Source organism: Marivivens marinus (genome assembly GCF_035969385.1).
Taxonomy (GTDB): Bacteria; Pseudomonadota; Alphaproteobacteria; order Rhodobacterales; family Rhodobacteraceae; genus SELP01.
In genome coordinates, this window is record NZ_JAYKKJ010000002.1 from 1 (window position 1) to 57,671 (window position 57,671).

The 57,671-nt window shown below is 60.7% G+C and carries 46 protein-coding genes and 1 pseudogene (1 of these 47 running past the window's edge); 14 read left to right on the forward strand and 33 right to left on the reverse strand.

Annotated elements, in window-relative coordinates:
* Positions 1–67 precede the first annotated feature (67 nt).
* The 16 genes and pseudogenes from U3648_RS02685 to U3648_RS02760 form a co-directional block, all read right to left on the reverse strand.
* Positions 68–781 (reverse strand): annotated as a pseudogene (locus U3648_RS02685) (flagellar hook-basal body complex protein); the annotation flags it as partial.
* A gap of 101 nt (positions 782–882) precedes the next feature.
* Positions 883–1,728, reverse strand: coding sequence for an OmpA/MotB family protein (locus tag U3648_RS02690; protein WP_420857705.1), 846 nt, complete (start codon positions 1,726–1,728; stop codon positions 883–885).
* 94 nt (positions 1,729–1,822) lie between these two features.
* The gene (locus tag U3648_RS02695; RefSeq protein ID WP_420857706.1) at positions 1,823–2,587 is read right to left on the reverse strand and encodes an FkbM family methyltransferase; all 765 of its coding nucleotides are present in this window, start codon (positions 2,585–2,587) and stop codon (positions 1,823–1,825) included.
* The gene (locus tag U3648_RS02700; protein WP_420857707.1) at positions 2,587–2,985 is read right to left on the reverse strand and encodes a DUF6165 family protein; all 399 of its coding nucleotides are present in this window, start codon (positions 2,983–2,985) and stop codon (positions 2,587–2,589) included. Before U3648_RS02700 ends, U3648_RS02695 begins: the two co-directional genes overlap by 1 nt.
* 4 nt (positions 2,986–2,989) lie before the next feature.
* A complete protein-coding gene (locus tag U3648_RS02705; protein WP_420857708.1) occupies positions 2,990–4,363 on the reverse strand; it encodes a tetratricopeptide repeat protein in 1,374 nt (457 codons plus the stop codon).
* Positions 4,364–4,366: 3 nt separating this feature from the next.
* Positions 4,367–5,155 (reverse strand): hypothetical protein, encoded by a 789-nt coding sequence (locus U3648_RS02710; RefSeq protein ID WP_420857709.1) that lies wholly within the window; start codon positions 5,153–5,155, stop codon positions 4,367–4,369.
* 81 nt (positions 5,156–5,236) lie between these two features.
* Entirely contained in the window at positions 5,237–6,907 is a 1,671-nt protein-coding gene (locus tag U3648_RS02715; protein WP_420857710.1) for a glycosyltransferase family 4 protein, read from the reverse strand.
* A gap of 56 nt (positions 6,908–6,963) precedes the next feature.
* Positions 6,964–8,019, reverse strand: coding sequence for a Gfo/Idh/MocA family protein (locus U3648_RS02720; RefSeq protein ID WP_420857711.1), 1,056 nt, complete (start codon positions 8,017–8,019; stop codon positions 6,964–6,966).
* On the reverse strand, positions 8,016–8,801 hold the full coding sequence (locus U3648_RS02725; protein ID WP_420857712.1) for a ThuA domain-containing protein: 786 nt from the start codon (positions 8,799–8,801) through the stop codon (positions 8,016–8,018). Before U3648_RS02725 ends, U3648_RS02720 begins: the two co-directional genes overlap by 4 nt.
* 86 nt (positions 8,802–8,887) lie before the next feature.
* Positions 8,888–10,891: a hydantoinase/oxoprolinase N-terminal domain-containing protein gene (locus U3648_RS02730; protein ID WP_420857713.1), complete on the reverse strand. Its 2,004-nt coding sequence runs from the start codon at positions 10,889–10,891 to the stop codon at positions 8,888–8,890.
* Between the two features lie 159 nt (positions 10,892–11,050).
* Positions 11,051–12,037: an ABC transporter substrate-binding protein gene (locus U3648_RS02735; protein WP_129682395.1), complete on the reverse strand. Its 987-nt coding sequence runs from the start codon at positions 12,035–12,037 to the stop codon at positions 11,051–11,053.
* A gap of 56 nt (positions 12,038–12,093) precedes the next feature.
* The gene (locus U3648_RS02740; RefSeq protein WP_420857714.1) at positions 12,094–12,939 is read right to left on the reverse strand and encodes an ABC transporter permease; all 846 of its coding nucleotides are present in this window, start codon (positions 12,937–12,939) and stop codon (positions 12,094–12,096) included.
* Complete coding sequence (locus U3648_RS02745; RefSeq protein WP_420857715.1) at positions 12,936–13,883, reverse strand: ABC transporter permease; 948 nt, start codon at positions 13,881–13,883, stop codon at positions 12,936–12,938. The genes U3648_RS02740 and U3648_RS02745 overlap by 4 nt, the downstream gene beginning before the upstream one ends.
* 36 nt (positions 13,884–13,919) lie before the next feature.
* Complete coding sequence (locus U3648_RS02750; protein ID WP_420857716.1) at positions 13,920–14,693, reverse strand: ABC transporter ATP-binding protein; 774 nt, start codon at positions 14,691–14,693, stop codon at positions 13,920–13,922.
* 1 nt (position 14,694) lies between these two features.
* Positions 14,695–16,149: a dihydropyrimidinase gene (hydA, locus tag U3648_RS02755; protein WP_420857717.1), complete on the reverse strand. Its 1,455-nt coding sequence runs from the start codon at positions 16,147–16,149 to the stop codon at positions 14,695–14,697.
* A 46-nt stretch (positions 16,150–16,195) separates the two neighbouring features.
* Positions 16,196–17,446 (reverse strand): Zn-dependent hydrolase, encoded by a 1,251-nt coding sequence (locus tag U3648_RS02760; RefSeq protein WP_420857718.1) that lies wholly within the window; start codon positions 17,444–17,446, stop codon positions 16,196–16,198.
* Positions 17,447–17,578: 132 nt separating this feature from the next.
* Between U3648_RS02760 and U3648_RS02765 the strand changes: the two genes are divergently transcribed.
* Both U3648_RS02765 and U3648_RS02770 read left to right on the forward strand, forming a co-directional pair.
* Positions 17,579–18,220, forward strand: coding sequence for a TetR/AcrR family transcriptional regulator (locus tag U3648_RS02765; protein WP_420857719.1), 642 nt, complete (start codon positions 17,579–17,581; stop codon positions 18,218–18,220).
* Positions 18,221–18,289: 69 nt separating this feature from the next.
* A complete protein-coding gene (locus tag U3648_RS02770) occupies positions 18,290–18,910 on the forward strand; it encodes a TetR family transcriptional regulator C-terminal domain-containing protein (RefSeq protein ID WP_420857720.1) in 621 nt (206 codons plus the stop codon).
* A 61-nt stretch (positions 18,911–18,971) separates the two neighbouring features.
* Here the strand turns inward: U3648_RS02770 and preA are convergent, their stop codons facing one another.
* The 7 genes from preA to U3648_RS02805 all read right to left on the reverse strand — a co-directional run bounded on the left by preA (position 18,972) and on the right by U3648_RS02805 (position 27,652).
* A complete protein-coding gene (gene preA / locus U3648_RS02775; RefSeq protein ID WP_420857721.1) occupies positions 18,972–20,276 on the reverse strand; it encodes an NAD-dependent dihydropyrimidine dehydrogenase subunit PreA in 1,305 nt (434 codons plus the stop codon).
* A 3-nt stretch (positions 20,277–20,279) separates the two neighbouring features.
* Positions 20,280–21,614, reverse strand: a complete 1,335-nt coding sequence (locus U3648_RS02780; protein WP_420857722.1) for an NAD(P)-dependent oxidoreductase — start codon at positions 21,612–21,614, stop codon at positions 20,280–20,282.
* 175 nt (positions 21,615–21,789) lie between these two features.
* Entirely contained in the window at positions 21,790–22,770 is a 981-nt protein-coding gene (locus U3648_RS02785) for an Ldh family oxidoreductase (protein WP_420857723.1), read from the reverse strand.
* Between the two features lie 35 nt (positions 22,771–22,805).
* Positions 22,806–23,519 (reverse strand): DUF3726 domain-containing protein, encoded by a 714-nt coding sequence (locus tag U3648_RS02790; protein WP_420857724.1) that lies wholly within the window; start codon positions 23,517–23,519, stop codon positions 22,806–22,808.
* Positions 23,516–25,186: a hypothetical protein gene (locus U3648_RS02795; protein WP_420857725.1), complete on the reverse strand. Its 1,671-nt coding sequence runs from the start codon at positions 25,184–25,186 to the stop codon at positions 23,516–23,518. Before U3648_RS02795 ends, U3648_RS02790 begins: the two co-directional genes overlap by 4 nt.
* A gap of 40 nt (positions 25,187–25,226) precedes the next feature.
* Positions 25,227–26,204: a membrane dipeptidase gene (locus tag U3648_RS02800; RefSeq protein WP_420857726.1), complete on the reverse strand. Its 978-nt coding sequence runs from the start codon at positions 26,202–26,204 to the stop codon at positions 25,227–25,229.
* Positions 26,201–27,652 carry an aldehyde dehydrogenase family protein gene (locus U3648_RS02805; protein WP_420857727.1) on the reverse strand — a complete coding sequence of 484 codons (1,452 nt, stop codon included), beginning with the start codon at positions 27,650–27,652 and terminating at the stop codon, positions 26,201–26,203. Before U3648_RS02805 ends, U3648_RS02800 begins: the two co-directional genes overlap by 4 nt.
* Positions 27,653–27,741: 89 nt before the next feature.
* Between U3648_RS02805 and U3648_RS02810 the strand changes: the two genes are divergently transcribed.
* Positions 27,742–28,638 carry a LysR family transcriptional regulator gene (locus U3648_RS02810; protein ID WP_420857728.1) on the forward strand — a complete coding sequence of 299 codons (897 nt, stop codon included), beginning with the start codon at positions 27,742–27,744 and terminating at the stop codon, positions 28,636–28,638.
* Here the strand turns inward: U3648_RS02810 and U3648_RS02815 are convergent.
* From U3648_RS02815 to U3648_RS02830, 4 genes are read right to left on the reverse strand one after another with little or no spacing between them, the layout of a single operon-like run.
* Positions 28,578–29,249 (reverse strand): ATP-binding cassette domain-containing protein, encoded by a 672-nt coding sequence (locus U3648_RS02815; protein ID WP_420857729.1) that lies wholly within the window; start codon positions 29,247–29,249, stop codon positions 28,578–28,580. The genes U3648_RS02810 and U3648_RS02815 overlap by 61 nt on opposite strands.
* Positions 29,242–30,936, reverse strand: a complete 1,695-nt coding sequence (locus U3648_RS02820) for an ABC transporter permease (RefSeq protein WP_420857730.1) — start codon at positions 30,934–30,936, stop codon at positions 29,242–29,244. Before U3648_RS02820 ends, U3648_RS02815 begins: the two co-directional genes overlap by 8 nt.
* A gap of 28 nt (positions 30,937–30,964) precedes the next feature.
* Entirely contained in the window at positions 30,965–32,164 is a 1,200-nt protein-coding gene (locus U3648_RS02825) for an ABC transporter substrate-binding protein (RefSeq protein WP_420857731.1), read from the reverse strand.
* 11 nt (positions 32,165–32,175) lie between these two features.
* Positions 32,176–32,787 (reverse strand): CDP-alcohol phosphatidyltransferase family protein, encoded by a 612-nt coding sequence (locus U3648_RS02830; RefSeq protein ID WP_420857732.1) that lies wholly within the window; start codon positions 32,785–32,787, stop codon positions 32,176–32,178.
* 211 nt (positions 32,788–32,998) lie between these two features.
* Here U3648_RS02830 and U3648_RS02835 point away from each other — a divergent pair, with 211 nt between their 5' ends.
* The 8 genes from U3648_RS02835 (at position 32,999) to U3648_RS02870 (ending at position 50,582) form a co-directional block, all read left to right on the forward strand.
* Positions 32,999–35,218, forward strand: a complete 2,220-nt coding sequence (locus U3648_RS02835) for a type VI secretion system Vgr family protein (RefSeq protein ID WP_420857733.1) — start codon at positions 32,999–33,001, stop codon at positions 35,216–35,218.
* Positions 35,219–35,425: 207 nt separating this feature from the next.
* Positions 35,426–39,949 carry a beta strand repeat-containing protein gene (locus U3648_RS02840; RefSeq protein ID WP_420857734.1) on the forward strand — a complete coding sequence of 1,508 codons (4,524 nt, stop codon included), beginning with the start codon at positions 35,426–35,428 and terminating at the stop codon, positions 39,947–39,949.
* A 120-nt stretch (positions 39,950–40,069) separates the two neighbouring features.
* Entirely contained in the window at positions 40,070–41,401 is a 1,332-nt protein-coding gene (tssK, locus tag U3648_RS02845) for a type VI secretion system baseplate subunit TssK (RefSeq protein ID WP_420857735.1), read from the forward strand.
* 495 nt (positions 41,402–41,896) lie between these two features.
* Positions 41,897–43,189: a type IVB secretion system protein IcmH/DotU gene (gene icmH / locus U3648_RS02850; RefSeq protein WP_420857736.1), complete on the forward strand. Its 1,293-nt coding sequence runs from the start codon at positions 41,897–41,899 to the stop codon at positions 43,187–43,189.
* Between the two features lie 38 nt (positions 43,190–43,227).
* Entirely contained in the window at positions 43,228–46,794 is a 3,567-nt protein-coding gene (tssM, locus tag U3648_RS02855) for a type VI secretion system membrane subunit TssM (RefSeq protein ID WP_420857737.1), read from the forward strand.
* Positions 46,795–46,802: 8 nt separating this feature from the next.
* Positions 46,803–47,507, forward strand: coding sequence for a type VI secretion system-associated protein TagF (gene tagF / locus U3648_RS02860; RefSeq protein WP_420857738.1), 705 nt, complete (start codon positions 46,803–46,805; stop codon positions 47,505–47,507).
* Positions 47,500–48,285 carry a PP2C family protein-serine/threonine phosphatase gene (locus U3648_RS02865; RefSeq protein WP_420857739.1) on the forward strand — a complete coding sequence of 262 codons (786 nt, stop codon included), beginning with the start codon at positions 47,500–47,502 and terminating at the stop codon, positions 48,283–48,285. Before tagF ends, U3648_RS02865 begins: the two co-directional genes overlap by 8 nt.
* Positions 48,282–50,582: a serine/threonine protein kinase gene (locus U3648_RS02870; protein ID WP_420857740.1), complete on the forward strand. Its 2,301-nt coding sequence runs from the start codon at positions 48,282–48,284 to the stop codon at positions 50,580–50,582. Before U3648_RS02865 ends, U3648_RS02870 begins: the two co-directional genes overlap by 4 nt.
* On the opposite strand, the gene U3648_RS02875 is transcribed toward U3648_RS02870, so the two are convergent.
* The 6 genes from U3648_RS02875 to U3648_RS02900 all read right to left on the reverse strand — a co-directional run bounded on the left by U3648_RS02875 (position 50,583) and on the right by U3648_RS02900 (position 54,493).
* Positions 50,583–51,974: a serine/threonine protein kinase gene (locus U3648_RS02875; protein ID WP_420857741.1), complete on the reverse strand. Its 1,392-nt coding sequence runs from the start codon at positions 51,972–51,974 to the stop codon at positions 50,583–50,585. It lies immediately after the preceding gene.
* Positions 51,971–52,375, reverse strand: a complete 405-nt coding sequence (locus U3648_RS02880) for a biopolymer transporter ExbD (protein ID WP_420857742.1) — start codon at positions 52,373–52,375, stop codon at positions 51,971–51,973. Before U3648_RS02880 ends, U3648_RS02875 begins: the two co-directional genes overlap by 4 nt.
* A 1-nt stretch (position 52,376) precedes the next feature.
* Positions 52,377–52,838, reverse strand: a complete 462-nt coding sequence (locus U3648_RS02885; RefSeq protein ID WP_420857743.1) for an ExbD/TolR family protein — start codon at positions 52,836–52,838, stop codon at positions 52,377–52,379.
* Between the two features lie 9 nt (positions 52,839–52,847).
* The gene (locus U3648_RS02890; protein ID WP_420857744.1) at positions 52,848–53,504 is read right to left on the reverse strand and encodes a MotA/TolQ/ExbB proton channel family protein; all 657 of its coding nucleotides are present in this window, start codon (positions 53,502–53,504) and stop codon (positions 52,848–52,850) included.
* 50 nt (positions 53,505–53,554) lie between these two features.
* Positions 53,555–53,998: a hypothetical protein gene (locus tag U3648_RS02895; protein WP_420857745.1), complete on the reverse strand. Its 444-nt coding sequence runs from the start codon at positions 53,996–53,998 to the stop codon at positions 53,555–53,557.
* A gap of 78 nt (positions 53,999–54,076) precedes the next feature.
* Positions 54,077–54,493 carry a hypothetical protein gene (locus U3648_RS02900; protein ID WP_420857746.1) on the reverse strand — a complete coding sequence of 139 codons (417 nt, stop codon included), beginning with the start codon at positions 54,491–54,493 and terminating at the stop codon, positions 54,077–54,079.
* A 145-nt stretch (positions 54,494–54,638) separates the two neighbouring features.
* On the opposite strand from U3648_RS02900, the gene U3648_RS02905 reads away from it, so the two are divergent.
* The 3 genes from U3648_RS02905 to U3648_RS02915 all read left to right on the forward strand — a co-directional run.
* Positions 54,639–55,055 (forward strand): DUF1036 domain-containing protein, encoded by a 417-nt coding sequence (locus U3648_RS02905; RefSeq protein ID WP_420857747.1) that lies wholly within the window; start codon positions 54,639–54,641, stop codon positions 55,053–55,055.
* 116 nt (positions 55,056–55,171) lie between these two features.
* Positions 55,172–56,374 carry a peptidoglycan-binding protein gene (locus U3648_RS02910; RefSeq protein WP_420857748.1) on the forward strand — a complete coding sequence of 401 codons (1,203 nt, stop codon included), beginning with the start codon at positions 55,172–55,174 and terminating at the stop codon, positions 56,372–56,374.
* A gap of 142 nt (positions 56,375–56,516) precedes the next feature.
* Positions 56,517–57,671: the 5' portion of a peptidoglycan-binding domain-containing protein gene (locus tag U3648_RS02915; protein WP_420857749.1), read on the forward strand. Its footprint extends 270 nt past the window's final position; only the first 1,155 of its 1,425 coding nucleotides appear in the window; the start codon lies at positions 56,517–56,519; the stop codon falls past the right edge of the window.

Consider the following 57,671-nt stretch of genomic DNA (forward strand, 5'->3'; position numbering starts at 1 on the left):
AAGCATCGTTCCGATGGACCAGAGGCCCACGATGCACTAACAATCAAACCGGACCACCCGATGGGGGCACGCCACCGCCAGAGGCACTGTCCCGCAGAACCATCGTCCATTCATTCGACGCCCCGCTTCCGGGAACGGTCGGGACGAATTCGACCGACAGGTTTTCGGATTTGCCGAGGTTGTCAAAATACTCGATCGAGAGTTCTTCGGTGTCGCCTGTGGCTGTTGCTTCGGTCGATGTCGCCGGCAGGTTGACCGACAGTTCCATGAAGGTCGTCGCTTCGCCCGCGAATTGGTTTGAGTTGATCCGGATCGGTTCAAGCCCATCTGCGGTGTCGCGCGGATAGGTCGGGATCGTTCCGTCCGCCATCGCGGGCCATCCCATGAGGATCAGACCGCTGGACGTGGTCAGGTAGCCGAGGTCATCCGTCCGGAAAGAGCCGGTCGTGGCAAGCAGCAACGGGTTTTCGCCATTGTCGACACTTACTGAAGCTTCCGACGTAACAGGCAACATCCCGCGCCCCCGAACGGCAAGGTCGGTCGCGTTGGAGGTCGACACAAGAGACCCCCGCTGATCGATCAGCCGCATGTTTGTCGTCCGGACCCCGCCAGCCGCATAGGTGCCGGCACCGTTCTCGATCACCATGGAATGGAAATCAGTGACCGCGCGCTTGTAACCAAAGGTCGAAGAATTCGCGATATTATCGGAGATCGCCGCAAGCCGCGTCGCATTCGCCGCAAGCCCGGCAACGCTGGCATTCAGGGAAGAGGAAATCGTCATGGCTGAGCCTTTCTGCGTCAAGGGACGATGATCAATCCTCTCATCCCTAGCGCGCAGGGGCTTAACAGCGGCCTAACCTGTAAAATTCTATCCAGTTGGTTCTATTGGTCCGACCGGAGCAAGGTCACCTCGATCCTGTTGTTGCGAATGGACATGGGATTGCTGCTGGCAAGATCGCGGTCGGCGTGGCCCGTAACCCGGGCGACGCGCGCTGGTGCGACACCAGCACCCTCAATCAGTTGACGGACAGTCATTGCGCGATCTGTCGACAGGTCCCAGACCGGGCTATTGGCCACGACGATCGGGCGGGCAGCCGTATGACCTTCAAAAGCGATCGGATTGTCGACCATCGCGAAGACACGACCAAGTACCTCGGCCACCTCGGTCATGACCTCGGTCGGTCGGGCGGTTTCATCTTCAAAAAGGCGCACACCCTCGACGTCAAACACCTCGATCACCAGGCCTTCGTCGGTCAGCCTGGTTATCACGTGGCGTAGGGCCTCTTCGGACAGGGCACTTTCACCACCCCGACCAAGCAGGACCATCTCGACCTCTTCCAGGACCGCAACCGCCGCCGCAGCAGCAGCAGCGGCGGCCTCTTCTTCTGCGGTTTGGTTGGTCACCGCCTGATCACCGGCGACAAGGTGACTTGCCCCAGTTCCATTCTGCGCAAGCGTCTGTTCGGAAAAGATATTGTCCCCGCCAAACATACCGTCGCCGCCACCGGATATCCGGTTGATGGGCAGCGTCGGTGAAAAATAATCTGCGATCCCCTTGCGCTGCTGTTCCGTTGTTGCGTTCAGAAGCCACATCAGCATGAAGAAGGCCATCATCGCGGTCACGAAGTCCGCATAGGCCACTTTCCAGGCGCCGCCGTGATGACCGCCGCCAGCGATCACCTTCTTGCGCTTGATAATTATCGGAGCATTTGCACCAGCCGTGCCCATGTCACCACCACCATTCATTTTCACCCAAGGACCACGATTAAGGATGATGCCTTAACCGCGGCCTAACAGGTCCAATTGTCTGGAAATGGTGGTTCTAGTTGCGACTCAGATAGATCTCATCCGGGCCACAAAATTCGACAAGCTCATAGCCGTTCGCCTTCATCAGGTTTGCGATTTCCGGCGTGCCGGTGTTGTTTTCAATCGCCCATACGCGAACCTTGTGGTCCTGGAACGGAAAGGCGCGCAGGGCCGCCAATTCTCCGCCTTCGATATCCAATGAAATCAAATCAGGATGCAGGATGTCCGCTTCTTCCAGGATCGCGGACAAGGTCCGGGTCTGGACGGTTATCGACGCCTCCGCATGGCGCGGATCGTTCCGGACCCTCTCTAGCATCGCGGGGTCATAGGTGGATTGAAGCCCGCTCATCTGGGTAAACCCTTCGGTCACTGCGATGAAGGTCGCCTCTCCGTCCGCATCGGCAACGGCAAAGCCAAGACAGGGGCATTTGCGGGCCGCGGCGGCCTTGGCCAGTTGGTCGGGCATCGGTTCCACGAGAACCCCGGTCCAGCCACGGCGCTGTTCAAAGAAGAGCGTGTTCGAACCGGTGACCCCGTCATAGCCACCGATGTCCACGAATGTCCCGCCCGCCATCTGGCGCAGGAGCCCGTCAATAACCATGTCCTGCCCGGCCTGCGACGCATAGGGAAGGGTCGGGTCCATCATCCGGCGAATATCATAAAGCTGTCGCACGATGGGCCCACGGCGGCGGGACTTGTCGGTTTTCAGGGCCTCGGAAAGCTGTGCCTGCGCGGCGCGAAGTTCGGATTGCGCGGCGCGGATGTGATCAGAAACAGACATTACCCGGCCCCGTGATCGACATAGGATTTCTCTTCCACAATGGCCGATCCCAACAGCAGGTTGATCCGCTTCTTCACGTCAGCACGGCGGTCGTTGGTGACATAGACCGCACGGGCAAGCCGGATGAATTCCGGGCCGAATTCCTTGGCTGCTTCGCAATGCCGGATATCATCCTCGATCACCCAAAGATCGGCATTGATCTGATAAAGCTCGTCCCAAAGCGCCAGTAGTTCTTGCCCCTTTTCCATCGCGTCGTCCGCGACGCGGGTAAGAACTTCCTGTTCGTGGCGGACGTTTTTCAGTTTGGCAGGATCGTCAATCCGTTCCGACTTGAGTCGCAAGATGGTCAGTTTGTCGATCAACTCGCCCGGGGCGATAGGCACAAGAATATCGTTCATCGGATCACTTCGCTTTCCGGGCCGCCACGAGGGCCCGCAGATCGGTTTCAACTTTGGACAGCGCACTGCCCCAATCCAGCGGCGCATCCTGGCGGTAAAGTCGCATGGAGGGATACCAAGGCGTGGTGTCGCCGGAGTGTCTGTAGACCCAGAAGGCATCCCAGTGAAGCACCACCCAAGTCGGCAGACCCAATGACCCGGCAATATGCGCCGTCGCCGTATCCGAGGTGATGATCAGGTCCATCTCCTGCATCGTGGCGGCACAATCGGCAAAGTCGCGGTCGGTGCTGGCCGTATCAACGATCAGGGCCGAGGTGCCATCGGCATGAAATGCATCCAGATACGGCCCCTTGTAGAGCGAGAATAGCTGCACACCGGGCACGTCGATGAGCGGATGGAAGTCCCGGTGGCCGAATGACCGAAAGGCATTGCCCTTGTAGGTCGCCGATCCGGTCCAGACCACGCCAACGCGAAACCGATCACGGTGCGGAGCCGTTATTGCCTTCGCCCGATCAACCGAATCCGCTGGAACGTTCAACCGGGTCGGGGCGGGGATATCGGCCTCTGTTTCCAGACCGATCAGCGGCAGATCCATCATATTGACCCAGAAATCGACCTGTTCGCCTTCCGGCATGGTCTTGCCGACCCAATCGGCGCCGTCCAACCTGTCGAACAGCCGAAGCATGGGGCGTTCGGAAAGGTACAGGACCCGCGCGCCGCGCGACTTGAGCCAAGGCAGGAAGCGCGTGAACAGGACCGCGTCACCAAACCCCTGTTCGGTCAGGACCAGCACGGTTTTGCCGTCCACATCCTCGCCCCGCCACTCGGGCCACGGTAGGTTGCGGGGGGTCAGTTCGTCCCCCTGCCAGCGGGCGCGGTAGGTTTCAAAGGCATTGGCGTAGTCGCCCGCGCCAAGCTGCGCAAAGGCAAGCTGGATGCGCAGTTCCGCGTGATTGGGGTGGTCCACAACCGCCATGGTCAGCCAGTCGATCGCGGCTTCATAGTCACCTTTGCCGCGGTAGCACCGGCCAATCATCGCCTTTTGATCGGCGTCATCCGGGAATTCGGCAAGAAGCGACCGCCGGATCGCAAGCGAGTCGTCATATCGACCAAGGTCGCTGAGAATATTGGCATAGTTGTTCCGAATGCCCTTATCAGTCACGCCCGAGGCATTGGCCCGCTCGTGCGCACGAAGCGACAGCTCATGCCGCCCGGCCCGGCGCAGAAGTGCACCAAGATTGGACCAGATACCGTGGTCATCCGGGTAACGGGACAGATAGGCCGCATAGTCGCGCTGCGCCTCTTCCGTCTTGCCCGATTGGTGAAGGCGAACGGCGCGCAGACGCCACTCCGCCTGCAAGATCGGATTGGACGGCATGGATCAGTCCTTGGTCGGCCGGCGCTTCACCGGGCGGATCAGGGTTTCCGGGCGGCGCTCCTCCGCGGCTTCGAACAGGCTGAAGGTCTGGTTGACATAGTTCACGGCCCCCGAAATCAATTCCATGTAGTCGGTCAGTTCCGGGGTCACCTCGGTCTCGACAACGACGACGGACCGATCCTGCGGAACCGTTTCGAACGTCAGATAGAACAGCGGATCGCCCCGGTTGATCTTCAGCGGCTTGTCAGTCTCATGCCATTCGAACGCCCACATAAGCGGGCGCGGCCAGACGTTGATCGGGAACCGCCCACCAAAGATCGTTCCCGGCATCGGGGTCTTTTGGTAGTGCATGAAGGGCGCGACCTGGCTGGCATAGACAGGTTCATCCGCGATGAAGACATAGGGCAGCACAAGCTGGATCGTCGGAATCCCGGCGTAGCGCCACTCTTTCTCGGGGGTCATGTGGATCTTTTCCGCCAGTTTGCTGGCGCGGATGCCCGACATGTCACCATTCAGGTTGCGGATATGCGGCTTGCCCTTGTCGTCACGGGTGAACCCAAGATGCAGATCAAAGGGACAGCGGATAACGAAGTACCGGCTTTCCAGGTTGATCACCGCCGGACAGCGCGACGCGCTTTTCGCATGTGTCTTGTTCTTCTCCGCCCCGCGAACGCGTTCGGGCGGGAAATAAACGATGCCGCCCTTTTGCTGGTTCAGGAACCAGCCAACGGTCACAGGGCCGGACCCCGTTTCGGTTCCTTGGGTGTTTTCGAAGTGAACGGATAACTGCATATGCTCTTACCTCAACCAAAGGGTCTTCCGCCCTTGTCGCGCGGAAAGGTTAACCGAAATTGTAGTCAAAAGCAGGCCCAATCAGGGCGAGGTTGAGGAAATGTTCACGAATCCGAACTTGGCGAGGAAGACAATCGCGCTTTCGGTCACCAACCCGTCGGCCTTCACCGCCCGCGCAAGGTCTGACACCATCATCGGTCCTCGGCCTTCCAGACAGGTGCAGAGCCTCTCCAAAAGGGATTCGGCAACGATCTTTCGGCTGTAGGCATTGCGCCCGTTGACCGTATCCAACGCGGCGAGGGTCTCTTTCGAATAGGGACGGGCCGGTGCGACAATATCCTGGGGTCCGATCATGACGGACGGGTAGTGCCGGTAAAGGTCGAAGGGGTCCACCTCGAGCGGATTCACAGGCCCTGACTGAAGCGGCGGCGTTGTGGCCACGGCATCGGCCCGCAGCTGTTCCAGTTCCACGGCGAGGTCGGTGTATTGCGGAACCACTGTCGCCAGATCGAACCGCGCCTTGGCATGGGTCACACCAGCAGCCCCCATCCGCGCCCGCAAGTCCGGGTCGCGGGCCAGCCGAAGCAGGGCCTCGGTATACGCAGGCAGGTCAATCTGGGTCTGCTGAGCGACCATCGACAGGTAGCGGACGTAGTCATCGGTCCCATCGGCAAAGCGCTCGGCGATCTTGCGGCCCAGACCGGGCCGCACCGTCCGCGTCGGGACAAGAAACCCGGTTTCGCCATCAATCACCGTATCCCGAAACCCGTTCCAGTCGGGCATCACGACCGGAAGGCTGGCCGCCATCGCCTCGACCGGGACAAGGCCAAAGGTTTCCTGAATATTGTCGACCGGCAGGGTAAAGACATCCGCGCCCGACCAGATCGCCCGCCGGACCCAAGGGTCGCGCCCGTCTATCATCCGCGTCGTGACAGACGGGGCGCAGAGTGCAGCCCCGTCGCGATGCATTTTCTCTTCCTCGCCCCGTGAACTCCAGCCCACCATCCAAAGATGCACCGGCTTGCCGATTGACTTGGCCACATCCTCCAATGCCAGAAACAGCGGCACAGGGTTCGCTTTCTCAATGACCGTCCAGCGCCCGACCGTCAGGAAGACCACAGCCTCCTCGGGCACATCGAACTTCGCCCGTGCCTCGGCCCGCAGATCGTCGGTTCGCAAGAAATCGGCGGTTTCGATCCCCAATGGGATGATCGGCAACCTAGGCTGCGGCACCCGCGTCGCGCCGTAGCGGCTGCGCATGTATTCCGCTTCCAGTTCCAATTGTCGGGTGACCACCGAATGCACCGCGCGCGAGGTGCAAATGATCGCGTCCCACGGCTCGACCGGTTCATTCAGGGTGGAATGGATGCCCTCGATCACGCGGCGGGTCGATACGGTGTGCGTGATCCCGACCAGCGAACATCTCTGCGGCCCGAACCGTTGCCGCCGCCAAGCCGCCGAAAGGTATCCCGGCCCGGGAAAAAAGATGCAGCCTGCGCGCGTGAAATCGGTTGGCCCGCGCAGGGTGTCGACCTTGATCGGTCGGGTTTCGCCAAGGTCCTGCGCCCGGTCTTCAAATGCTTTTGCAGCGGCAGGCGTCTCGGTCACGGCGTTGACGTGATCCCCCGGCGAATGACGCAGAAACCCTTTCAGGAAAGACTCACCGGCCGACCTGCGACCCACAAGATCCTTGCCCTTGGTCTCTACCGCATCGGGGTGAAAGAAGATCGCCGGTGGTTCCTTGATCGCCATACTTGCCTGCCTGAATGGTTGACCCGACCTTGGCCGGGTCAACGCAAAGGCGCAAGTCAGACCGTCAGATCGGCGCAACCCTTGCTGTCGGAATCGACGGCAAGGTCCAGAACCTTCTGCAGGGCAGCCCCACGGGCAAAATCGGGATCAACCTGCTTGCCCTCGCGGATGGCCGCGACAAAGCGGGCGTAGTTCAGATCCACCGGCGGGCAGTCCACATCGCGCCAGGTCGCGGTCAGCATGTCGTCGCCAACCGAGGCGCGCAGAAGGCTCACCTCTTTCTCGAACCGGACCTCAAGACCGCCCTTGGTGCCGAACAGGCGCAGGGTCAGGTCATTGAAATGACCACTTGCCATGCGGGTCGCATGGATCACCCCGACCGCGCCGTTTTCCAGCGACAGGTGCATGTTGAAGCTGTCGTTCGCATCAAGGACATAGTCCCCGATCCGCCCGCCTTCGGCCTTATCAAAGGTCGTCAAACGGCAAGAGACCGACTTGGGCGCGGCACCGGCCGCAAAACTCGCGTAGTCGATGATGTGGACGCCAACATCGCCCAGCACGCCCATGGATCCGTGCGCGGTGGAAAGGCGCCACAGCCACTGTTCTTCGGTCTTCCAGTCGCCCCATGCAGGCTGGGTCAGCCAGCTTTGCAGATAGGCGGCCTCGAAATGGCGCACCTCGCCAATTTCACCGGCCGCGACCATGCGCGCCGCTTCCATCAACGCCGGGACGTTGCGGTAGGACAGGTTGACCATGTTGACGACACCGGCCTTTGCTGCGGCCTCGGCCATTTCGACGGCATCGGCATAGTTCGCCGCCAGCGGTTTCTCGCAGAGGACGTGCTTGCCCGCCGCAAGGAACGGAAGTGTGGTGCGGTGGTGCACGGCATCCGGGGTGACGTTGGACACAGCATCGAACTCACCCCAGGCCAGCGCCTCGTCGATCGACGCGAACCCGTTCGGAATCCCGAACTTTTCGTTGAAGGCTGCAAGTCGATCAGCGTTGGTGTCGATCCCGGCAACGATCTCGACACCCTCGATCGCCTGATAGGCCTCGGCGTGGGCACGGGCCATGCCGCCCGTGCCAAGAATGATGACGCGAACCGGCCTCATTTGTAGCCTTCCTCGCCGTCCTGATGCAGACGGGGGCCGCGCTCTTCGATCTTTTCGGGGGCCACATCCACCGGAACGTTGGGGGCGTCGGTCGGATTCACGATTCGCGCGGCGGGGTTGTGGGCCCACTTCACCGCGTTGCGCAGCACCTGCTGCACGTTCGCATCGTGATAGGTCGGATAGGTTTCGTGGCCCGGCCGGAAGTAGAACACATTGCCCGCACCCCGCTTGTAGGTCACGCCGGAACGGAACACTTCACCGCCCTGGAACCAGCTGACAAACACGGTTTCCATCGGCTCGGGAATGCCGAAGGGCTCGCCGTACATCTCTTCGTTTTCCAACTCAAAATGGTCCGGCAGGCCCGCCGCGATGGGGTGATTGCGCGAGGTCAGCCAAAGCCGTTCCCGCTCGCCCGCTTCGCGCCAGGTCAGGTTGCAGGGCGTGCCCATCAACCGCTTGAAGATTTTCGCGAAATGGCCCGAGTGCAGAACGATCAGCCCCATCCCCGACCACACATGTTCGGCAACACGTTCAACAACCTCGTCCGAGACGTCGCCGTGGGCCGCATGGCCCCACCACAGCAGGACGTCGGTTTCGGCCAGGCGGGATTCGGGCAGGCCGTGTTCAACCTCCTGAAGGGTTGCGGTCGTGGCGTTGATTTGCGGGTCGCTGTTCAACGCGGCGGCAATGCACCCGTGCATTCCATCGGGATAGATATCAGCGACGATCTTGTTGGTCTGTTCGTGAACGTTTTCACCCCAGACGACGGCGCGAATGGTCATTTGAGTCTCCGTATAGGCTTGTCAAAGCGCTTTGGCTTGCCCCACCGTTAGCGGAAACAGCCAGACCGGTCCAGTGGCTTATTGGATCAGTCTGCGGCGATACGCGGGCGCCCTTGGGCAATCACCCGCAGGTGCGCCTCGATAAACATCAGTTGCCCTTCGATTTCGACTTCCTTGACGTCCTGTTCAACGGACAGACGCACCTCCTCGACACCAGAGGCCGTCGCACGCTGCCGAGCCTCATGACTCAGAGCCTCGCGCAGGGCGGCAATCGCGCTGGCCTGATCCGGGTATTGTTTGGGGCCATCGGCCAGATGCACCACGAACATGCCTGGCCCCGGAGAGGAAACCGACCCGCTCACCTGCATGGAGACCTGCCCGACGACCGCGCCGATCGCATTTGCCACATCCGCGTGGTCCGGCAACAGCATACGGGTGCCCAGCCTTTCACCGACGGGCCCATAGTAGGACCCGGCCGATGCCCCAAGCCCGATCACCGGAACACCCAACGACATGGACAGGTTCAGAACGCCCCGGTGGCCGTCCAACCCCGCGCGGGTCAGAGAATGCACGGCGAGGCGGGCGGGATCTTCCCACTCGCCTCCGTCTTCTGCAAATGCCGCCTCAAGAAGGCACTCGGCGGTCTGGGCGCGCAACTGCGCCACGATCCGTTTCGCGACGGTCTCGGCATCCGGGGCGATCCGGTCACCGTTGCCCATGCGTCGACGGGCGAATAGGGTCAGCGCCTTCTCGGCGGCGTCGCCGTCCCAGTCGCTAACCATGCCCAAGACATGGCTCGCATCCGACGGGGTGACACCGGCAACCATCACCTGCCCGCGCGACACCATGCGGCCCAGCGCCGGACCTTCCAGCCGGGATTGCACTGCCTCGCCCATCCGCAGGGGACCGTTCTGCAGCCGTTGGGCCACGGCAGTTTCGCGAGCGTCCAGCCCCTCGGGCATTTCCGCCCAGAGGGGCACAGCAAACCGCGCCCCGTCGTCGGCGGGCAGGTCGGTGGACAGGGCCCGGTCCAGCGCCTTGTGAACAAGGTCCGGATAATCCCGTGCCAAAAGCGACACAGGCATCAACCGGCGCGGACCCAGCCGCAGCCCCCCGGCAAGCCCTTCGTTCAGATGCACCTCGGAATCGCCGCCAAGGCCCCATGTGCGCATAGCGACAGCCTCGACCATGGTGCGGAACTGGCCAACGCGGGCACCCTGCGGGTCGATCTTGGGGCGACCATCGCGCAGCAGGCAAACATCGGTCGTGGTCCCGCCGATGTCGCTGACCAGCGCATCGGTTTCCCCGGTCAGCCAACTGGCGCCCGCTATACTGGCCGCCGGGCCCGAAAGGATCGTCTCGATGGGTTTTTCCCGCGCCAAATCGGCACTGACCAGGGCACCGTCACCGCGCACCACCATCAGACGGGCATCGACCCCGATCTTGGCCAGATGGGCCTCGCAGGCCGCGATAAGGCGAGCAATAAGGCCGATCAGGCGGGCATTCAGAACCGCCGTCAGCGCCCGCTTCGGCCCGCCAAGTGCCGAAGAAAGCTCGTGCGAACAGGTGACCGGTCGGCCGGTCATGTCCCGAATGATATCGCGTGCGGCAACCTCGTGGGCCGGGTTACGGGTGGCAAAGCTGGATGCGACCGCAAAGCCGGTGATCCCCGCCGGAAGATCGCTCAGGGCGCGGCGAAGCGCATCGGCATCGAACGCCTTTGCCTCAGCCCCGGAATGGGTGTGCCCGCCGGACACATAGACAACAGGGTCACCCGCCAGCGCATCGGAAAGGCCCGCCCGGCCAAGCTCTGCCTCGTCAAACCCGATAAAGATCAGGGCAACCCGACCGCCCTGCCCTTCGACCAGCGCGTTGGTGGCCAGCGTCGTCGACAGGGACACCATTGCGATATCATCGACAGACACACCGGATCTTTCGATCGCGGCATCAATCGCGCGGCCAACCCCCAACGACAGGTCCGGCCGGGTCGTCAGCGATTTGGCGCTAGCGACCACCCGATCGGTCTGGTCATCCAGAACGACCGCGTCCGTATAGGTTCCGCCCGTGTCGACACCCAGCAAATAGGCCATGTACCTGATCCAGTTCGTTGCAGCTTGCCTGACTTAGCGGATGAACGCCTTCCGGCAACGGCGAAAAGCGGCGAAGATCGGCGAATTTGGAATAATCCTACGAAAAAAGGGCGCCCCTGATCATATCGGGGCGCCCTTCCACTTCACTATGCGGTCGACCTATTGCAGCGCAGCGTCGCTGATGACGTGGGTCCACGCGCCTTCCGGCTCTGCGGTGATGACCGGGTCGGATCCCCCTGCGAGAAGGGTCGCAACCGTCCGCTCGTAATCGGCCGGATCAAGCGCCCCGTTCGAACCCGCGGTCAACTTGGCAACCTCGCCCATCATCCGAATCTGATGGCCCTCGGTCTGTGCGCCCGTCTCGTCATAGTCGAGAACGATCATCGCCGCCTCTTCGGGATTTTCCTCGGCCCACTTCCAGCCACGCATGGAGGCGCGGACAAAACGGGTCATCCGGTCGACAAAGGCCGGATCGTCAAGGTTCTCTTCCAAGACATACAGCCCGTCTTCCAGCGTCGCGACGCCCTGATCCTCATATTTGAAGGTGATCAGTTCCTCGGGTGCTACGCCCGCATCAATGACCTGCCAATATTCGTTGTAGGTCATGGTCGAGATGCAGTCGGCCTGCCGTTGAAGCAGCGGATCGACGTTGAAGCCCTGCTTGAGCACTTCAACGCCGTTCTCGTCCGCGCCATCGGTTTCGATACCCAATTGCGCCATCCAGCTCATGAAGGGGAATTCGTTGCCGAAGAACCAGACACCCAGCGTCCGGTTGACGAGGCTGTCCGGCCCGTCGATCCCCACGTCGCCCCAGCAGGTCAGCATCATGCCGGAGGACTTGAACGGCTGGGCGATATTGACCAGCGGCAGGCCCTTTTCGCGCGCGGCCAATGCGGCGGGCATCCATTCGACGGTCACATCCGCCCCGCCACCGGCGATCACCTGCGTCGGCGCAATGTCGGGCCCGCCGGGCAGGATCGTTACATTCAGGTCTTCCTCGTCGTAGAAGCCCTGATCAAGGGCAACGTAGTAGCCCGCGAACTGGGCCTGCGTGACCCATTTCAATTGCAGCGTCACGTCATCCGCCGCGAATGCGGGGGCGGCAAAGCCCATCGCTGCGGTTGCTGCGATCATCGTCTTCTTCATTGTCTGACCTCCTTGTCAGGTTGGTTTTGTTGCCCGGCCTCGAGGGTCGGTTGTTGTTATTTTCTTTGGCTGGGGTGCCAGAAAGTCACCCCCTTTTCGATCAGGGCCACGGTGCCATAGAACAGGCTTCCCGCCAGCGCCGCGACAACGATTTCCGCCCAGACCATATCAAGCGCAAGTTGGCCGACCGATGTCGAAATGCGAAAACCCATCCCTCGGGTCGGCGAGCCGAAGAATTCGGCGACGATTGCGCCGATCAGGGCCAAGGTTGTCGCAATTTTCAGCCCGTTGAAGATGAACGGCATCGCCGCGGGCAGCCGCAACTTGATCAGCGTTTGCAGATAGCTTGCCCCATAGGTCCGCATCAGATCTCGCTGCATGGTGGTTGTGTCGCGCAGTCCGGACACGGTGTTCACCAACATCGGGAAGAATACCATCACGACCACGACCGCCGCTTTCGACTGCCAGTCGAACCCGAACCACATCACGAGGATCGGGGCAGTCCCGACGATTGGCAATGCAGCCATGAAATTCCCGACGGGCAGCAGGCCCTGACGCAGAAAATCGTAACGATCGACAACGATTGCCGTCAGAAAGGCCGCCCCGCAGCCAATGACATATCCGGCCAACGCGCCCTTCAGGAATGTCTGCGCAAAATCCTCCCACAGGATCGGCAGGCTGGTTCCAAACGTCGCAAGGATGGCACTTGGCGGGGGCAGGATTACTGCCGGCACCGCAAGGCCGCGCACAACCAGTTCCCAGATCGCCAGAACCGTCAAGCCAAAGACAACCGGCACGACCAATCCGGTCCAGCGGGCATTTGCCAGCGGTCCGTTCGACAGCCAACTGTTGAAGGCCCAAGCGGCAATCCAGACGACCAGTGCAAGACCGACAAGCGTCATGGTTGCACCCCCATTCGGCGCAGAGTCCGGGCCTCGATCCAGCCAATCAGCCAGACCATCATCGCCGCCAGACCCGCCGCCACGAAGAGTGCCGCCCAGATTTGCTCGGTTTGGCCATAGTAGGACCCGCCCAGCATCCGCGCGCCCAGCCCGCCCCGCTGCACCGGCAATTCGCCCACGATGGCGCCGACCAGACTGGCCGCGATCCCGATCTTGAGGGACGTGAATAGATAGGGCACCGACGATGGGAGGCGCAGCTTCCAGAAGGTCTGGGACTTGCTGGCGTGATAGGTGTGCAGAAGGTCAAGCTGCATCGCGTCGGGACTGCGCAACCCTTTCACCATTCCCACAACGACGGGAAAGAAGCTGAGGTAGGCGCTGATGATCGCCTTGGGCAACAGCCCATTGATCCCGATGGAGTAGAGAACGACGATGATCATCGGTGCCAGCGCGACAATCGGAACCGTCTGACTGACGATCGCCCAAGGCATGACGCTGCGATCCATCGTGCGGCTGTGCACGATGCCCACCGCCAGCAAAACGCCCAACGCCGACCCGATCAGAAAGCCGACGAAGGTCGCGCCTAGGGTGACACCTCCGTGGTAGATCAGCGACCGGTTCGAAAAGCTGCCAGAGTTTACAATCCCGCGACGGCCGTAGACCTCTTCCTTCCATGTGCTGGCCCAAAGCTCTGCCGCGATCTGGTGTGGGGATGGAAGACGAGCCCGCTCGGTCGACCAACTTGCGCCCAGATGTTCGGTGTTCGAGAAAACCAGACCGATCCGGCTCAGATCGCGTCGGTTCGCGGCCCCCTCAGGTTCGACCACCGCGCCCGCGCGTTCCGCATTCGTCAGAACTTCCTGAACGTTCATGGGAATACAGGCGACATACCAGACCGCAATGATCGCCGCGACAACCGTCAGGACAGGCAGGAAACGGTTCATCGTTTCCACCCTTTTTGGCCTATATAGAGACTGTTTTCAGTCATCCACATGCCCCGCACGCAGCCCTTCCCGCACCCGGTGGGCGATGTCGATAAACTCCTTGCTGTCGCGGATATCCAGCGGTCGATCCTTTGGCAGGGTGCTTTCGATGACATCGGTGATCCGTCCCGGACGGGGCGACATGACGACGATCTTCGTCGACAGGTAAACCGCCTCGGGGATCGAATGGGTGACAAAGCCGATGGTCTTTTCGGTCCGCGCCCAAAGCTTCAGAAGTTCCTCGTTCAGCTTGTCGCGCACGATTTCATCCAATGCCCCAAAGGGTTCGTCCATCAGCAGGATATCGGCGTCAAAGGCCAGCGCCCGGGCGATGGACGCGCGCTGCTGCATCCCGCCGGACAGTTGCCAAGGAAATTTCTTCTCGAACCCGGCAAGATCAACAAGGTCCAGGGTCTTTCGAACCCGGTCTGCCTGATCCGCCTTGGAAAACCCCATGATCTCAAGCGGAAGGCGGATGTTGCCGCCAATGGTCCGCCATGGATAAAGGCCCGCCGCCTGAAAGACATAGCCGTAGGCGCGTGCCCGGCGCGCCTCGTCCGGGGTCATCCCGTTGACCGACAGCGACCCGCCGGTCGGCGTTTCCAGCCCGGCAATACACCGCAAGAACGTGGTCTTGCCGCATCCCGATGGCCCGATGAACGAGACGAAATCGCCTTTTTCGACACTAAGGTTCACATCCCGAAGGGCATGAACCGGGCCGTCGTTCGTCTGAAAGGTCAGATCCAGCCCAGAGGCTTCGATGACTGCCAAGTTACACCCCCGTCGCCGGAATGCCGGTCCGTTCGACCGGACGCGGGCTGGTCAGTTCTTTCCACTGGGACAGGGCCTTGTTCACCGCCGTGTTCGGTTCCCGCTTCACGAATTCGCCATGGCCTTCCTTGGTCCGGATCTCTCCGTCATGAACGGCGACATGGCCCCGCGTCAGGGTAAAGCGCGGCAGCCCTTTCACATGCTGACCTTCGAAGACGTTGTAGTCGATTGCCGACTGCTGGGTCTTGGCGGTGATGGTCTTTTCCTTCTCGGGATCCCAAACCACAAGGTCAGCATCCGCCCCGACCAGAACCGCCCCCTTGCGAGGATAGCAGTTCAGGATCTTGGCGATATTGGTGGATGTCACGGCAACGAATTCATTCGGCGTCAGACGGCCCGTGTTCACCCCGTGAGTCCACAGCATCGGCATCCGGTCTTCCAGCCCGCCGGTACCATTCGGGATCTTGGTGAAATCGCCGACGCCAAAGCGTTTCTGATCCGTGGTAAAGGCGCAGTGGTCCGTCGCGACGACCGAAAGGCTGCCCGATTGCAGGCCGGCCCATAGGCTGTCCTGATGCTTCTTGTTGCGGAACGGCGGCGACATGACCCGGCGCGCGGCATGGTCCCAATCGGGATTGAAGTACTCGCTTTCATCCAGCGTCAAATGCTGGATCAGCGGCTCGCCCCAAACCCGTTTGCCATTCTGCTTGGCCCTCCGGATGGCCTCATGCGCCTCTTCGCAGGAGGTGTGCACGACATAGAGAGGCACACCCGCCATATCGGCGATCATGATCGCACGGTTGGTGGCCTCGCCCTCGACCTGGCTGGGGCGGGAATAGGCGTGCGCCTCCGGCCCGGTATTGCCCTCGGCCAACAGCTTGGCGGACAGTTCCGCGACCACGTCGCCGTTTTCGGCATGGACCATGGCAATGGCCCCAAGTTCGGCCAGCCGTTTGAATGACGAATACATCTCGTCGTCATTCACCATCAGCGCGCCCTTGTAGGCCATGAAATGCTTGAAGGTGTTGATCCCCTTGTCGCGGACCACGGTTTCCATCTCGTTGAAAACCTGCTCGCCCCACCAGGTCACGGCCATGTGGAAAGAGTAGTCGCAATTGGCGCGGGTCGATTTGTTGTCCCACATCTGGATCGCATCCAGCAGCCCCTGACCGGGCGACGGTAACGCGAAATCGACGACCATCGTAGTGCCACCGGACAGCGCCGCGCGGGTGCCGCTTTCGAAATCGTCAGTGGAATAGGTGCCCATGAACGGCATTTCCAGATGGGTATGCGGGTCGATCCCGCCTGGCATGACATAGCAGCCGGTGGCGTCCAGAACCTCGTCCCCCTTCAGCCCCTGACCGATTTCGATGATCGTGTCACCGTCGATCAGCACATCCGCCTTGTAGGTCAGATCAGCGGTTACAACGGTTCCGTTCTTGATGACTGTGGTCATGTGACTCTCCCTGTCATGCGTCTCTAATAAGGCTGAATTGGTCCATTCAGCTTACAATTCCGGCGGTTTCCACAACTGCATGGAACAGCACATCCGCGCCGGCGGCGGCCCATTCCTTGGAAATCTCCTCGGCCTCGTTGTGCGACAACCCATCCACACAGGGGCACATCACCATTGCGGTCGGGGCGACGTCGTTGATCCAGCAGGCATCATGGCCCGCGCCCGATACGATATCCATGTGGGAATAACCCAGACGGTCCGCCGCATCGCGCACGGCCTTGACGCAGCCCTCGTCAAAGGCTGGCGGATCGAACTGGCCGACGATCTCGCAGGAAAACCCGACACCGATCTCCTCGCACAGCTTCGGCGCCCGCTCCATGAACTCCGCAACCATCGCGTTCAGCTTGTCCAGCAGATGGGTGCGCATATCGACGGTGAATACCACCTTGCCGGGGATAATGTTGCGACTGTTGGGGTAGACATCGATATGGCCAATCGCGCCCACGGCGTTCGGCTGGTTCTTCATGGCGATCTCGTGAACCAGTTCCGTGACCAAAGCCAAACCCCGGCCCGCGTTCTTGCGCATATGCATGGGGGTGGAACCGGTATGGCTTTCCTTGCCGGTCACCGTGCATTCGATCCAGCGGAGCCCCTGCCCGTGGGTCACAACGCCAATATCTTTGCCCTCTGCCTCGAGGATCGGGCCTTGTTCGATGTGCAATTCAAAGAAGGCGTGCATCTTGCGGGTGCCGACGGGTTCGTCGCCCTTCCAGCCGATCCGCTCCAGCTCGTCGCCGAATTTCTTGCCCTTGGCGTCGGTCCGGTCATAGGCCCAGTCCTGCGTGTGCTTTCCGGCGAAAACCCCACTGGCCAGCATCGCGGGGGCAAAGCGGGTGCCTTCCTCGTTCGTCCAGTTGGTAACAACGATCGGGTGTTTCGTCTTGATCCCAAGGTCGTTGAGGCTGCGGATAATTTCCAATCCGCCCAAAACCCCGAGGACGCCATCGTATTTCCCGCCCGTGGGCTGGGTATCCAGATGCGACCCGACATAGACCGGCAGGGCGTCCGGGTCCGTCCCTTCGCGCCGCGCAAACATGTTGCCCATCGTATCGACGCCCATGGTGCACCCCGCCTCGTCGCACCATTTCTTGAACAGATGGCGGCCTTCGCCGTCTTCATCGGTCAGGGTCTGGCGATTATTGCCGCCTGCGATTCCCGGCCCGATCTTGGCCATCTCCATAAGGCTGTCCCACAGCCGGTCGCCGTTGATCCTCAGGTTTTCACCCGGTGCAGCCATCCTTCTACTCCCTTGCCAGCTGGGCCACGCCGCTATCGGTCTCTTGATCGGCCCAGATCCTGACCATATGGTCGAGATCATGGCACCACAACCTGACCAACCGGTCAAGAAAATTGTCGAAAGGCGCTGCACATGGCATCCCAAGTCCGCCCGCTGACCAAAAAAGAAATCCGCGAAGAGAACGAGAAGCTCATTCTTGAGGCAGCGGAAAAAGTCTTTGCCGAGGCGGGGTTCGGTGGCGCCACCATGCAGCTGATCGCCGATATGGCAGGCCTGCCCAAGGCCAATTTGCACTACTACTTCCCGACGAAAGAGGCGCTTTATCGTCAGGTCGTTCAGAACATCTTTCACGACTGGCTGAAGGCTGCGGACATTTTCGACGAATCCCCCGGCCCGATTGAAGGGCTTGGCGCCTATATCGACGCCAAGCTGGAGATCAGCCGACGACATCCTGCGGGGTCCAAGGTCTGGGCGTCCGAGGTGATGCACCGCGCGCCCGTGATTCAGGACTACCTTGAAACCACGCTTGTGGAATGGACCGAGGGGCGCATGGCCGTCATTCAACGATGGATCGATGCCGGGCTGATGGACCCGATCGATCCCCGGCACCTGCTCTACATGCTTTGGGCCACGACCCAGCATTACGCGGACTTCGGCCACCAGATCGAAACCCTGAACAACGGACGACCGCTCAGCGACCGACAATGGCGGGACGTGAAAGAGTCGGTCAAGACGATTATCCTGAAGGGCATCGGCGCCCGGCCCGCACAATAGGTCAAGTTTGCTCGCACTGGGGGGAAACGGATGCTATGACGGTTTGCAAGAACCGCAAAGCAGGTGCCAATGGCGCAGAGTCAACCGAAACCAAAGTTTACCCGAATCCAGCAACGCAACAGGGGCCGGATCCTGGAAGCGGCGCTTCGGGTTTTTTCACAGTTCGGGTATCGCGGGTCTACGCTGGATCAAATCGCCACCGAAGCGGGCCTGTCCAAGCCGAATATCCTTTATTATTTCGATGGCAAGGAAGCGATCCACCGGACCTTGCTCGAAAATCTTCTAGACACGTGGCTTGCTCCGTTGCGGACGATGGATGCCGACGGCGATCCGATCCGGGAAATACTTGGCTATGTCCACCGCAAGCTGGACCTGAGCCGCGACTACCCGCACGAAAGCCGCCTTTTCGCGAACGAGGTATTGCAGGGCGCGCCGCGGATCATCGACGATCTTCGGGGGGACCTGAAACAGCTGGTCGATGAAAAGGCGGACGTTATCCGGGGCTGGAGCGCGGCAGGCAAGATCGCGGAGGTCGACCCCTACCACCTGATCTTTTCCATCTGGGCAATGACCCAACACTACGCCGATTTCGACGTTCAGGTGCATGCTGTCATCGGTGATACAGACCCATATGACGGCGCCACCGCCTATCTGGATCAGCTCTTTACGCGTTTGCTTTCGCCTGAATAGAGCCTGTTTCCTCAAAGATTGGCCGGACCCGAAGGCCCGGCCAGTCGGGGAGAAATCCTTTCTACTCTGCGGCTTTGGCCGAAGGGTTGTTGGGATGGGTGGTCCAATTGGCGTAATCCGGCTCGACCTTCTTGCCGGTGCGCGGGTCGATGGCGCCGGGCGCCATCTGTTCCATGGTGATGCATGCCTCGACCGGGCAGACATTGACGCACAGGTTGCAGGCGACGCATTCATCATCCATCACCTCGAAAACGCGATCATCCGACATGGAAATCGCCTGATGCGAGGTATCTTCGCAGGCGGCATAGCACCGACCGCACTTGATACAGGCATCCTGATCAATCTTGGCCTTGGTGACATAGTTCAGGTCCAGATACTGCCAGTCGGTGACATTCGGAACCGCGCTGCCGACGAACTGATCGATAGAGGTATAGCCCTTTTCGTCCATCCATTGGGACAGGCCGGAAATCATTTCCTGAACGATCTTGAAGCCATAAGTCATGGCCGCGGTGCAGACCTGCACGTTGCCCGCGCCCAGCGCCATGAACTCGGCGGCATCGCGCCACGTCGTGATCCCGCCGATACCGCTGATCGGCAGGCCACGGGTCTCCCCGTCGCGGGCGATCTCGGCCACCATATTCATCGCAATCGGTTTGACCGCCGGGCCGCAATATCCGCCGTGCGTTCCTTTGCCGCCGATGGTCGGTTCCGGCGCCATGTTGTCGAGATCGACCGAGGTGATCGAGTTGATCGTATTGATCAGGCTGACCGCGTCCGCACCCCCCACCTTGGCCGCGCGGGCGGGAAAGCGGATATCGGTGATGTTCGGCGTCAGCTTCACGATCACGGGCTTCGAATAGTACATCTTGCACCACTCGGTCACCATCTGGATGTATTCAGGCACCTGCCCGACGGCAGACCCCATCCCGCGTTCGGCCATCCCGTGCGGACAGCCAAAGTTCAATTCGATCCCGTCGGCACCGGTGTCCTCGACGCGCGGCAGGATGTCTTTCCAGGACTGTTCGTCACAAGGCACCATGATCGACGCGATCAGCGCCCTGTCCGGGTAGTCCTTCTTGACCCGGGTCATCTCGTCCAGATTCACCTGAAGCGGACGGTCGGTGATCAGTTCGATGTTGTTCAGACCCAGAAGGCGGCGGTCTGCGCCCCAGATCGCCCCGTAGCGCGGGCCATTCACGTTGACGACCGGCGGCCCTTCGGCGCCCAGCGTCTTCCAGACGACACCGCCCCAACCGGCATCGAACGCGCGGCGGACGTTGTATTCCTTGTCAGTCGGCGGGGCCGAGGCCAGCCAGAAAGGATTGGGCGAGGAAATCCCAAGGAAATTGCTTTTCAGGTCAGCCATGGGTCAGCCCTTTCCCATCAGAGTTGCATGAATGTCTTCTGCCGCATCCCGGCCTTCGGCCACGGCGGTCACCGTCAGATCGTCGCCACCACTGGCGCAGTCGCCGCCCGCCCAAACGCCAGCCTTGCTGGTGCGGCCCGCGCCGGTCACGGCGATCTTTCCGGCATCGATGGTTAGCCCCGCATCGGTGGTCAGGGTCTGACCGATCGCCTTGAACACCTGATCGGCCTTGAGCCGGAACGTCTCTCCGGTTCCTTTGAGGCCGGACCCCGTGTCCTCGGTGTATTCCAGCTCGATCTCGGTGGCGGCGCCGTTTCCATGGACGGCAACCGGCATGGCGTTGAACAGGATTTTCACGCCTTTGGAAGCCGCAAGATCCTGTTCGAACTTGCTCGCCCCCATGCGATCGGGTCCGCGGCGGTAGGCGATTGTCACGTTCTCCGCACCAAGCAGCTTGGACTGCACGGCAGCGTCGACGGCGGTCATCCCGCCGCCGATCACCACCACGTTGCGCCCGACGGGGAGGGTCGTCAGGTCGCTGGATTGGCGCAGGTCAGAAATGAAATCCACGGCATCGGTGACGCCGGCCTTGTCTTCACCGGCGGCCCGCAGCGCGTTCACGCCCCCGAGTCCAACCGCGAGGAACACCGCATCAAACTCCGCCTGAAGCGTCTCAAGGTCGAGCCCATTGCCAAGCGCCCTGCCCGTTTCAATGGTGATCCCCCCGATCTGAAGAAGCCAGCCAATCTCGCGCGCCGCGAAGTCATCCGTGGATTTGTAGGATGCGATCCCGAATTCGTTCAGCCCCCCGGCCTTGCCCCGTGCCTCGTAGATCGTCACTTCGTGCCCGTGCATCGCAAGGCGATGGGCGCAGGACAGGCCAGCAGGCCCGGCCCCAATGACCGCCACTTTCTTGCCCGTTGCCGCGGCGCGGACAAATGGGTGCACGCCACTGTTCATGAGCGTATCGGTCGCAAATCGCTGCAGTCGGCCGATTTCGACCGGCTTGCCTTCGGCAGTCTCCCGCACGCAGACCTCTTCACAAAGGGTCTCGGTCGGGCAGACACGGGCGCACATGCCGCCGAGGATGTTCTGATGCAGAATTGTCTTGGCGGCCGCCTCGGGCGTTCCAGTCATGATCTGACGAATGAACAGCGGGATGTCGATAGATGTTGGACAGGCCGTCATACAGGGCGCGTCATGGCAGAAATAGCAGCGATCCGCGGCAACGACGGCCTCGTGCCGATCCAATGGCGGGTGCAGATCATCAAAGTTGTTGGCAAGCTCCGCTGCGGACAAGCGTCCCGCGGCAATGCCCGGTGTTGTCGGACTGGTCATCGGGTTTCCCTGTTGGCTTCTTATTTCACCCCATGATGCCACAGTCCGAAATTTTATCAATTGGTAAATTTTGGCAATTCAAGATGCCCTGAATACAAACGGGCCGACCACCCCAAGGATGGTCGGCCCGAAAACGTGTTTGGCGAATTCCCTGCCTGACCAGAGCAATGGGCGGTCAGCCCCCGGCTGCGAGCACCTGAACCTTGGCCCAAAGTGCATCGGGGACGTCCACAGGGTCGAACGTCCTGCGGCTGCTACCGGGAAGCCGCACACCCGGATCATTCGCGATCTCGTCCGCGAGGCGCTGAACCCGATCTGCAAGGGTTGAGGCATGGGCGGACGAGTCAATCAGAATATAGAATTGCCCAAGATCATGCGGCGGCCCGTTTTCGGCCTTCAGCCCCTTCACGTCCAGCGAGTTGACAGACCCGGTCAGGCCCGCCGCCAGAAACTCGACCAAAAGGCCCAGCGCCCACCCCTTGTAGCTTGCCGAACTCACGAGCGACCCGCCAAGCGCCGTGGCGGGATCGGTTGTGGGGTTGCCATCTTTGTCAACGGCCCAGCCCAGCGGGATGTCCTCCCCTGCGGCCTGCGCCATGGTGATCTTGCCCAACGCCACAGCAGAGGTCGAAAAATCCGCGTGCATCGCCGGCCCGTCTGCGCCGGGGATCGTAAAGGCAATCGGGTTGGTCCCAATCAGGGGCTTTTTGCCGCCCGGCCCGGACACAATTGCCGAGGCATTGGTAAACCCGATACCGATCAACCCCGCCGCGGCGATCTGTTCGGTAAAGTACCCAAGCGACGTGCAGGTGTGCGAGTGGCAAACAGCCAAGCTGGCGATCCCGTTCTTGCGGGCAGCGTCAATCGCCAACGGCAGGGCCCGCGAAAAGGCAGGCTGCGCAAAGCCAAGCCGCGCGTCGGCGGTTATCGCCCCCGGGCGGGATTCCGTGATGATGGGATCGACCTTGCCGTCAACCCGGCCCGAAACCAGCTGCCGACAGTAGCTTTCCAGATAGTAGAGGCCGCAGATCACATTGCCGACCTCTTCGGCGCGGGCGACCGCACGCGCCACTTCGACGGCCTGCCAGTCAGCCGCACCGTGGGCGGTCAGGGCCTTGCGGCTGACCTCTTCAATCTCGGTTACGGCAATCTGCATGGCGGTTCCTTTCACAAATCTGGCTTTGTTAGAGCCTAATCGTTGTCACTCTCTCCGGCGCCTGCGTCTGCACGGGACTTCTCTGACGGCGGCACGGTCGTCTTCATGGCAAAGCTATTCAAGGCCTCGATTACTCTACGATCCAAGCGGCAAACCGTCTGCGATAAATGCGCAATATTCGTGTCTGACAAAGCCTGAATGCCAATTGCGGCGTTTTGCACCCCAAGCAGTTCCGACACGCCGTCCGGCGCGACCTCTCCGGATCCTACCTTTACCGCACCGCCAGCCCAATCCAGACAAACGGTCTGGCCAGTCCGACGCGCTGCTCCGGCCAGGAACGACATTAGCAGGATGGGCGCGGCAGTCGGCCCCAGCGAAACTCGCGACGGACCGATGGGTCCAAGATCGGTCCCAGCGAAGTCGGAAATGGTCGCGCCAAGGGCAATCGGGCAGAGCAATCCGGCATCCAAGCGCGACCAACCACCGGACGTGATGGCCAGACGATCACGGCAGTCCACGACCCCGGCTTGCAGGTAGGTCAAAAGCGCAGCGGGCCCGTCAATCCCACGAGCGGCCAACCACCCGGCGGCGACCCCGGCCTCCTCGGCAAGCCCCCATGACATTCCGGCACCGCGCGCAGCCTTGCTGCACAGTGTCTCCACTTCATTTTGCGACAGGGTCACCTTCCCCTCGCCCGAATCGGTCCAATCCGTTCCCGCGCGGGTTGGGTCGTTTGGTTCGGCTGTCATCGCACCACGCCTTCGTTGAGGTCCAGAGGATAAGGGGCACCCTGAAACAGGCTGATCCGAACCCATTTGTCAGATCGGGGATCGAAATGGGTCGCACCGAAGAACGCCAGTTTGCAGCGCATCAGGTCAATCGGCAGCATCCGATCGGAAATCAGGTTGTCCTGGACCTCTGCATAGGGATAGCGGGCCGCGATCTGTGCACGCCGGACCATGAAACGATGCTCGGGGTGACGTAAAAGAAACGCGGCAACCAGATCGTCGTCGGACCACTCGTTGAGCGACTGTTCAAGTTCCCAGGCCAAGCGACCAGTGCATAGCGGTTGCTCTAGCGATGCCCCGTCATCTGTTGCCCGATCCCCGAGCCGCGGCTCGAGTTTTTCTTCAGACACATACCAAAACCGCGCCTGCTCCTCGGGCGCTGAATAGTCGATGTTCAGCGCCCAGCCATACCGATCCTTCAGGACGGACCGAAGGCCGCCAATCGTCATGGACCCGTCGATGGTGAAACCTGCGCTTTCATCCGCGCTCATGCAGTCGGACAAGCCATCGACCAGATCGCCGTGCGGTTCCAGAAGAAGCGCCAGCAGGGCCTCTTGCCCTTCTTCTGACAGGGTTTCCTCACCCCATATCCAAAGCGCGTTCCAAGGGTATTTGCCCGAGCTAAGAAAATCGTCGAGTTTTGCGGCGATCTTTTCCAGATCACCGCGCAAATCGGCCAATTTAGACACTTGGATCAGGTGTTCGGACCGCCAGTCCGCCGCATTTGCGATTGCGGCTTGGGTCGCCTCCTTGAGGCCGGCAATTTGCGTGGCGGTCGCAGTAGTCAGGGACCGAACCCGCGCCAGCGCCTCTTCCCGCGCCATCATCCAGTTGTTGAGCAGGATCGGATGCCGCACAAGAAACGGCGCCATGCCAAGTCCGGTGGAATTTCCAACGCCGAGGCCACGCTTCAACCCGGCATCAAGGCGCACTGCCTCAGCCCCGCCTTTCGCAGCGGCAAGATGTTCGACGATATCGACCGTGAACTGACGAGTGAGCCAGACAGAGAGCATTTCCGCCTGAAACGGCGCCGCAAGCTCTTCGCGTTCTGCGATTTCCCGTCGGTCGGCTGCGCCGAACTTGCCAGACCCGTAGACGGCGGTGGTTCGCATCAGATAACCGACCCCGGCCATTTCTTCTGCATCTGGCTGTTGACCCTGCGCCAGCCGATCAACCACATGGGAAAACAGCCGGACAGACCGGTTGGCCCGGCTCAATGACAACTCGCGCCCGCTGATCCGACCGGCCTCTTGATAGGGGACGTTCTGTTCAAGCCGATCAAGGTCCTCGACCGTCGGATCGCCGTCAAACAGGGCAAAGGTCGCATCCCACGCGGTCGCAATCACACGGTCCGATCGCATGTCGTCCGGCAGATCATGGGAAAACGCCACGAGGCTGTAGGTGCGGTCGGGGCCAATCGCCCGGTAGACTGCGCGGCCGACGCCCTTGCTGTCCACATCCCACACCGGGCGGTCAAAGGTCCATGCCCCCGATTGCATCCGCCGCAAGAGAACGCGCAGGAAGGACAGGCGCATGGGATGAGCCGACCCCATCCGGGCCAGCCGCATAACCACCGAGGGCGGTCGACGAGGCACGACAGTGGCCTGCGCCAGATTCGGATTTCGCATCTTGTCCCTCCTCTTTTCTGTCAAACGCCCAAAACAGGGACTACTCAGGCCCAAAGTTGTCTTTGAAGAAGCGTAGCCAGTTGCCGCCCATCACAGCCGAAACGTCCTCCGCGGACAGGCCCGCGGCCCGCAGCCCATCGGCAATCTGGCCAAAGTCGCGATTGTCGCCAAACCAATCCGGCATCGGTGGGAACCCCGGCGCATCCGCGCTGCCTTCGCCATAGTCGATGGACTTGGTCCAGCGCCCAACGCGCATCCATTCCACGATGCTGTCCGGCTGATCCTGACACAGGTCTGTCCCGATCCCGATCCTGTCGATCCCCATCAGGTCCGCGGTTCGGGCAATCATGTCGCAAAAATCCTGAAGGGTGCATGCGCTGCCACCCTTCAGGTGATGAGGATAGACCGAAAATCCTAGCATTCCGCCCGCTTCCGAAAGCGCCCGCAGAACCGTGTCGGACTTGTTGCGCAAGGCCGGGTGCCAGCTGTGCGGATTCGCGTGGGTGATGGCAATGGGGCGACTGGAGTGTTCGATCGCCTCCAGCGTAGACCGTTCGCCGGAATGGCTCATGTCGACGACCAGGCCAACGCGGTTCATCTCGGCTACAACCGCACGTCCCATGCGGGTCAGGCCGGTATCATCGGATTCATAGCAGCCAGAGGCCAAGAGCGACTGGTTGTTGTAGGTCAGTTGCATGAATCGCAGGCCAAGTGTGTGCAGCACCTCGACCAACCCGATGTCATCTTCCATGCAGGACGGGTTCTGCGATCCAAAGAAGATCGCCGTGCGCCCGGTCTCTCGCGCCAGCGCCACGTCATCGGCGGTGCGGCCTTGAAAAATCAGGTCGGGAAATCGTTCGAACCAGCGGTTCCATTTCTCGATGTTCAGGACAGTTTCTCGAAATGTCTCGTGATAGGTGATCGTGACATGGACCGCATCGACGCCGCCTTGGCGCATCTGGCGGAAGATCTTCTCCGACCAGTTCGCATATTGCAGCCCGTCGATCAGCGGCGTCATTCGGGCGCCCCCGCCCCGACATAGGCCGTCTTCACGGTGGTATAGAACTCCGCTGCATAGGTCCCCTGTTCGCGCGGGCCAAAGGACGATGCGCCGCGCCCACCGAAGGGCACATGGTAATCCGTTCCTGCCGTGGGCAGGTTCACCATGACACAGCCCGCCCGCATGTTGGCGCGGAAATGGCTCGCCCGTGCCAGCGATTTCGTCATGATCCCGGCGGTCAGGCCAAATTCACTGTCATTGGCAATGGCAAGCGCCTCGTCATAGCTGCCCGCCTTCATAACACAGGTGATTGGGGCGAACATCTCTTCGCGGTTCATCCGCATGTCGTTTCGGGTTCCGGCGAAAACCGTCGGCGCCATGTAGTAGCCTTCGGTCGGACGGTTCAGCCGGTCGCCGCCACACAGCAGCTCTGCGCCCTCGCCCTTGCCAACGTCGACGTAGTCAAGGTTCTGTTTCAACTGACCTTCAGACACCACCGGGCCGATCTGGGTTCCGGCCTCGAGCGCATGACCGACATTCAGGGCCTGTGCGGACTGAACCAGCTTTTCGACGAACGCGTCATGGATCGCTTCGTGGACGATCAGACGCGAGGCGGCAGTGCATTTCTGCCCGGTGCCACCAAAGGCCGCGCCCGACGCATGGGCCACGGCAAGGTCGAGGTCCGCATCATCCATGATGATCATCGGGTTCTTTGACCCCATTTCCATCTGAACCTTGGTCATGTTTTGCACTGCGGCGGCGGCAATGCCACGCCCAACCGGGACCGACCCGGTAAAGCTGATCGCATCGACGTCACGGCTTTCGACCAGTCGCTGGCCCACGTCACGACCGGGGCCAGACACAAGGTTGAACAGACCGGCGGGAATGTCCTGCTTGGCGATGATTTCGGTCAGGGCAACGGCGCTGGCCGGGGTCAGGTTGGCAGGCTTCCAAACGACCGCATTACCGAAAGCCAGAGCAGGAGCGATCTTCCAAGCCGGGGTCGCTACCGGGAAATTCCAAGGCGACACGATCGCCACAACACCCACTGGTTCGCGCCGTACGTCAATCTCGATCCCCGGACGCACGCTCTCGGCCAGATCGCCCTGGTTGCGCAGCACTTCCGCCGCGAAATAGGTAAAGAACTGACCGGCGCGGTAGACCTCGCCCTTGCCCTCGGCCAGCGGCTTGCCCTCTTCGCGGGAAACGATGGTGCCGATTTCCTCTGCACGGGCCATCAGTTCGGTGCCAATGGCCATCAGGACATCATGGCGTTTCTGGATGCCTGCCGCCCACCAGATCGGCTGTGCTTTCCGGGCGGCAGCAAGCGACTCATCCAACTGCGCTGCACTGGCCTGTCCATAGGTTCCGATCACGTCCGAAAGGTCCGACGGATTCCGGTTCTCGATCATCGTCGCCCCGTCTTCCCAACGGCCTGCGATATAGATCCCCTTCGTTTGCGACATGGTCTTCTCCTTCTTGAACCTCGACAGCTAGACACAAGATTACACTTCAGGCAATCTTGAACAATTGAACCTTGTTTCAGGATTTTTGAATGTCGATCAAGCTAGAGATGCTACGCGCCTTTCGTGCGGTTGCCGAGCAAGGGTCATTGGCCGGGGCCGCGGGCCGATTGGGCCGAACCCCGTCGGCCATCTCCATGACCCTGTCGCAACTGGAAGCCGAGGTCGGCGCGCCGCTATTTGAGACTGACAGAAAGAACCGGCTGACCAAGGTTGGATCGTTGGTACTGGAAGAAGCGGTTCGCACCACGGATGTTTTCGACGCAAGCCGGATGACAATTCAACGGCTGAGCGCCTCGATCGCGGGGACGGTGCGAATTGCAGCGGTCCCATCAGCAATCGCTACCATTCTTCCCAACGCAATCGCCCATTTCCAAAAGACGCGCCCCAACGTCCGGCTGGAAATAAGCGATCTGGATAGCGCTTCGGTTCGTCGGCGCATTCGGCTGGATGAAGCGGACATAGGCATTCTGACGGCATCGGATGACGCTCAAGACAGAGGCATCGAGATTGAAACCGATCCGTTGGGCATTCTTTTCCGGGTTGGCGGACAGATTGATCGTGCCGTGCAATCCATCGGCGAACTTAGTTGGAACCTCCTCGGCAATGAACCCCTTATTTCCAACCCGCTGTGCGATTTGGTCGATCATCCGACCGTTCGACAGCTACGCAACGCCTGTAACCTTGAAGCCCGGAACACGACTGCCTTGATCTCGTTCGTGCGCGAAGGGCTTGGCGCGACGATCCTGCCGCAAAGCGTGCGCGCGATCTTGCCAGAAGGGCTGTATCTGATTTGTCCCGACGATCCGGTGGCATTGCGGACCCTTCGGATGATATCGAACCCCGACCGGCGGCTTGCCCCGGCGGCTCAGGAATTCTGGTCGGTCATCCGAGGCTCAGCACCGCTGCCCGACAGTTCGATCACCTGACCACTGGCCGCAAAGGCGTCTTCCTTGTCGTGCGTCACAAGCACCACAGGCAATCCGCGTTTCCGGGCCAGGCCAAAGACCATGGACCTTGTTCGCTCGCGCAGCCCGGAGTCGAGCCTTGAAAACGGTTCGTCGAGCACAAGCGCCGACGGCTCTGACAGTAACATCCGCATCAGGGAAACCCGCGCCCGCTGGCCCCCCGAAAGGGTCGCCGGATCACGATCTTCCATCCCGTGCAGCCCCACCTCTGCCAAAGCGTCGCGAATCCGATCCTTCCGTTCAGAAGCACGACCGCCGGAGATCAGGCCAAAAGCAAGGTTTGCACCGACTGACATATGCGGGAACAGGAGGTCATCCTGAAACAGGATGCCAATCCCACGCTCGTTGGTTGGGCGTTTCGAAACCTCCACACCATTCAACCAAAGCTTGCCAGTCGCCGAAAAGGGCTGCTCCAAGGTGCCTGTAATTCCGGCTAGCAAGGTCGACTTCCCGCTACCAGAGGGCCCCATGATTGTCAGGGCATCACCCGGAAGAACGGTTGTTGAGATATTCAGGAACAGTCTCTGTTCTTGCCAAATCTCGAATTTTTCGAAGACCAGACCGCTATCCATTCAAAACCCCTCTTCTGTTCCGCCACAACAAACGCGGCACCACGATAGCAACTGCAAAGGGCAAGAGTGCCGCGACGGTCTGGCCAAGGGCATATACCCCGATTGCCCGGCGATCCCCTCCGGATGCAAGGGCCACCGCCTCGGTCGTCAGGGTTTCTACCCGACCGCCGCCGATCAACAAGGTCGGAAGGTATTGGCCCACAGATACAGCGATTCCCACGGCGGTTGCGGTCAGCACCGGACCGACCAGCATTGGCAACCTGACCTTCCACAAGATGCCGCAGTGATCCGCGCCCAGCGCCATTGCCACCGTACCAAGCCGGGCATCCCACGCCCGCCATGGCGCTGCGAGGGACAAGAAGACGTAGGGAAGCACGAACACCACATGGCCTGCGATGACAGCGGCCAGCCCCATATCCGCGCCAACGGTGATCATGAAGGTTTGAAGCCCCGGCAGAAACGCAATTTGCGGGATCAAAAGCGGCATGTAGAGAATCCAGATGGCACCGGCACCTAGGCGCACACCCCGGCGATACTCCGACTCCAGACATCCAACGGTAAGGACTGTCGCAAGCAGGGTCGAAACCAGCGCGATAAGCGCAGTTTCTGCCGTTGCTGAACCTAGGCTCGAGCCATGCCTGGCCCAGGTTCTGAACGACAGGGACTCTGGCATTGCGTCGGGAAACCCCCAGTACCCTGCAACAGACCAGACGCCGAGGACAAAAAGCCCCATGATGACCACGACAGCAACCACCACCCCCAAGAACTGGCCAATTCCGCCTATGAACGCCACTCGCTTGCCGCGACCACCCAAATAGGTCCAACGCGCGGCACAGGCGGAAACACCCATTTCCCCAATCCACCAGACAAGAAGCGCCCCGGCGACCAACCCAAGCTGCAACAGCGCGCCAGCCGCCGCGACCGCACGCATGGACAGGTCTGGGTTCGACATCAGCCTGACGATCTGGACGGCGAGTGTCGGCGGGGTTGTCGGCCCCAGGATCAGGGCAACATCCACAACAGACATGGAATAGGCCAAAACGACCAGAACCGGCAGCCGAATCTGACGATAGATCCGCGGGAACACCGCCTTCAGCCAACCGATCGACTTATCGTATCCAAGCGCCAGAAACACCTGTCGGCTGCGCGGTTCGTCGACCTGCCCCACTGCGGCAATCGACATCAACAGAAGGAACGGCACTTCTTTCACGATAAGAGCCAGGACAATGGAAAGCCCGGCAGGATCGTTCAGAATCAACAGGTCCGGGGGCCGTTCCCAACCGGTCAGCCACGGAGAGATCACGCGAACCACCCAGCCGGATGGCGCGATCAGGAAGGCCAGACCAAAAGCAACCGCCGCGTGTGGCACCGACAAGAGCGGCGACAACAACGCGCGGATCAACGCAAAAACCCGCGTCCCATGGCCGCCGGCTAGGATCAAGGCAGTGATCACAAGTGCCAGACATGTCGCCAGGAAGCCCGTGCTGATCGATAACCAGATCGAACGGCCTATGCCGGGCAGATCGAATAGCGCGAAAAATGCCGAGGTCGACGGTCCTTGCATCCCAGCCGCAGGCAAGTGGCCGAAGGCGGGAAGGATCGCGCCAACCACGCCCGCGCCCACCGGCCCAAGCAGCGCAAAGATCGTGACCACCGGAAAGAGTGATGAAAGGCGCAATCGCCGCATCATTCACCCCTTCCGGCAATCCGCCAGTTCACTGGGCGACGCCATAGCGCGATTGCCAATCTTCGGCGATCCGGGTCATCCAGCTTGGATGGGGCTCATCCTGAACCGCACCCAGCTGTTCCGGAGACAAGGTCGCAATTCCAAGGTCAAGCGCATCGAAAGCTGCCCGATCTGCGGCAGTCAGGGCACCCATGTTCAACACCGTTCCATAGCCCAGTACCGCCGGGTCTTGCGCCCGGACCTGCGCCTCGGGCGACAGAAGAAAGTTAGCCACAACCATCGCGCCTGCCTTGGAACCGGAATTGTAGGGAATAGCGACAAAGCTGGCGTTCCCGATCGTGCCCTTGTCGAGGACAAAGGTCCGAACGGTCGGCGGCAGTTGATTGTTCGCGATCGCCGCCGTCGCCTCGCCGGGGCTGAAGGAGATCGCAAGATCGACCTCTCCATCAGCAATAAGCTGAAGCTGGGCGGGACCAGTGGTAGGATAGGCGCGGCCTTGCCGCCAAAGCGTTGGGGTCAGCTCATCCAGGAAACCCCAAAGCGGCGCGGTGACGGCATCGTAGTTCGCATCGTCCACCGGTCGGGAAAGCGCGGACCGATCATCTGTCAGATCGACAAGCGCCTGTTTCAGAAACGTCGTCCCAAGGAAATCCGGCGGCTGCGGATAGGTGAACCGACCGGGATTGGCGCGCGACCATTCAAGGATCGCGGCCATCGACCCAAGGGGGGCAACAATGTCCTGAGTGTCATACATGAAAACAACCTGAGCCATGGCCCAGGGGCTTTCATAGCCTTCGACAGGCACGGTGAAGTCTGTCTGAACAGTCTTTCCTTCAGTGTCTACAAAGGCCCAATTCGGCAGATCTTCGGCAAATGGCCCAAACAAAAGCCCCGCGTCTTTCATGGATGCAAAGTTCGCGCCGTTGATCCAGATCATGTCGATCGCGCCGTCGGTGTCCTGTCCCGCCTGCTGTTCCGACAGAACCCTCGTGACCGCGTCTGCAGTATCCGTCAATTTCACATGTTCCAACGTCACGCCGAATTCTTCGGATACCCGGTCACCAACCCAACTGATGAAGTCGTTCGTCGTGGTGGACCCGCCCCAGGCATTCCAATACACGGTCTGGCCGCGCGCCTCTTCCAGAACCGCACTCCAGTTGGCGGGGACTGGCTCCGCCCGGGCCAAGGCAGGCAGCAGCAGGGCTGCGGCAAGGGCAAGTTTCTTCATCAAAGTACCTTTCAGTTGGAGAACACCTTTCGCGCCGCCCAAAGTCGCAGCACGGTGGTGAGGAGACACAGACCCGCGAAGACCACCGCAAGGATCGGGAACGCGGCAGGAAACAGGCAAAGAAGCGCGAAGAAAACAATGGTTTCTGTCCCCTCAAGCAACCCGTTCGAGTAGTAGAGGGATTTTACCCCTTGGGCCGAGGTTTCCATCGACTGTTTCGCGGCAAGCACGGCGAAGCCAAGAAAGCTGGCGCCGTTGATATAGAACGCCGCCAAGAGCGCCGCGCCGGCAAGGCCGTTCACGGCCGGGTCGACCCATATGAAGGCAAGGGGCACTGCCGCGTAGAAACCGAAATCGGCGGTAATATCGAGGTATCCGCCAAAGTCCGTCCCCCCGCCGGACGCACGGGCAACCGCCCCGTCCAATCCGTCCGCGACCCGCCCCAACGCCAACGGTACAAGCGCGAGGCCAAACCACCCCATCGCGATCATCAACGCGGAAGCGATACCGAAGGCAAGGCCGACAATCGTCACGACATTCGCCGAAAACCCGACCCTTGCAAGCGCCATCCCAGCCCGGTTCAGGGGCGGATCAATCAGCTTTCTGGCGGAGGCATCAAGCATTATTGGGTCCTTCTGTTGCCGCTTTGTGACCGAGCGACCCGATTTCGGCAATCCGGGGTGACGGGATTGTGAGGTATTGAAGGTTTTCGTGGTCGACCCCAAAGCACGCCGTCAAGTGCCACCAAGACCCATGCTAAATTGGTTTTTGCCAAAACGCCTATTCTTGCGCTACGCTGAGTCTATTGTTCATTCATATTTCTAGAGTTTCACCATGAGCGCTGACTTTGGACAGGACACCCGTTTGGCCCGCTTGCACACCGCCCTTGGCGGTGATGTGCTGGTATTGCGCCGCTTTGGCGGGGTGGAGCGCCTAAACGGGCTCTTCGAATTTCGGGTCGAGGCGCTGTCGGATAACCCCGAGATCGATTTCGACGAACTGCTCGGCACCCACGCCACGGTAGAGATCAAGACGATTGCAGGCGATCCCCGGTTCTTTGACGGGATCATCACCACGGCACGGTGGGCGGGCACCGGGGAACAGGGCGTGAAATATGAATTCATGCTGCGCCCATGGTTCTGGATCGCGTCGAAACGACGCCAACAACGGATCTTTCACGAAAAGACCGCCCCCGAGATTATCGAGGAAGTCCTGGGCGCCTATTCCGGGTCTGGAACAGTTCAGAACAACCTGAAGAACTCTTACGACGCGCTGGAATACACGGTCCAGTACGGAGAAAGCGATTTCGACTTTGTTTGCCGGATGATGGAACGGTTCGGCATCAATTATCACTTCGAACACGACCAGATGGACCACAAGATGGTCCTGACAGACAATGTCGACGACTTGCCAGAAGTTCCCGGTGCCACCCGAGAGTTCATTCCCAACGATACCAAGGTCCATGGTGAGGGTGAACATTTCTGGAGCTGGCAGCCGGAACGGAATTTCGTCACCGGGTCGATGCGCCTGACGGATTACAACTTCAAGACGCCGGACGCGATGATGGAGGTCGACCGCACAAGCGAGGCAGCCTACGAGTCGGGGCAGCTTGAAGGTTACGATTTCCCGGGAAAATACCTCGACAGTGGCGGCGGCAAGGGTGTGGTCGCCTTGCGTCTGGATCAGGAACAGGGCGCGGATCAAAGACATCGGGCGATCGGTGACTGCGTCAGCGTGTCCGCGGGATCGCGTGTGTCGATCAAGGCGCAATATTTGGATGCAATCGACGGGAAGACCTTTGTTTGCCTCAAGGCCGAACACTACTACGAGGCCGACGCCTATGGATCGGGGGGCGGGTCAGGGTCGGGTACGTCCTATACCGGCAACTATGTGTTTGTTCAGGATGACAGTCCCGTGGTTCCACTCCGGCGCACCCCGACACCCGTTATCGTCGGACCGCAAACAGCCGTTGTCGTGGGCGACGGAGAGATCGACTGCGACGAATTCGGGCGCGTGCTGGTTCTGTTCCACTGGGACCTTGCCAAGGCGAATTCGATGCGGGTCCGGTCGAGCCAAAGCTGGGCCCACAAGGGTTGGGGCGGGATCACCATCCCCCGCATCGGCATGGAGGTGATCGTCGAATTCCTGAACGGCGACCCGGACATGCCGATCATCACCGGCCATGTCTACAACGGCAAGAACATGCCCCCCTATGAACTGCCCGCGAACAAGACCCGGACCAGTTTCAAGACCAAGAGCCATCAGGCTGAGGGCTTCAACGAAATCCGTTTCGAAGACGAAGGTGGCAAGGAAGAAATCTTTATCCACGCCCAGAAGGACCGGAACGAGAAAACGCTCAACAACTGGTCAGAGCGGACCGACAACAACTTTGTTCAATCGGTTGGCCATAACAAATCGGTCGAGGTCAAAAACAACCACGCCGAAAGCATCGGTGGCAACATGACCCTATCGGTCGGCCCATCGGGCATCGGGTCGATCATCTCATCGGCACAGGCTGGAATGGCCGAAGGGATCGGCTCTATCGCCGATGCACTGGGGATGCCCGGGTCGCCGGGTGAAGGAAACCTGATCATCACGGTGGAAAAATCCCGTTCGCAGACCATCGGCACGGAATCGTCCACCACAGTTGGCATCAATTCCAGCCTGACCGTCGGCAAGGCGATTTCGGAAACTGCGGGTATCTCAAGGGAGATTTCGGTGGGCAAGACGATGTCGACCAGCGTGGGCAAGACGCTAAGCCTTGATGTTGGCGAGGAAGCTTCTGAAACTGTGGGCAAGAAGAAGACCATCACAGTCGGAGACGAATTGGCGATCGTGGTCGGCAAGGCATCGATCATTATGAAAAAGGACGGCACGATCCAGCTCAAAGGCAAGGATATCACCGTCGATGGCAGTGGGAACGTGGACATCAAATCGGCGAAAGATATGACGGTCAACGGCGGCAAGAACACGATCGTGAAGGCCGGTTCGGCGATGACCGTCAAGGCCGGAGGGGCCATTACCATCAAGGGTTCCAAGATTAACCAAAACTGATTCTGAACGGCTAATCGATCGCTCTTTGTTGCGCCGAACGGTCTGTGTCTAGCGAATGATGCAAATCGCAAAGAGCGATCGATTGTGCCCGTTGCGCACCAACAAGTTGAATCTGCTGCCTTCCGGACAAGGTTTGTGTTGCCTGTCCCGCTGCTTTCTGCGCAAGTTTACTGAGAATTTTATAAGTTTTTGAGGAAGGATGACCCGATGCTCGATGGGGAAAAGCAGCTCGGTTCCAGTGCAAGGATTGCGCGCCTGTTTCAAGGCACATCTCTGACCGCGTTGTTGGTCTACGGCATGGCCAGCGCGTCACCCGTTTTTGCTGCAGATCTGACGTGGGATCCTCGGTCAACCGGCAACGGCACCGTCAACCTGAACGCAGATGACGATTGGAACACCACCGACGATGAATGGGACAATGGCGGTTCTGCATCAGTATTCACCAATGGCGACCATGTAACCTTTGAAGATGGTGACGTGGAGGGCAGTGGCACCACGCAAACGGTGGACGTCACCGAAGATGTCGCTCCCGGGTCGATAACATTCCAAACTGGCTCCCCCTCTGCTGACTTCATTATCAACAGCAACGGTGGCTCAATCCTGTCATCCAGCGGCACATTTGCGGCCAACACGATGCAGATCATCATGAACGACACCGCTGAAATTGGCGCAGGCCTCAGCGGTGCCTTCATTGTGACGGGCAGCGAGCAACTTACTCTGAGCGGTGCAAGCCCCAGCCTTACCCAGCTTACCGTCAATGCCGGCGCGGATGTATTTGTCACGTCGACAGGCGATCTTGCGGGATCGATCAGCAACGCTGGGACCTTTGCCAGCGAAGGCACAATCGGCACGCTCACCACCTGGAGCGGCGGATCGGCGACGCTTGAAGGGACGGCGACCACTGTCATCATCCATAATGGTGCAACGGTCGATATCAGCGCAAACAACTCTGCGGGGCTTGATGTCGGCAGCTTCACACTTGGAAGCGGCGTCGACCTGACGCTGGATTCCACAACGGGAACCCTGACGACCGACACGTTCTCCAACTACGGCGACGTCACGGTTGGGGATGGCGGAACGTTGACGATGGATGGGGGAACCAACCCGTTCAACAACATCAGCGGCACCTTGGACGTTCAGGAGAACGGAACGCTTGACGGAGACGTGACGCATGGTGGGACCACCATGACTGTAGCCGGTTCGGTGACCGGGGACGTCGCTGCGAACGCGAACGGACTGACCATCAATGGCACCGGCGATGTCGGTGGCACTGTGACCGTTGCAGATACCGTGACAGTGAACGCCGAAGGCGGGGCCGAGGTTGGCGGAATCACGATCGAGAGCGGCGGAAACTTCACCCTTTCCGATGGTGGCACGGTGACCGTTTCCGATACCGGCGTAACCTCGGTCGATATCCAGTCTGGCGGCACGCTGGAGAACGGCGGCGGCGGAACCGCCACATTGGAATTCGCAAGCGATGCCACGATGGACGTCGCGGGAACGATCACGGGCGGGGCTGACACATTCACGATCGAAGCTGGCACGGTTAACCTGCTGACCGGCGCAAGCTGGACCGGTGACGTTCAGTTCGTGGCGGACGTCAACAGCAACGTCGCCGTCACCTTTGACACCTACAGCTACACCCTTGGCGGGGACTGGACCAACCTTGCGGGCGGATCGTTGACCGTCGACATCGCGATGGACACTGATGGAAACGCCCTGGTCAACAACGCCGATGATGCGGAAATCGATGTCAACGCGACCCTTACCGGAAACGTGACCAACACGAACGGCACGGTGAACATCTCTTCCTCCGGAGATGTCACGGGCGTCGTCAACAACAGCGACGCGCTGAACATCACCACCGGGACTGCCGGATCGATCGTCAACACCTCGACCGGGACGGTCGAGGTCACGAGCGGTGGATTTGTTGACACGACGATCGACAACGCGGGCATGTTCAACGTCAATTCCGGCACCTTGACGGTTGACGGACTAACAACGAACGAAAACGGCGGGACGATCAATATCGACACCGGCGCGTTCTTCGCCGGTGACATCACAAACGAAGCAGGCGGGACGCTGAACGTCGACGGACAGGTCAATGGATCGGGACAACCCTATACCGTCAACAACTCTGGGACCATGACGCTGGCGGGGACCATCGCCGGCAACCTCGACAACAGCGATGCGGTTGATGCAACCTATGGTCTGACTATCGACGGGGCTTCCAACATCACCGGGACTCTGACCAACTCGGGCGAAGCGCTGGTTTCCAGCACCCTGGGTGTTACCGGTGGGGTCACGAACGAAAGTGGCGGGGTCCTGACGATCAATAACAGCCTTAGCGCCAACGTTACAAACGACTCTGGGGGCACGATCAACACGGATGGCACCGGGCAGATTACCGGCACATTGGAAACCGCTGGGGCGGTCGAAGTCGAAGCGACCGAGCAGTTGACCGTGACCGGTGGAACCACCGTGAACAACGGCGGTCAGGTTGATCTGGGCGGAACCCTGGCCAGCAACGTGACGGTCGAAAGCGGTGGCTCGCTCGTGACAACCTCGGCAACCGCTCAGGTCACGGGGACACTTGAATCCGCGGGGACCGTTGACGTCGGCGCCGGTGAACAACTGACTGTCACGGTCGATCCGCTGACCATTCAAAACGGCGGTGCACTGGAACTCGGCGGCACGGTCGCAGCAAACGTTGATATCGAAGACGGCGGCGCATTGAACATCAACAGCGCAACCGCGCAGGTCAATGGTACGCTGGCGGTCGACGGAACAGCGGCCGTCGATGCCGGCGAACAGCTGACGGTTTCGGGCCTAACGACGGTTGAAGACGGCGGTGATTTCGACGTCGCCGGGACCTTCAATGGCGATTTGACCGTCGATTCTGGCGGCACCTTCGACCTCAACGGTGGCATCATTGATCTGGACGGAAGCCCGCTGGCGCTGAATGGCGAAGGCTTCTTTGACGGAACCGTCACCGGCGCCCTCACTATCGGCGCAACAGGTGACGCAACCATCGACGGTGCGACTGGCGTAAGCGGTGCGATCATTAACAACGGGTTGCTGACGGCCGACGCCGGCCTGACCTGGCTGACCATGAACAGCTCCAACTCCTTTGTCATCAATGGGGTAACCGTCGGCACTGGCAGCGGTCTGCTGACCAACAGCGGGACCATTACGATGAACGGTGGTTCGATCGGGTCGGCTGTTAACAACACCGGTACGATCGAAGTAGATGGAACGGCGACGCTGACGGCCGGAATTTCAGGCGGCGGTAGCATCGACCTAGGCGATGGTGCAGTCGGCGACCAGCTGACTGTCTCCGGCGGACCGGCCAACCTCAACGGAGCGACATTCGTTCTGGATCTGGACGTTGGCGCTGCTGCGGGTTCCGACCAAATCTTCTTTAGCGGCATCTCTCCGACCGGGACCGTCGACCTTGATTTCAATGTCATCCCATCGGTTGCAGAGGAACTCGCCTCTGGCCTTGTCATCATCGACAGCACAGTTCCCTTTGTCGGATTCACTGCAACAACGGATGATCTGGAATCCATTGCCGGGGCCTATGTCTACTTCCTGAATCAAGACAATGCCGCAGGCGAGGTTCGCATTGAATCGGCGGGCAACCCGAACATCGGTGGCCTTGCAGGCGCTGTGGTTCTGACCCAATCGCTTATTGGTTCTGTGGTAAACCGGCCCTCGAGCCCGTTTGTCGCCGGCCTGGCCATTCCGGGCGATGACCCTTGCGGCGTTGGGGCGTGGGGACGAGCGACAGGCGGTGTTGCGGACGCGGGGGGCACAACCTCCGTGAATGATGGCGCGCTGAACGTCTCAAGCGACATCAACGCTCAGTTTGGTGGTGTCCAGCTTGGTGCCGACTTCTCGTGCTTCGGCGGCTACTACAACGGCTGGGACCTCAGCTTTGGTGGCATTCTTGGCATGAACGTCGGCGCCACGACTCAGCCGCTCTATGCGATCGACTCCAGCGGTGCTGCAAACACCAGCGTAGTTCTTTCCAACAATAGCGCTGATTTCGTGCAGACCTATGCCGGGGCCTATCTGTCAGCTTTCAAGGGCAGATCCTTGGTCGACCTTCAGTATCGCTTCGAACAGACGCAGTTCGACCTCGAGAATGATCAGGAAGGCAATCCAGAGTCCGCGGGGATCCTGAACCAGACTTTTGACAGCCAGGCGCAAACGCTCTCCGGCTCGTACAGCTATGTCCTGCCAATTAGCGAAGACCGGGGCATCAATCTGGTCCCGACTGCGGGTTTCGCGATTTCACAAACGACAACCGACTCGATCGCACTTGATCTTGGGACGTTGGGTGACACCTCGGACGACGGTCGGCTCGAAATCGACGACTTCACAAGCGAAATCGGGTTCGTCGGCGGCACGGTGTCGATGACACGCATCCAGCCCAGTGGAAACTCGGCCCTGACCTACTTCGGGACCGCGACCTACTACAAGGATTTCGCCGGCGACATTGCATCGGTCATCTATGACAGCTCCGACACCGAGACGGACACGATCAGCTCTCCCAACCTTGGGCAGTATGGCGAAATCAGCTTTGGCGTGAACTACACCCGGCTTCTGGACGGAACGGGCAGCATGCCCAACGCCCGCCAGCTGAATGCCTCAGTCCGGGTCGATGGTCGGTTCAGCGAAACGCTTGAGAGCTGGGGTGTGACCGGTCAGGTCCGGCTTCAGTTCTGACAACGGCTTCGGGCGGCGCTTGACGCGCCGCCCCTTACCGGCCCAAGATTGACCAAAGCATAAGCGGCGGTCAAAACGATTTTTGGCCTGCGAACAATAGATTGAAGGCGTTCTATCCCCATGTCTTGGTTCAGCAAAGTTGCCTGGAAAGAAGGGTTGTTCTTACAACCGCAGCATCTTCAACAAGCGGATCGCTATGTTGAAAAGCTGATTCAGGCGCGCACCTCTGTTATGTCGCCCTACCCATGGGGCATGATCGAGATGAAGATCGACAGGGACCTGACCCAGCAAGGGCGGTTTGGCTTGCGGTCTGCGGTCGGCCTGATGCCGGACGGAACCCCCTTTGACGCCCCGAATGCGGATGTCTTGCCAACCCCGGTGTCCGTGCCTGACGATGCCGCGGGCCTGACCATCTGGCTAACCCTGCCGGACGCTGCCCAGAACGGACAGGATGTCGGTGGGGCCGGCGGCTCTTCCGCGGGAACACGTTACCGGATCGAAACGGAAACCGTCGCTGACAATGCCTCGGCCACGCGCGTCGAACAGACCATCGAAATCGCGGTTCCCCGTCTGGAACTTGCCCTGCGCAAATCCCCGCGCGAAGGGTATCAGTCGATCCCGCTTGGCAGGATCACAGAGGTGCGGGACGGCGTCGTCTCCATCGACGACACGGTTCCGCCGACCGGGCTGATCCTGACAGTGCACCCTGCCTACGAAGGGTACCTGACGCGCGTAATCGGCTGGATGGAAGCCAAGCTTGAAAACCTTGCCCGCTTCGCATCCGACCCGTCCTCGGGCGGTGGTATGCAGGCATCCGACTACCTGATGCTGATGGTCCTGAACCGCGAGCTTCCGATCCTTCGTCACCTCAACCAGTGTGGCAAGGTCCACCCCGAACGGCTTTATGAAAAGCTGATCGGATTGGCAGGCGAACTTGCGACTTTTGACCAGAACGAACGCCATGTGGCGGACTATGGCCCCTATGACCATGACAACCCGCGCGACGTGTTCACCCCGGTCGTGCAGGACATCCAGCGGCTTTTGTCCCGCGACGTCGGGCGCGCCGTGCGTCTTCCGCTCAAGGAAGTCCGGCAAGGCAGCTTTGCCGCGCTGGTCAACGATCGCAGCCTGTTCAGTCAAGCAACATTCGTGGTCGAGGTTTCGTCCGGCCTTCCGCTGACCCAAGTGCAGCAGCAGTTCCCGCAACTGTGCAAGGTCGGTCCTTCGACGCGGATGAAGGAAATCATCAACAACAACCTACCGGGGGTGCCCCTTATGCACCTCCCGAACCCGCCCCGCCAGATCCGGGTCGTGGCGAAGAACGTCTATTTCCTCGTCGATAAATCCAGCGACCTTTGGCGCGAATTTAGCGTAGCACCGGCTATCGGGATGCACTTCGCAGGGAACTGGCCAGACCTGAAGCTGGAGCTTTGGGCAATACCGGAGCAATAGAACAGGATGCACGGCGACGACGACGGCGACAAAACGGTCTTTGGACAAAAGCTGCCCATGCCCAAACCGCGCGGGCAAAGCAGCGACCCTGCGCAACCGCCGCAACAGCCCCCTGCGCCGCCGCAGAGCGCTCCACAACCCAGCGGCAACGACGATGCGGACCGGACTGTATTTGGCGCACCCCTGCCGCCGCAACAGCCCCCACAGGCCGCGCCGCCGCCCCCGCCACAGTATCAACCGCCGCAGCAACCTGCCTACCCGCCGCAACAACCGCAGTATCAGCCGCCGCAACAGCCCGGGTCCGGTCGGGCCGCCCCCGTGAACGAAGCGCCGCATGGCTATGAAGATACCTGGCTCGGTGGGGCACTGAATCCGTTCCCGAACCAGGCGCCTCCACAGCAGCCGCAGTATCAGCCAGCGCCGCCGCCCCCGCCGCAGCCCGCGTATGGGCAACAGCCGCTGTATCAGCCGCAGAACGTCCAGACGGGAACCAACATGTTCCCCGAGGTGCCGCGTGATCCGCAACCGCAGCAACCGTCGATCAAGCCGCGCATCGCATTGTCGGACGCGCTGAAAGGCACGGGTCTGGGTGCAGGCGGGTCAAGCAACCCGTTGGTTGCCGCCGCCGCAAACCTGCTGATCCTGCTTGGCCGCCTGCGCACCGGCCTTGTCGAAATGCAGTCCGGCCCGCTGATCGACCACGTGACCCGCGAAATCGACCTTTACGAACGCAACATCCTTCAGGCAGGCATTCCGCCGCAAGATGCCAGCGACGCGAAATACGCGTTGGCCGCGGCGGCGGATGACATCGTCCAGAACCTTCCCGGGGCCGACCGCGGCACTTGGCTTCAGTATTCGATGGTTGCCCGCTTCTTCGGCGAACGGGATTCCGGCGTCGGTTTCTTCCGCAAAATGGATGCGGCGATGCAGGCACCGGGGCAGAAATTCCAGCTTCTCGAACTGATGCTGACCTGCCTGTCGCTAGGGTTCGAAGGGCAATACCGGACCAGCCAGAACGGCGCGGTCGAACTGTCCCGCGTCCGAGCTGCGATCTACGAAACCCTGCGGCGGGTCCAGCCGCGCCCAGATGATGATGTGTCCGTCAACTGGACACCCGTCCCCCTTGGGCAGAAACGCCGCTATGGCGGAACGCCCGTTTGGGCGGTCGCCGCGATCGCGGGCCTGATGGTGGTCGCTCTTTTCGCCACCTTGTCGACATTGATCGCCCGGCAAGGGGCGCAGGTTCAGTCGGAAATTCTGGCGCTCCATGCCGGTCTTCCCGTAATCACGATCGAACGGACTTCGCCGGTGGTCGAGGCATATGTCGCCCAGTTTGACTCCACCCAACTGGACCGCATTCGTGACGGGCTTGCCGACCAGATCGAGAACGGGCAGGTCGTCGTCGATCAGACCAACCAATATATCTTTGTTCGGGTTGGGGATGCGCTTCGGTTCCGGTCTGGCCGCGCCGAGCTTGAAAACGACTTTGCCGAACTGGCGGGACACATCGCTACGACGCTTGACCCGGAAGTTGGGCCGATCCGGGTCGTCGGCTATACCGACAGCATCCCGCCATCGGGCCGCGGCCGATACAAGACGAACGAAGAACTTTCGCAGGCGCGTGCACAGACCGTCAGCGACATTCTTTCCCCCAATATCAGCGACCCGACCCGCATTCAGACCGAAGGCCTTGGACCAGTGAACCCGATTGCCACCAATGACACGCCCGAGGGCCGCGCCCTGAACCGTCGCGTCGAAATCATGATCGAGCGGGAGGGCGCCCAGTGAGGCTGTTTGGAATTATCCCGCTTCCGAGCCCCAAGAAGATGTTCAAGAAGGGTTGGTTCAAGAAGATCATGGTCTTCATTGGCCTGATCGCGATCATCGCCGGGATCTGGTTCGGATTCCCGATGACCGGGATCGAGATCATGGCCGAGGTCTGGCTGCGTGCCAGCATCATCGGCGCGATCCTGTTCCTGATCTTCCTGACGTGGTTCATCAAATGGCGCCGCCGCCGCAAGGCCGCCAAAGCGCTTGAAGCAGAGCTGGTTCAGGAGCCAGTCGGCGACGGCAAGGTTCTGGCCGAACGCATGTCCGAAGCGCTGACCAAGCTGAAGAAGTCCGGCGGCAAGACCTACCTGTATGACCTGCCGTGGTACATCATCGTTGGCCCACCGGGCGCCGGGAAGACGACTGCACTTAAGAACTCAGGTATCGAATTTCCGGGGTCCGAGGGGCTGGGTGATGCGGTCGAAGGGTTCGGCGGCACCCGTAACTGCGACTGGTGGTTTGCCGAAGATGCGGTCCTGATCGACACGGCCGGTCGCTACACGACGCAAGACAGCGACGCGGAGGCCGACAAGGCCAGCTGGGACAGTTTCCTGTCCCTTCTGAAACGCGGCCGCCCGAACCAGCCGATCAACGGTGTGATCCTTGCCTTTTCGGTCGAAGACATGATGACCGGCGATGCCGAAAGCGTTGCCCAACACGCCGAAACCGTGCGCAAACGGCTTGCCGAAATTCACGACATTCTGAAGATCGACTTCCCGGTCTACGTCCTGTTCACCAAGGCCGACCTGATCGCGGGATTCCGTGAATACTTCAGTTCGTTCAGCATGTCCCGGCGCAAGGCCGTCTGGGGCGCAACATTCCAGACCAAGGACCGCAGCGCCCAGACATGGCAAAACGTCGAAGCCGAGTTCGACAAGCTGGTCAGCCGCCTGTCCGACGAAGTCATTGACCGCATGAGCGAGGAACCGGACGGGGTCAGCCGGATTTCGGTCTTTGGCCTGCCCGGTCAGATGGCCCTACTGCGCGGCAATATCACCGAATTCACGCGCCGGGTCTTTGAACCGACCCGCTACAAAACGAACGCGATTCTGCGCGGGTTCTATTTCACCTCGGGGACCCAAGAAGGCACGCCCATCGACCAGGTCCTTGGCGCGATGGCGCGCAATCAGGACGATGGGGCTGGTTTCCAGCCCGCCTTCATGTCGGGCAAAGGCAAAAGCTATTTCCTCCACGACCTCCTTAAAAAGGTGATTTTCGAGGAAAGCGATTGGGTCAGCCATGACGCCGGCGCGGTCCGGCGCACTGCACTCTTGCGCACTGTCGCTGTCGTTCTCATCACCATCGCGACCTTGGGCACCATGGCCGCATTTGGCTGGAGCTTCTGGCAGAACGCCAACCTTGTGCGCACGGCACAGGCAGAGGCACGAGCCTACTTCGGCGACGCGCAAAATGAAATCCGGCGCGACGTCATCGACGATACCGACCCTTCGCTTGTCATGCCCTACCTGCAAGACCTGCGCCTGATGACCGCAGGCTATGGTGATCCGGTAGAGCCGGGAATCCTCGAAGGGCTTGGCCTTGGCCAGCATCGCCGCATCAACAACGCGGCCGAACGGGCCTATTCCGACGCACTGGAACGGATGCTGCGCCCCCGTCTGATCCTGCATATGGAAAACGAAATCCCACAGCTTATCGCGGATTCCAATACCGCCGCGGTCTATCGGGCGCTCAAGGTTTACATCCTGTTGGGCGGGCAGCAGGGCGGCGCCCCCGACGATGCGGCAATTCAGGCCTATTTCGCCGATGTCTGGCGTGAAGATTTCCCCAGCGCCGGGCAATTCGACGAACGCGACCAGCTCGAGGCGCATCTTGCCGCGATGCTGGAACTGGACGATGACCTGACGACCACAATCACCATCGACCCGGAAATCGTCCGCTCCGCACAGGAGGCCATCGTCAACCTGCCGCTTGCAGAACAGGCCTATGCCTCGATCAAGGATCGTGCCGTGACCAGCGGGATCGGCGATTTCAACCTTGTTGAACGAGTATCCGGCCAGATCGACCGGGTGTTCGTCACTGCCGATGGCACCCCGCTGGACCAAGTTGGCGTGCCGGGAATGTTCACCTTCCAGGGGTATTGGGGCTTCTTTCTAGAGGAACTGACAGCCGCGCGGCAACGTCTTGAAGACGACCAATGGGTGCTGGGTGACGCTGCGACCCGGGTTGGGTATGACACCCAACTTGCCAGCCTCGAACGGGAACTTCACCGACTCTACCAGCGCGACTTCGAGGCGGAATGGACCGCGATGCTGGACAACATCACCATCGCGCCAATGGCCAACGATTCGCCGCGCTACGACGGTCTTGCCGCCCTGGCCTCGCCTGTTGGTTCGCCACTTCTTGATCTGGTTGAAGCTGTCGACGAAGAAACCCGCCTGACCCGCCTTTATGACGCGGTCGAGGGCATGACCCCCGCCGAACTGGCTTCTGGCGGTTTGGGGGACAAATTAGGGGATGCGGCATTCAACCGGATGTATTCCTCTTCCGGCACCTTCCAGCGCGTGCTTCTCGGTTGGCTTCAGGATGGCGCGAAGTCGCAAAACCGGGCGGGTGGCGCAAGCGAGGACACCCAACGCCGTCAGGTCGAGCGCATTTCGGACAGCTTTGAAAACTGGCATGTTCTGTTGCGCGGCGATCCCGGCGCGCGCCCGATTGATGCCCTGCTTCGATCCATAGGCGACCTTCGGGAAAACCGGCACCTTGCCGCGAAATCGCCCACCCCGATGGACGACACGATGCTGCAACAGCTTTTGTCGGCGCTGACAGTGAACAACACCTCCTTGCCGGAACCTGCCGCGCGGCTGATGTCCGAGATCGAGGGCGAATTCCGCACCGTTGCCCAGGATGCGACGATGGCTCAGTTGAACCGCGCCCTGAACGAAGACATCACCCAGTATTGCCAGCAGTTCATCGAACCCTTGTTCCCCTTCGGCAACGGGCGGCATGTCGCCTCCAATGTTTTTGGGGAATTCTTTGGGCCGGGCGGCCGGATGGACAGGTTCTATTCCACAAACCTGCAACCCCATGTTACCCGCACGCCGGACGGGCTGCGTCCGGTTCCGGGCAGCCCGATTGGTGAACGGCTGTCGACCGCCGCACTGGCACAGTTCGACCGGGCCGAGGCAATTCGGGCGGCCTTCTTCTCGGGCACGCCGGAGCCGGTGGTGTCGATGTTTGTGACCCATGTGTCATCCAGCCCGACCGTTGATCTGGCGCATCTGACGGTGAACGGTGGTCAGGTGCAGACACGCCCCGCCGATGCGCCCGCAGGCCTGATCTGGCCGGGTGAAGGCAGTGGCGTCAGTGTCGAGCTGTTCCCGGCCCAGCGCGGACGACCCTCGCGGCTTGATTTCAACGCCGGGCGCTGGTCCATCGTCGATTTCCTGCGGCAGGGCAGGGCGCGCCGCGATGGGAATGTCGTTCAGGTGACCCACGAAATCGGCGGTCGGACGATCACCTACCGGATCGAGTTTGACAGCACGACGGTACCGTTCCTGATGCCAGAGCTGTTCGACTTCTCCTGCCCTGTCTCACTGGACTAGGGGGCGGAATGGTGGCCGTTTCGATCGGGATCATGGGAAAACATCCGGGCTTCGGCGATTTCCTGCGCCACGGTATCTCGGACCCTGTGGCAGAAGGTCTATCGAAATGGCTTGATGGATCGTTGCACAAGCTGCGGACCGAAGTTGGTGACGGCTGGAGTGATTTCTGGGACCGGTCGATCACGCTTCGGTTCTGGGTCGGCAGATCCATTTCGGGCGCAACACTGGCCGGGGTTCTCGTCCCATCGCGTGACAAAGTCGGGCGCCGGTTCCCATTCCTTATGTTGGCCGAAGGCGTCGACAGGGCCGCGCCCGTCGCGGACCCCGATCAGGGTCTGTATGACGCGTTCGAAACCCATCTTTCCACGGCCCAGCCCGGCCCGGCCGGCGCATCCAGCCTGCTGGGCGGTCTGGATCCCGATGCCATCGGCATCCAACCCGAAACCGACGCGCAACGCGCCGAAGGATCGTTGATTTGGGCCCATCACCCCGATGGCGACCTTGCGGCCCTTTTGCGCGCGGCCGGTCCCGTGGATGCCGCTCGCGCCATGACCAACCGCAGCTATTGGTGGGCACCGGGCCAATCCGGATCGGCCCCGGCGATCTGGCTTGGTCAGGCCGGTTTGCCCGACGCCGCCGGGCTTGGCTGGCTGTTGTCAGGCGGCACCTTCCACACTCCTATGCCACGCCACAAGGACGCTTCGCATGCATAGCACGGACTTCTTTGCCTTTCGGACGGGTCAGGCCACGGACGTGGGTCGCGTCCGCACGGTCAACGAGGACAGCTTTCTGTCGCGTCCCGAGGCAGGACTTTGGGTTGTCGCCGATGGAATGGGGGGGCATGCCGCGGGCGACTTTGCCAGTCAGACCATCGTTCGTGAACTGTTCTCCATGGGCGTTCCCGGGTCCGCGGAAGATATGCAGGCGCGATTCATGGAGCGTTTGGGACGCGCCAACGAACTTATCCTTGATCACGCCGCAGAGCTGAACCAGGGAACCATCGGCGCGACGGTCGTCGCGCTCTTGGTCGATGGTCAGGATTATGCGTGCATCTGGTCCGGGGACAGCCGCATTTACCGGCTGCGTGACGGGTATCTGGAACAGCAAACCCGCGACCATACCGAGGTTCAGGCCCTTCTGGATGCGGGCAGTATTACACCGGACGAGGCCGCCGTCTGGCCCCGCAAGAACGTGATAACCCGGGCAATCGGCGTCGCCGATGTGCCGGAATGTGATGTCATGGGCGACAGGCTTCGGGTCGGGGACAAGTTCGTCTTGTGTTCGGATGGCCTTACCGAACACCTTACCAACGACGATATTTCTGCGATCGTCGGGGCGCATGATCCGCAAGGCGCCTGCGATCGCATGATCGAACTGACCCTTGAACGTGGGGCCAAGGACAACGTGACTGTGATCGTCATGCAATGCCTGCCGCCCGTGGCCGAAACGGACGAAACCGAGGCCGATATAGAAGTGGACGTGACCGAATGACCTCTGGACCGGAAGACAAGGACAAGCCGGCCGTCGCAGGGCAACACCCGGCCACACCCGAGGACGATGATCGGACGCGGATTGGCGGCATTCCGCTTCCTGGCGGGCCGCAGGCGGTCGAGGAAGAGTCCGAAGCGACGATCCCGCCGACCCCGACGACGCCACCCGATGTTGGCGATGAAGAAGATGACGATCGGACGCAATTCGCGCCTGCACCTTCCGCCACGCCCCCTGACCCCGCACCCGCGGACGAAGACGACCGCACGCAATTTGCGGCCCCGCCTGCGGGGTCCGTCCCGCCAAGCCAACCATCGGCAACGGACGAACCCAACGAAGATGACAGCACCAGATTTGCAGGTGCCGCCCCGACCCCAGCGCCGCCCGCCACCCGCAAGGAGAGCGGTGGTCCGACAGTCGCCGTCGGAACGCTGATCAACAACAACTACGAGGTCAAAGAGGTTCTCAAGGCTGGCGGTATGGGCGAGGTCTACCACGGGGAGAACGTCTTTACCGGCGACCCGGTCGCGATCAAGGTCGTGCTTCCTGAACTGGCGGAGGATGAAAAGGTCGGGCTGATGTTCATGCGTGAAGCGCGAACGCTTAGCCAATTGTCGGACGAGGCGATCGTTCGATACTACAACTTCGTCAAAGACCCCGAGATCGACCGCTACTGCCTTGTGATGGAATTCATCAAAGGCGTTCCCCTGTCCGACTACACGGCACAGAACGGTCCGATCACAACCGAAGCGGCCTGGACGCTCTTGCGCCGTCTGGCGAAGGGGCTGGAAAAGGCGCATGGCCGTGACGTGATCCACCGTGACCTGTCGCCCGATAACGTCATGTTGCCCGATGGAATTGTTGCCGAGGCCCTGCTGATCGACTTTGGCATCGCCAAATCGAACGTGGTCAAGGAAGGGACCATGGCCGGTCAATTCGCGGGCAAGTTCAAATACGTGTCTCCCGAACAGCTTGGCCATTTCGGCGGAGAGATCGGCCCGCGCACTGACATCTACGGCCTTGCCCTGTTGATGGCTGCCGCGATGCTGGGAAAGCCGCTCGATATGGGCGGGTCCATTGTGGAGGCCGTCCAGGCGCGCCAGGCTATTCCCGATCTTTCGTCGCTGCCGGAAGAATTCCGCCCGATCCTTGCCTATATGCTGGAACCTGATCCAGCAGACCGTCTGCCCTCCATGGCGGACGTGGTAAAACTGATCGACTACCCGGAAGATATTCCGCCTCAGTATCTGGATGGGTTACCCATTCCGCCTTCTCGGGGCTCCACAACTACGCGGGGTGGCAGGGTTACAACCGGCATTGGCAAGAGCTATGCACCGGCCCCAATCACTGTCAGCGGGCTGCAACAGCCCCCGACAACCAATACCGTCAATCCAAGTGTGACCGGCAGCGCGAGCCTGCCGCCGACGCCGATGCCGAAGAAGGGCGGTGGCGGGGCCCTTGGCCTGTTAGGGATCGTCTTTGTCGCGGCGCTTGGTGGCGCTGGGTATTACGCCTGGTCCGAAGGACTGATCGGCAGCGCCGGACCCTCCACTGACACGAATAGCGCCACAGAAACTGCCCAGCCCGCGACTGGCCTACCCCCGTTGGAAGAGAACACGCGTGAGGGGTTCCTTGCCGCGCTGGATACCGGCCCATGCACCTATGCCGCGCGGGTTTCGGCGGGGCCGAACCTTGGGATGGTGCAAGGGTTTGCAACCGACACGACGGCATTCACCGGCCTTCCGACCGCATATGAAGAGAAATTCGGGGCCCGGCCTGCCATTTTGGAAAGCCAGATCACACCGGAACAATGTGCGGCCTTGGCATTGGCCAAGGGATTGCAGGGCCGCGGATTGGACCCGGTTGCGATGGTTCTGGACAGTGCAGAGGTCGAAAGCGGACAGCCGATCAACGGTCAAATCACGGACCGTCAAGGCCGAAACATCTGGCTCGTGCTAATCACGCCCAAAGGCGGTGTCTATAACTTGACGGGACGTCTAACAGCCGCGCAAGGCGACCGGCGCAGCTTCCGGTTTGGCCTTTCTCTCGCGCAAGGCGCAGAGGCCGCGCCGCAATTGCTTCTTGCGATTGCCACACCCGAACCGCTGGTCAACGCGGCCGCGGCACGTGACGGTGCAGATGCATCGGCGCTTTTGCCCCTGATCCTTGACGAGATTGCGAATGGCGATGGCCAAGGGGTGGCGGCGTTGTCGCATATACTTCTGACACCACCTGCCCCGCCCGCCCCCGAAGAAGAGCCTAACAACACAGGCCAGACGGCAGAGCCCGATCCGCAGTAGCTACCTGACGTCAAAGGTCGAAATCGCCAGATAGGCGCCGTCGGCAAGATCACCGGAAAGGCCTTCAAAGACATCCTCGGCCAGTTGCCCGTTCCGTTCCCTGATCTGGGTCGGAGGGCGGACGGTGCCAAGCGCAATAAGGATCTGGCTGGTATCGCGCGGCGGCCCGCTTCGCGTCACTGGAACGTCGAACCGTGCAAGATTTCCCGAGAAGGTCATGAACCGCTGGAGGTCCTGGACAACCCCGTTGTCGTCCACCAGCAAAAGCGTGATGTACCGGCCCGACCCGCCGCGAAGAACCCCGGTCAGCCGTCCGCCCGATGCGATTTCAAGGTTGTCAATCCGCAGCCCCATACGGGTTGCCGGATAATCCACGTTTTGGCGAACATAGGTCAGGGCGGAGCATTGGCGTGGGTCAACAAGGGTCCGGGTCTGACGAATATCCGAATCTTCGGCCGTCAGTACGCCCTGTGCGAAGTCTTCCATCGCACCGTCGCGTGCCGAGATCATTGCGATCCCGACGCCGTCGGGTCCATCCCGACGCGGCAAGGCGATCAGGCAAGGGTCGGTCAGCGCGGCACGGATGCGCCGGATCAGGTCCCCGATTGCAAGATCCTGTTCGGACGGCGGTGCCGCGGTGCGGACCGGGCGGGGTTGTTCTGATGCTGGCGGCGATACGGGTGCAGACGAAATGGCCGTGACTGTCTCGGTTGCGGCAGACGGCGCTGCTGCGATGACCTCCGGTTCGGGGCCCGGTGTCGGAGCAATCGGCGCGGCAGGTGGCGCCGCGGCAGAAATGGTTTCTCGTTCGGCGATGACGGGGGAGGCCGCGATCGTTTCCGGCAGGATCGGGTTCAGGTCGGGGTCGTCCAACTGCACCGGCTCTGCTATGACCGGTTCCGGCGCGACAGGCTCTGGTGCAAGAACTTCGGGCTCCAGCGGCGCGGGTGCTTCAGGTTCTTCCACAGGTGCGGCGGCAATTGTTTCGGGCTCAAGCGCCTCTGGCGTTTCAGCAACCAGTTCCTCGGGCGTCTCCGGAGTCAATTCTTCCGCCGGTGTTTCCTCTGGCGTTTCAGGCACCTCTGGTTCGACGGGCTCCTCAGTGGCAGCAGCGACTTCTTCCGGCTCGAGGCTTTCCGGGTCAGTACCGTCCTCGACCTCTCCCTCTGCCCCGGCAAGGCCTTCCTGTTCCACAATCCCCGCAAGCGTATCCGCATCCAGCCGTTCAAGGGTCACCACAAAGGAAACGTCCTGCGCTTGTTCTTCTTTCGTGAAAGCATCGGCGAAGGCCCCCATGAAACCCGCCACAGCGGCGGCATGGACAGCGCCCGACGCAATATAGGCCAGCGTCCAGCCGCTGAATGATCCGCGCCCATAGGGAAGGAAGCTCATTCCTCCTCTCCCCTGTAGTGGATCGTGACAAGTTTGACTTCGACAGTGGACAGTTCCGGGCGGGCAAGAAGTTCGATTAACTGACTGGCCGGCGCATTTTTGGGGATCAACAGGTGCACGCGGGATTGATCAGCCAACGCCGGCCCCAGCAATTCGGCCGCAATTGGTTCACCATCCAGGGAAAGCGAACCATCCCCGTTCACGATCAACAGGGGGGACGGCAGAACCTCGACCGGCAGTTCTTCGGTTTCCGACAGTTCCACGCCAAAGCTGGGGGAATTCAGCAACTGACCCGTGGCCAAGAAGAACAGGATCAGCAAGAGCACAATATTCACGATGAAGAACGAGTTATCGACCTTCAACCGGTTCGCGTCTGGGGGAAGAACCTTGCGCAATGCCATGTCAGATCGCCCCCGTCGAGACCTGAACAGAAGCGACGTTCGCGGCCTGAAGGGCCTCCAGCACAGTCGCAATGTCCTGAACCTGTGCGGTCGTTCGCACCACCAGAATGACATCGGCCGGGGCCGAGGGTGTTCCAAGCGCGCCGGCTAGCGCCGATAGCGCTTCAAAGCCAAAAGACTGGCCACCAACCAACACCGATCCGGCCTCGACCGTCCACAGGGCGACATCACCCGGTTCGGCGGTTTCCTCGGGCACGTCCGATGCGGTCGTTTCTTCACCTGGGGTGGCCTGTTCGTCCGATACTCCGGAGGCGCTTTGCAGCGTCAGCAGGGAATAGGGCGTCAGGCTGGACGACAGCATGAAGAAGATCAGCAACTGGAACATCGCGTCCGCAAGCGGGGTCAGAGCAAAGCGGTAGCTTCGCTTGCGCACCGGCAGATTAAGGCGCGAGTTCCCGGACATGAACGCGCCCTATCCCAGCCGGGCGTTCGGATCGACCCGCCCGTGGATCGCCGCAGAAATCACCGCTTCGATCAGGTTCCGCTCCCGGTCGATCTGGCCCTCGAACCACGTCGCGATAAAGAACGAGAACAGCGCAATGCCGAGACCGACGGCGGTCGTGGTCAGGGCGGACCAGATACCGCCAGCAAGCCCCGCAGGGTCGACCGCGCCTTCCGAAAGCGACAAGACGCTGAAGGCATCAATCATCCCGATCACAGTTCCAAGCAGACCGAGCATCGGCGCGGCCTGAACCACCATGTCCAGAAGACGCATCCGTTCGGACATGCGTGCAAGTTCGATAATCGCGGACTGGCGACCCAGTTCTTCGGCATAGGCGGCGTCACCGGGGCGCGATTGCAAGCCGGAAAAGACGGATTGAAGCACACGTGCAAGAACCGACCGGCGGCCCGCTGCTTCGCGAATGGCATCATCCGGCTTGCCGGAAAGCCAGCTTTCAAGGATTTGGTCAGCCGCCTTGCGACGACCAACGCCAAGGCGCGAAAACTGGACTGTCTTGTACAGGCCCACCGCCACCGCGATGAAGGACAGGCCGGCAAGTGTCACAAAAATGGCTACCGTCGCCGGATTGAACAGGTCCAGTGGCATGGATTCGAACAGGGAAGACATCGGTCAGGCTCCGATCACGGGGCCCGAAAGCCCCAACTTGAGGGCTTGGATCAAATACCGAACTGGATCGCGGTTCGGGAACTGGCGACAAGGTTCGACAGGCAGAATTCGGATTCAGTTCCATCTGACAGCGTACAGGCCGCCACATCGTTTACAACGATCCGGGAAATTGACGCGCAGCTGCTTTCGGCAAGGTCGAACTGAAGGATCTTGGTCTTGCCTGCGACAAGCGACCCGAATTCAAGCACCAGCAGCCGCGTTACGGCCCCTTCGGCGTTGAAAATGCCGACCTCATAGGCGGTTCGGTCAAATGCCTGGTCAGACTGATTGGTGGCAACATAGGTCAAACGGCAGCTTCCGGCGGTCGTATCCGCAGCAGCGTTCAACTGCAGGTCAAAGCTGGATTCGTCCTGTGCGAATGCCGTCGTCGCACCAAGTGCGAAAAAACCAGCGATCGCCAGTCCGCGGATAACACCATTGAAAGATTTCGACATTTGGCCCCCCAAAAAATCAGCTTGGCATCAATTACCCTGCCATTTGAGGAGGAACGGGCCGTTCAAGTCAACCGGAAGTTAGCGAAAAACGCCGAGCAACCAGAGAGATTGGAGCCCCTGATCTCCGCCTGTGCCTGCCGTGTTCGGCGGCATGGGGTAGACTACAGTCCCAGACGTCGGCGAATTCTGCGCGACGGTGATTTCGCTCTCGTCGCCTGTCGCGGGCACCTCTTGTCCGTAAAGACCGAATACCGCAACATCGGCTGGCATCAGGACTTCTCTGGACAAGATTGGTTCCTGACTTTGACGAAGATTGTTCGCAACGGAAGCAACTACCGGCTCAATCGATTGACCATCTTCATGATAGCTCGCACCAGCAGCGAATTCGGTCGCCGCGACAGGTTCGAACATCGCTGCCTGAGCAACCGAAAGCCCGAATGCGCCCGCAACGGAAAGGCCGATACCGGCCGCTGAAAGAAGCCAAATGCGTTTCATGCTCCTAATATAGCAGAGCTGAACGCGTTTTTTTAGGGGTTCTGCATACTCAAACCCATCGATCGGCGGATTTATGTGACCGAATTCACACTTCGCTTTAGATGTAACAACGCTTAGTCTAGCCTTGACAGAGTGCGGACAAAGAATGCCAAATCCCATATTAGCCATTGTAATTGCAGGTATTTTCCATGCTTTCGGCACAAGCGTGAAGGCCGAATTCGCTGTCTGCAACCAGACCTTTGACGTGGTCAATGTGGCAATCGGACAATTCGACGAAAATGTGTTCGAAACGTCGGGCTGGTGGACCATCGGGCCAAATCAATGTGCAAACGTGATCGACGAGGAGCTTTCTGTTCGCTACGTCTATGTTTTTGCACAGGATGTCTTTGGCAAGACGGTTCTATCAGGGGCGACTCGGATGTGTGTCGCGCCCAACAGGTTTGAAATCCGAGGAGAGACTGACTGCGTTGTTCGCGGCTTTATCGAAGCCCCATTTCACGAGGTCGACACCCTCCGAACCGAGCGCTGGACACTGTTCCTGACGCCACCGCCTTCAGGATAGGAGTATTGACGGGTCAGACAGTGCCCCGGGAATTGCTAATGCGACTAGGCCGATCTGCATACATAACCTTCGGTTTGCTTCTGATGTTTGTCAGACCAAGTCTTGCGCAGGAGACATTGGTCGAAATCATCGACCCCTGGAACGCGGCGACGCTGACCACACCGGCAAGCGAACAGACAACGATCGTCCTTGCCCCGCTTGCCAACCCGCCGTTGCCGGTCCGAATTCTTGAAGACGCACCCAGACCCTCCATCATCATCGGCGAACCGGACCAACGCTCGCAACAAGCACCCGAAGCCGCTCAACCGGCCCCAAGCCCCGAACAGGTGGCAGCCCGATCCTTGACCACTCTCGAAGGTTGGCAGCGTTATTTGGATCGGTTTCCAGACCAAGCGACCGATCCAGACATACTTCTTGAAATGGATATCGCATTGTTGGCCCGCATGATCGCACTGTCCGGCAACGGAAACGCAGGTGGGGTCGCGCGCGCGTCGATCCGCAACACCCGGCCATTCGACCTAAACCGCAACCTACAGTCGCGGATTGAACGAGACCTTGGCGTCACGACCGAAACCGTCCGGCAGGTCCAGCGCTCGCTGAATACCGCCGGTTTCGATACCGGAACGCCGGATGGAGTCGCCGGGCCGAAAACCCGGGCCCAACTGCAAAGCTACCAAGTCTCGAACAACATGCCGATCACCGGAGTCATTTCGCCTTTTGTCCTGTCCTCTCTCGGCCTCGACCCGCAAAACGCGGACTATTCTGGCCTAGCCGCGAACGGCTTCCGGCCAGCCAGACCCTATGACCCCGACGCGCTTTCGGTCCTATATGACGATCCGCGCCTGATCCGGGCGGCCGGTGCCTTGGAAGCAAAGGGGCAGTGGAACTGGGGCTACTACGACGACAGACTATATATCACGATCAGCATGTCCTGGACTGGCGGCTTCATGACAATGTCAAACTTGGCGCAGGATGCTGGCGGCGAGTTGGTCAGCATCACCAGCCGTGCGGAGCGCAATTTCATTATCGACCTGATCGAAGACGACCCAAGCTTTTTCTCACCCCAGGGTGCAGGCCCCACAATTGGCCTTCTCCAGGCGCCAGGAAGTCGCGAACCGGATGGCGGTTGGGAATGGTTGTCCGGCGAACCTTTCAGCTACCAGAACTGGCGGCGGAACGAACCCAACAACCGATCGGGGCAGGGCAACCCGGAACGCTATGCGATTATCAGTTTTGACCGTGAACGCGAGAACGTTAGCGCGGCCGGTTGGAACGACACATCGGGAACCTCCCACTCTTTCATAATAGAAATCAACTGAAGATTGTGAGTCCGTGGTGGACAAGACAGGCTCCTTTGCCTTGTGATAGGCTCATAACGAGTCATGATTTGGACAGCTGCCCGTGCGTTACTTGAGATCAGGTCTTTTTGGTGCCGTCCTACTTTCCAGCGCGCTTCCCGCGATGGCGCAGGATTGGTCTGTCTTGGTGATCGGGAACCCGTCGCGCAGCGCCCCAACCGCCTTTGCAGATAGCTTTCATGCGTCAGAGGCGCTTCGGGCCGCCGGGCTTGGAAATGTTTCCCTGCGCCGTGAACTTGGCGCCGACGCGATGGCCGCGGCCACGTCGGAGATGGCCGGCTCTCCACGGGTCATGATCTATTTCGCGGGTCCGATCGCGGTGCAGTCCGCTGGACCGATCCTGATGGGGCAGGGCGGCGGTGACGCGCGGTCGGCGGTGGGCGGGCTACTGTCTGCCTATGCCGCCGCAGGAACGACAGAGGTCGTCCTGCTGATCGAGGATTGCGCAGGCAGCCCCGGCATGGCGGGCCGCATTCAGGCTCCCGAAATTCCCGCGGGCCTGTCGCTTTATATCGCGGCAAGCGCCGGGCCAGACGGAGCCTGTGAAACCGCGGATCGGCAACTTACGGATCGGATCATCAACGGGGTAGAACCAACCCTGCAAGAGCGGCTGGCTGGACTCTGGGTCGGGGCGGACAGCATCCCCCCGATTCCCATGGCCGCCGAGGCAACCGCGCCCGGTCCGATCGTGGCGCCGTCTGATGCGGTCACCGTCACCACGACCGAGGATGACACTTCTCTTGTCGTGACGGTCGATACCGGTCCGGTGATTGATGCGGATTCCCCGATCGTAAGCGTGATTGGGGACGATGTTGTTTCGCTCGCCCCGGTCGTCGAGCCGGTTGCATCCTCCGATGTCGTCAGCGCCGCAAGGCCAGCGGCGCAGGATTTGTCAGTTGTGGACGACAACACCGTGATCTTCGTTGCGCCGCCTGCTGCGCAGATCGCCGCCCTGCCCGTTGCCGCTGGTTTGCCGACCCCTTCGATTATCATCGGCATCATCGAAGGACAGGAGGCCAGCTTTGACGTTGTCGAAGACGACGTCGGGGATGTGAATTCCAACGAGATCACGTTTGACAACCTCGACGCGCGCAGGGCATTGCGCGATTCCGATCCGGACCTGTTCCAGACACTTGTGGACGGTGGTGCCTTCGACCCCCCGGACGTTGAGCTGGCCCGCGCTCTACAGACCGAACTAGCGCGGATGGGGTGCTACACCTCGACGATCGACGGGGTTTGGGGCAATGGCAGCCGCGCG

Bases quoted from the DNA above. Each gene is read 5' to 3' on its own strand.
- U3648_RS02820 (WP_420857730.1), bottom strand. From the start codon at position 30,936: ATGCGGCGATTGCGCCTTTCATCACTCTTTCCGGTGGTCACGATCTTT.
- U3648_RS02715 (WP_420857710.1), bottom strand. From the start codon at position 6,907: ATGGCGATCAAGGAACCACCGGCGATCTTCTTTCACCCCGATGCGGTA.
- preA (WP_420857721.1), bottom strand. From the start codon at position 20,276: ATGGCTGACCTGAAAAGCAATTTCCTTGGGATTTCCTCGCCCAATCCT.
- U3648_RS02695 (WP_420857706.1), bottom strand. From the start codon at position 2,587: ATGTCTGTTTCTGATCACATCCGCGCCGCGCAATCCGAACTTCGCGCC.
- U3648_RS02885 (WP_420857743.1), bottom strand. From the start codon at position 52,838: ATGTCCGGGAACTCGCGCCTTAATCTGCCGGTGCGCAAGCGAAGCTAC.
- U3648_RS02770 (WP_420857720.1), top strand. From the start codon at position 18,290: ATGGCGCAGAGTCAACCGAAACCAAAGTTTACCCGAATCCAGCAACGC.
- U3648_RS02875 (WP_420857741.1), bottom strand. From the start codon at position 51,974: ATGAGCTTCCTTCCCTATGGGCGCGGATCATTCAGCGGCTGGACGCTG.
- U3648_RS02710 (WP_420857709.1), bottom strand. From the start codon at position 5,155: ATGCAGTTATCCGTTCACTTCGAAAACACCCAAGGAACCGAAACGGGG.
- U3648_RS02720 (WP_420857711.1), bottom strand. From the start codon at position 8,019: ATGAGGCCGGTTCGCGTCATCATTCTTGGCACGGGCGGCATGGCCCGT.
- U3648_RS02765 (WP_420857719.1), top strand. From the start codon at position 17,579: ATGGCATCCCAAGTCCGCCCGCTGACCAAAAAAGAAATCCGCGAAGAG.
- U3648_RS02870 (WP_420857740.1), top strand. From the start codon at position 48,282: ATGACCTCTGGACCGGAAGACAAGGACAAGCCGGCCGTCGCAGGGCAA.
- U3648_RS02835 (WP_420857733.1), top strand. From the start codon at position 32,999: ATGAGCGCTGACTTTGGACAGGACACCCGTTTGGCCCGCTTGCACACC.
- U3648_RS02880 (WP_420857742.1), bottom strand. From the start codon at position 52,375: ATGGCATTGCGCAAGGTTCTTCCCCCAGACGCGAACCGGTTGAAGGTC.
- U3648_RS02840 (WP_420857734.1), top strand. From the start codon at position 35,426: ATGCTCGATGGGGAAAAGCAGCTCGGTTCCAGTGCAAGGATTGCGCGC.
- U3648_RS02805 (WP_420857727.1), bottom strand. From the start codon at position 27,652: ATGTCGCAAACGAAGGGGATCTATATCGCAGGCCGTTGGGAAGACGGG.
- U3648_RS02760 (WP_420857718.1), bottom strand. From the start codon at position 17,446: ATGGCTGCACCGGGTGAAAACCTGAGGATCAACGGCGACCGGCTGTGG.
- U3648_RS02705 (WP_420857708.1), bottom strand. From the start codon at position 4,363: ATGCCGTCCAATCCGATCTTGCAGGCGGAGTGGCGTCTGCGCGCCGTT.
- tssM (WP_420857737.1), top strand. From the start codon at position 43,228: ATGTTCAAGAAGGGTTGGTTCAAGAAGATCATGGTCTTCATTGGCCTG.
- U3648_RS02785 (WP_420857723.1), bottom strand. From the start codon at position 22,770: ATGCAGATTGCCGTAACCGAGATTGAAGAGGTCAGCCGCAAGGCCCTG.
- U3648_RS02800 (WP_420857726.1), bottom strand. From the start codon at position 26,204: ATGACGCCGCTGATCGACGGGCTGCAATATGCGAACTGGTCGGAGAAG.
- U3648_RS02730 (WP_420857713.1), bottom strand. From the start codon at position 10,891: ATGGCCTATTTGCTGGGTGTCGACACGGGCGGAACCTATACGGACGCG.
- U3648_RS02790 (WP_420857724.1), bottom strand. From the start codon at position 23,519: ATGACAGCCGAACCAAACGACCCAACCCGCGCGGGAACGGATTGGACC.
- U3648_RS02740 (WP_420857714.1), bottom strand. From the start codon at position 12,939: ATGACGCTTGTCGGTCTTGCACTGGTCGTCTGGATTGCCGCTTGGGCC.
- U3648_RS02825 (WP_420857731.1), bottom strand. From the start codon at position 32,164: ATGAAGAAACTTGCCCTTGCCGCAGCCCTGCTGCTGCCTGCCTTGGCC.
- U3648_RS02725 (WP_420857712.1), bottom strand. From the start codon at position 8,801: ATGACCATTCGCGCCGTCGTCTGGGGTGAAAACGTTCACGAACAGACC.
- U3648_RS02690 (WP_420857705.1), bottom strand. From the start codon at position 1,728: ATGGGCACGGCTGGTGCAAATGCTCCGATAATTATCAAGCGCAAGAAG.
- U3648_RS02905 (WP_420857747.1), top strand. From the start codon at position 54,639: ATGCCAAATCCCATATTAGCCATTGTAATTGCAGGTATTTTCCATGCT.
- U3648_RS02815 (WP_420857729.1), bottom strand. From the start codon at position 29,249: ATGGATAGCGGTCTGGTCTTCGAAAAATTCGAGATTTGGCAAGAACAG.
- U3648_RS02900 (WP_420857746.1), bottom strand. From the start codon at position 54,493: ATGAAACGCATTTGGCTTCTTTCAGCGGCCGGTATCGGCCTTTCCGTT.
- tagF (WP_420857738.1), top strand. From the start codon at position 46,803: ATGGTGGCCGTTTCGATCGGGATCATGGGAAAACATCCGGGCTTCGGC.
- U3648_RS02795 (WP_420857725.1), bottom strand. From the start codon at position 25,186: ATGCGAAATCCGAATCTGGCGCAGGCCACTGTCGTGCCTCGTCGACCG.
- U3648_RS02735 (WP_129682395.1), bottom strand. From the start codon at position 12,037: ATGAAGAAGACGATGATCGCAGCAACCGCAGCGATGGGCTTTGCCGCC.
- U3648_RS02895 (WP_420857745.1), bottom strand. From the start codon at position 53,998: ATGTCGAAATCTTTCAATGGTGTTATCCGCGGACTGGCGATCGCTGGT.
- U3648_RS02700 (WP_420857707.1), bottom strand. From the start codon at position 2,985: ATGAACGATATTCTTGTGCCTATCGCCCCGGGCGAGTTGATCGACAAA.
- U3648_RS02865 (WP_420857739.1), top strand. From the start codon at position 47,500: ATGCATAGCACGGACTTCTTTGCCTTTCGGACGGGTCAGGCCACGGAC.
- U3648_RS02890 (WP_420857744.1), bottom strand. From the start codon at position 53,504: ATGTCTTCCCTGTTCGAATCCATGCCACTGGACCTGTTCAATCCGGCG.
- hydA (WP_420857717.1), bottom strand. From the start codon at position 16,149: ATGACCACAGTCATCAAGAACGGAACCGTTGTAACCGCTGATCTGACC.
- icmH (WP_420857736.1), top strand. From the start codon at position 41,897: ATGTTCCCCGAGGTGCCGCGTGATCCGCAACCGCAGCAACCGTCGATC.
- U3648_RS02780 (WP_420857722.1), bottom strand. From the start codon at position 21,614: ATGACCAGTCCGACAACACCGGGCATTGCCGCGGGACGCTTGTCCGCA.
- tssK (WP_420857735.1), top strand. From the start codon at position 40,070: ATGTCTTGGTTCAGCAAAGTTGCCTGGAAAGAAGGGTTGTTCTTACAA.
- U3648_RS02810 (WP_420857728.1), top strand. From the start codon at position 27,742: ATGTCGATCAAGCTAGAGATGCTACGCGCCTTTCGTGCGGTTGCCGAG.
- U3648_RS02745 (WP_420857715.1), bottom strand. From the start codon at position 13,883: ATGAACCGTTTCCTGCCTGTCCTGACGGTTGTCGCGGCGATCATTGCG.
- U3648_RS02830 (WP_420857732.1), bottom strand. From the start codon at position 32,787: ATGCTTGATGCCTCCGCCAGAAAGCTGATTGATCCGCCCCTGAACCGG.